The organism is Streptomyces sp. NPDC002588 (genome assembly GCF_040295925.1).
GTDB lineage: Bacteria > Actinomycetota > Actinomycetes > Streptomycetales > Streptomycetaceae > Streptomyces.
This window is the reverse complement of record NZ_JBEOWF010000065.1, coordinates 1-53,234: the sequence shown is the minus strand read 5'-3', so window position 1 is coordinate 53,234 and position 53,234 is coordinate 1. Positions and strand designations below refer to the sequence as shown.

The 53,234-nt window shown below is 72.6% G+C and carries 43 protein-coding genes and 2 pseudogenes; 22 read left to right on the top strand and 23 right to left on the bottom strand.

The genetic code is table 11. From position 1 onward, the window contains the following. Positions 1-233: 233 nt before the first annotated feature. Entirely contained in the window at positions 234-1,001 is a 768-nt protein-coding gene (locus ABT057_RS45215) for an intradiol ring-cleavage dioxygenase (RefSeq protein ID WP_352350490.1), read from the top strand. Positions 1,002-1,103: 102 nt separating this feature from the next. On the opposite strand, the gene ABT057_RS45210 is transcribed toward ABT057_RS45215, so the two are convergent. Then, entirely contained in the window at positions 1,104-1,754 is a 651-nt protein-coding gene (locus ABT057_RS45210; RefSeq protein ID WP_352350488.1) for a DUF4360 domain-containing protein, read from the bottom strand. A gap of 251 nt (positions 1,755-2,005) precedes the next feature. On the opposite strand from ABT057_RS45210, the gene ABT057_RS45205 reads away from it, so the two are divergent. Continuing rightward, positions 2,006-2,866 (top strand): intradiol ring-cleavage dioxygenase, encoded by an 861-nt coding sequence (locus tag ABT057_RS45205; RefSeq protein WP_352350486.1) that lies wholly within the window; start codon positions 2,006-2,008, stop codon positions 2,864-2,866. Positions 2,867-2,960: 94 nt separating this feature from the next. On the opposite strand, the gene ABT057_RS45200 is transcribed toward ABT057_RS45205, so the two are convergent. Together ABT057_RS45200 and arfA are read right to left on the bottom strand one after the other, a co-directional pair. Further along, positions 2,961-3,419, bottom strand: coding sequence for an RrF2 family transcriptional regulator (locus tag ABT057_RS45200; RefSeq protein ID WP_352350484.1), 459 nt, complete (start codon positions 3,417-3,419; stop codon positions 2,961-2,963). A 37-nt stretch (positions 3,420-3,456) separates the two neighbouring features. Further along, the gene (gene arfA, locus ABT057_RS45195; RefSeq protein ID WP_352350482.1) at positions 3,457-4,974 is read right to left on the bottom strand and encodes an arabinosylfuranosidase ArfA; all 1,518 of its coding nucleotides are present in this window, start codon (positions 4,972-4,974) and stop codon (positions 3,457-3,459) included. A 273-nt stretch (positions 4,975-5,247) separates the two neighbouring features. Here arfA and ABT057_RS45190 point away from each other — a divergent pair, with 273 nt between their 5' ends. The 3 genes from ABT057_RS45190 to ABT057_RS45180 are packed head-to-tail and all read left to right on the top strand — an operon-like array spanning position 5,248 to position 8,451. Beyond that, positions 5,248-5,853 carry a toxin-antitoxin system, toxin component family protein gene (locus ABT057_RS45190; protein ID WP_352350480.1) on the top strand — a complete coding sequence of 202 codons (606 nt, stop codon included), beginning with the start codon at positions 5,248-5,250 and terminating at the stop codon, positions 5,851-5,853. Further along, positions 5,853-7,058 carry an MAB_1171c family putative transporter gene (locus tag ABT057_RS45185; RefSeq protein ID WP_352350478.1) on the top strand — a complete coding sequence of 402 codons (1,206 nt, stop codon included), beginning with the start codon at positions 5,853-5,855 and terminating at the stop codon, positions 7,056-7,058. The genes ABT057_RS45190 and ABT057_RS45185 overlap by 1 nt, the downstream gene beginning before the upstream one ends. Next, positions 7,051-8,451 (top strand): NAD(P)/FAD-dependent oxidoreductase, encoded by a 1,401-nt coding sequence (locus tag ABT057_RS45180; protein ID WP_352350476.1) that lies wholly within the window; start codon positions 7,051-7,053, stop codon positions 8,449-8,451. The genes ABT057_RS45185 and ABT057_RS45180 overlap by 8 nt, the downstream gene beginning before the upstream one ends. 14 nt (positions 8,452-8,465) lie before the next feature. Here ABT057_RS45180 and ABT057_RS45175 read toward each other — a convergent pair whose 3' ends face one another. Next, on the bottom strand, positions 8,466-9,317 hold the full coding sequence (locus tag ABT057_RS45175; protein ID WP_352350474.1) for an SMP-30/gluconolactonase/LRE family protein: 852 nt from the start codon (positions 9,315-9,317) through the stop codon (positions 8,466-8,468). Next, positions 9,314-10,087, bottom strand: a complete 774-nt coding sequence (locus ABT057_RS45170) for an IclR family transcriptional regulator (RefSeq protein ID WP_352350472.1) — start codon at positions 10,085-10,087, stop codon at positions 9,314-9,316. The genes ABT057_RS45175 and ABT057_RS45170 overlap by 4 nt, the downstream gene beginning before the upstream one ends. A 213-nt stretch (positions 10,088-10,300) precedes the next feature. Here ABT057_RS45170 and ABT057_RS45165 point away from each other — a divergent pair, with 213 nt between their 5' ends. Then, complete coding sequence (locus ABT057_RS45165) at positions 10,301-10,891, top strand: hypothetical protein (protein ID WP_502974073.1); 591 nt, start codon at positions 10,301-10,303, stop codon at positions 10,889-10,891. Here ABT057_RS45165 and ABT057_RS45160 read toward each other — a convergent pair. Continuing rightward, a complete protein-coding gene (locus tag ABT057_RS45160) occupies positions 10,881-11,762 on the bottom strand; it encodes an ATP-grasp domain-containing protein (protein ID WP_352350468.1) in 882 nt (293 codons plus the stop codon). The genes ABT057_RS45165 and ABT057_RS45160 overlap by 11 nt on opposite strands. Before the next feature lie 149 nt (positions 11,763-11,911). On the opposite strand from ABT057_RS45160, the gene ABT057_RS45155 reads away from it, so the two are divergent. From ABT057_RS45155 to ABT057_RS45115, 9 genes are all read left to right on the top strand, one after another. Continuing rightward, a complete protein-coding gene (locus tag ABT057_RS45155) occupies positions 11,912-12,973 on the top strand; it encodes a MerR family transcriptional regulator (protein ID WP_352350466.1) in 1,062 nt (353 codons plus the stop codon). A 70-nt stretch (positions 12,974-13,043) separates the two neighbouring features. Continuing rightward, entirely contained in the window at positions 13,044-14,492 is a 1,449-nt protein-coding gene (locus ABT057_RS45150) for an acyl-CoA synthetase (RefSeq protein ID WP_352350464.1), read from the top strand. 14 nt (positions 14,493-14,506) lie between these two features. Next, a complete protein-coding gene (locus ABT057_RS45145; RefSeq protein ID WP_352350462.1) occupies positions 14,507-15,832 on the top strand; it encodes a carboxyl transferase domain-containing protein in 1,326 nt (441 codons plus the stop codon). 94 nt (positions 15,833-15,926) lie between these two features. Then, positions 15,927-16,304: a CU044_2847 family protein gene (locus tag ABT057_RS45140; protein WP_352350494.1), complete on the top strand. Its 378-nt coding sequence runs from the start codon at positions 15,927-15,929 to the stop codon at positions 16,302-16,304. Continuing rightward, on the top strand, positions 16,301-18,034 hold the full coding sequence (locus ABT057_RS45135) for a VMAP-C domain-containing protein (RefSeq protein WP_352350460.1): 1,734 nt from the start codon (positions 16,301-16,303) through the stop codon (positions 18,032-18,034). Before ABT057_RS45140 ends, ABT057_RS45135 begins: the two co-directional genes overlap by 4 nt. Before the next feature lie 23 nt (positions 18,035-18,057). After that, positions 18,058-19,083 carry an AAA family ATPase gene (locus ABT057_RS45130; protein WP_352350458.1) on the top strand — a complete coding sequence of 342 codons (1,026 nt, stop codon included), beginning with the start codon at positions 18,058-18,060 and terminating at the stop codon, positions 19,081-19,083. After that, on the top strand, positions 19,073-23,377 hold the full coding sequence (locus ABT057_RS45125) for an SAV_2336 N-terminal domain-related protein (RefSeq protein WP_352350456.1): 4,305 nt from the start codon (positions 19,073-19,075) through the stop codon (positions 23,375-23,377). Before ABT057_RS45130 ends, ABT057_RS45125 begins: the two co-directional genes overlap by 11 nt. A gap of 212 nt (positions 23,378-23,589) precedes the next feature. Further along, positions 23,590-24,627, top strand: coding sequence for a rod shape-determining protein (locus ABT057_RS45120; protein ID WP_352350454.1), 1,038 nt, complete (start codon positions 23,590-23,592; stop codon positions 24,625-24,627). A gap of 117 nt (positions 24,628-24,744) precedes the next feature. Further along, positions 24,745-25,311, top strand: coding sequence for a snapalysin family zinc-dependent metalloprotease (locus ABT057_RS45115; RefSeq protein WP_352350492.1), 567 nt, complete (start codon positions 24,745-24,747; stop codon positions 25,309-25,311). A gap of 28 nt (positions 25,312-25,339) precedes the next feature. Here ABT057_RS45115 and ABT057_RS45110 read toward each other — a convergent pair whose 3' ends face one another. The 4 genes from ABT057_RS45110 to ABT057_RS45095 form a co-directional block, all read right to left on the bottom strand. Continuing rightward, positions 25,340-25,987 (bottom strand): response regulator, encoded by a 648-nt coding sequence (locus ABT057_RS45110; RefSeq protein ID WP_352350452.1) that lies wholly within the window; start codon positions 25,985-25,987, stop codon positions 25,340-25,342. Continuing rightward, entirely contained in the window at positions 25,984-27,177 is a 1,194-nt protein-coding gene (locus ABT057_RS45105; protein ID WP_352350450.1) for a sensor histidine kinase, read from the bottom strand. Before ABT057_RS45105 ends, ABT057_RS45110 begins: the two co-directional genes overlap by 4 nt. A gap of 66 nt (positions 27,178-27,243) precedes the next feature. Then, positions 27,244-29,448, bottom strand: coding sequence for an MMPL family transporter (locus ABT057_RS45100; protein WP_352350448.1), 2,205 nt, complete (start codon positions 29,446-29,448; stop codon positions 27,244-27,246). 180 nt (positions 29,449-29,628) lie between these two features. After that, complete coding sequence (locus ABT057_RS45095) at positions 29,629-30,048, bottom strand: VOC family protein (protein WP_352350446.1); 420 nt, start codon at positions 30,046-30,048, stop codon at positions 29,629-29,631. Between the two features lie 369 nt (positions 30,049-30,417). Between ABT057_RS45095 and ABT057_RS45090 the strand changes: the two are divergent. The 5 genes and pseudogenes from ABT057_RS45090 (at position 30,418) to ABT057_RS45070 (ending at position 35,701) form a co-directional block, all read left to right on the top strand. Further along, positions 30,418-31,490: pseudogene (locus tag ABT057_RS45090) on the top strand (glycoside hydrolase family 5 protein). Between the two features lie 87 nt (positions 31,491-31,577). After that, positions 31,578-32,459: an LLM class flavin-dependent oxidoreductase gene (locus ABT057_RS45085; protein WP_352350444.1), complete on the top strand. Its 882-nt coding sequence runs from the start codon at positions 31,578-31,580 to the stop codon at positions 32,457-32,459. Between the two features lie 211 nt (positions 32,460-32,670). Further along, a complete protein-coding gene (locus ABT057_RS45080; protein WP_352350442.1) occupies positions 32,671-33,360 on the top strand; it encodes a hypothetical protein in 690 nt (229 codons plus the stop codon). 32 nt (positions 33,361-33,392) lie between these two features. Continuing rightward, on the top strand, positions 33,393-34,916 hold the full coding sequence (locus ABT057_RS45075) for an AbeC-like domain-containing protein (protein WP_352350440.1): 1,524 nt from the start codon (positions 33,393-33,395) through the stop codon (positions 34,914-34,916). Next, positions 34,913-35,701, top strand: coding sequence for a TIR domain-containing protein (locus tag ABT057_RS45070; protein WP_352350438.1), 789 nt, complete (start codon positions 34,913-34,915; stop codon positions 35,699-35,701). The genes ABT057_RS45075 and ABT057_RS45070 overlap by 4 nt, the downstream gene beginning before the upstream one ends. Positions 35,702-35,774: 73 nt before the next feature. Here the strand turns inward: ABT057_RS45070 and ABT057_RS45065 are convergent, their stop codons facing one another. Then, on the bottom strand, positions 35,775-36,665 hold the full coding sequence (locus tag ABT057_RS45065) for a macro domain-containing protein (RefSeq protein WP_352350436.1): 891 nt from the start codon (positions 36,663-36,665) through the stop codon (positions 35,775-35,777). A gap of 101 nt (positions 36,666-36,766) precedes the next feature. On the opposite strand from ABT057_RS45065, the gene ABT057_RS45060 reads away from it, so the two are divergent. Continuing rightward, positions 36,767-38,200, top strand: coding sequence for an AfsR/SARP family transcriptional regulator (locus tag ABT057_RS45060; protein ID WP_352350434.1), 1,434 nt, complete (start codon positions 36,767-36,769; stop codon positions 38,198-38,200). 26 nt (positions 38,201-38,226) lie between these two features. Here the strand turns inward: ABT057_RS45060 and ABT057_RS45055 are convergent, their stop codons facing one another. Next, a complete protein-coding gene (locus tag ABT057_RS45055; RefSeq protein WP_352350432.1) occupies positions 38,227-39,096 on the bottom strand; it encodes a helix-turn-helix transcriptional regulator in 870 nt (289 codons plus the stop codon). Between the two features lie 102 nt (positions 39,097-39,198). On the opposite strand from ABT057_RS45055, the gene ABT057_RS45050 reads away from it, so the two are divergent. Continuing rightward, positions 39,199-39,951, top strand: coding sequence for an SDR family NAD(P)-dependent oxidoreductase (locus ABT057_RS45050; protein WP_352350430.1), 753 nt, complete (start codon positions 39,199-39,201; stop codon positions 39,949-39,951). A 12-nt stretch (positions 39,952-39,963) separates the two neighbouring features. Here ABT057_RS45050 and ABT057_RS45045 read toward each other — a convergent pair whose 3' ends face one another. The 11 genes and pseudogenes from ABT057_RS45045 to ABT057_RS44995 all read right to left on the bottom strand — a co-directional run. Continuing rightward, the gene (locus tag ABT057_RS45045; protein WP_352350428.1) at positions 39,964-42,498 is read right to left on the bottom strand and encodes a serine/threonine-protein kinase; all 2,535 of its coding nucleotides are present in this window, start codon (positions 42,496-42,498) and stop codon (positions 39,964-39,966) included. A 201-nt stretch (positions 42,499-42,699) separates the two neighbouring features. Next, positions 42,700-42,825: a hypothetical protein gene (locus ABT057_RS45040; RefSeq protein ID WP_352350426.1), complete on the bottom strand. Its 126-nt coding sequence runs from the start codon at positions 42,823-42,825 to the stop codon at positions 42,700-42,702. A 31-nt stretch (positions 42,826-42,856) separates the two neighbouring features. Then, entirely contained in the window at positions 42,857-44,005 is a 1,149-nt protein-coding gene (locus ABT057_RS45035; protein WP_352350424.1) for a glutathione-independent formaldehyde dehydrogenase, read from the bottom strand. Between the two features lie 266 nt (positions 44,006-44,271). Further along, entirely contained in the window at positions 44,272-45,063 is a 792-nt protein-coding gene (locus ABT057_RS45030; protein ID WP_352350422.1) for a hypothetical protein, read from the bottom strand. 138 nt (positions 45,064-45,201) lie between these two features. Then, positions 45,202-48,375, bottom strand: a complete 3,174-nt coding sequence (locus ABT057_RS45025) for a M48 family metalloprotease (RefSeq protein ID WP_352350420.1) — start codon at positions 48,373-48,375, stop codon at positions 45,202-45,204. Next, positions 48,372-48,923 carry a hypothetical protein gene (locus ABT057_RS45020; RefSeq protein ID WP_352350418.1) on the bottom strand — a complete coding sequence of 184 codons (552 nt, stop codon included), beginning with the start codon at positions 48,921-48,923 and terminating at the stop codon, positions 48,372-48,374. The genes ABT057_RS45025 and ABT057_RS45020 overlap by 4 nt, the downstream gene beginning before the upstream one ends. Before the next feature lie 176 nt (positions 48,924-49,099). Then, a complete protein-coding gene (locus ABT057_RS45015) occupies positions 49,100-50,062 on the bottom strand; it encodes a carbohydrate kinase family protein (RefSeq protein WP_352350416.1) in 963 nt (320 codons plus the stop codon). Positions 50,063-50,174: 112 nt separating this feature from the next. Next, positions 50,175-51,164, bottom strand: a complete 990-nt coding sequence (locus tag ABT057_RS45010; RefSeq protein ID WP_352350414.1) for a zinc-dependent alcohol dehydrogenase family protein — start codon at positions 51,162-51,164, stop codon at positions 50,175-50,177. After that, a complete protein-coding gene (locus ABT057_RS45005) occupies positions 51,161-52,048 on the bottom strand; it encodes a carbohydrate ABC transporter permease (protein ID WP_352350412.1) in 888 nt (295 codons plus the stop codon). The genes ABT057_RS45010 and ABT057_RS45005 overlap by 4 nt, the downstream gene beginning before the upstream one ends. Beyond that, positions 52,045-53,004, bottom strand: coding sequence for a carbohydrate ABC transporter permease (locus ABT057_RS45000; protein WP_352350410.1), 960 nt, complete (start codon positions 53,002-53,004; stop codon positions 52,045-52,047). Before ABT057_RS45000 ends, ABT057_RS45005 begins: the two co-directional genes overlap by 4 nt. An 80-nt stretch (positions 53,005-53,084) precedes the next feature. After that, positions 53,085-53,234 (bottom strand): annotated as a pseudogene (locus tag ABT057_RS44995) (sugar ABC transporter substrate-binding protein); the annotation flags it as partial.

Genomic DNA, 53,234 nt, shown 5'->3' with positions numbered 1-53,234 from the left:
GAAGGGCCGCGCAGACCGAAGGTGTAGGAGATGCGCCCTGAGACGACACTGCCCGAGGCCCCGGTGATGAGGTGCCCCAGGAGAGGCCCCGGGTGTTTGCTGCCGCCTCCGGTACGCCCGGTCGACACCCAGGGCCCCGAGCGCCCCCCCTTGTCCTACAAGGACCTTGACGTGTCGACACTTTGCCGAACTGACAGTCTCCCGACAGGAAGCGTTTCTAGGGTGCCGTGTTCATGACAGACACCTCGGAAACTCGCAGCCCCATCGGACGCCGTACGGTGCTCGTGGCCACGGGCGCCACCGCCGCCACCCTCGCCGTGGGCGCCGCCGCGTCGACCGAAGCCCCCACCGCCAAGGCCGCCGACACCGCTCCCGTCGCCGCCGCGGCCGTCTGCACCCTCACGAAGGAGATGACCGAAGGCCCCTACTACCTCGACGGACAGTACGTCCGCGCCGACATCACCGAAGGCAAGGCCGGCATCCCGCTCAAACTCACCCTCACCGTCGTCGACGCCGCCAGTTGCGCCCCCCTCGCCAACGCCCTGGTCGAGATCTGGCACTGCGACGCCCTGGGCGAGTACTCCGGCTACGTCGGCAACAACGGCCACAGCGAACCCGACGACGGCACCTTCCTGCGCGGCGGTGTGCTCACCAACTCCAGCGGGGCCGCCGCGATCACCACGATCTACCCCGGCTGGTACCGCGGCCGCTGCATCCACATCCACGTCAAGGTCCACACCGGCGTCACGGTCACCTCCGACGGCCACTTCACCGGCGGCCAGGAGGTCCACACCGGCCAGCTCTTCTTCGACGAGACCATCACGACCGCCGTCGCGAGGATCTCCCCGTACTCGACCAACACGGTCACCCGCACCACCCTCGCCCAGGACTCCATCTACGACGACGGAGGCGCCGCGTCCGGCCTCCTGACCCTGACGGCCCTGGGGAGCTCGACGTCGTCCGGGTACGCCGGGACGCTGACGCTGGGCGTCGACAGCTGACCCTGCCCCGCCGACCGGCGGCCGGGGACGGCGATCGCTGAATCGCCGTCCCCGGTGTCAGCGGTGTCGCCGGTGGTTCGGCCCGTACACCGCCTGCCGACGTCAGGACTTGGCCGGGCACTCCTTCCAGGCCATGTGGTACACGGTGTTGATGTCACCGTCGGTCGAGTCCATCGTCATGAAGCTGACCTTGGACGAGGAGGAGCTGCCGGCGTTGACCCGGAGCTCGGTGTTGATGTTGAAGTTGCGCTGGACTCCGCAGGGCGCGTAGACCAGGTTGGCCCAGTCGGTGGTGTCGGTCGCCTGCCAGTTGTCGTTCAGCGCGCCGTTGAAGGTGTGGTTCTTGAACACCGTCTGCGACGAGCCCTGGAAGTAGTACGAGGCCCGCTGCACGGCGTTCGCGCCGGACTGGAGCGAGGCGAAGCCGCGGTAGTCCGCCTGGGCGATGGCGTACGTGAAGCCCGACGGGACATGGACGACCAGGCTGAGCTGGCAGTTCTTACGGAAGGCGGTCGGGTCGGAGTTGCCGCCGACCTGGGCGAGGTACTCGCTGTAGGTCACCGTGAAGGCCGTGTTGTCCTCGGAGACGGCGACGGCCGCCGATCCCGGGCGACAGCCGGAGCCGTTCACCGTGGCGACATCGATGACGATCTTGTCCGGGGGCGGGTCGTCGAACGCGGCGGGATTGTGCGCGGGCACCGCCGCGGTGACGAGGGCGGCGACGGCGCCGCCCAGGAGCAGTCCACTTGCCATGGGGGGTCTCTCCTCGTCGTTTCTTCGTTGAAGCGTGGAGAACCTGTGTGTTTTCTGTGAAGCACCGCGGCGAGGGAATCGTAGGGAGACCCGGGTGGCCCGGACAGGTCGAACACCGGCCATTCACCCCGGCGCGTTCACACGCTATGTCCGAACTACCCTTGATAAGAGGCGAGTTGGGTGTTGCATCCCCAGGCCCTTCACAGCCGCACATTAAGGATTTCCTCAGATGCGCTCCTAACTTCCTCTGCATGACGGGAAACAACGAGCACCACGAGATCCTCGACAACACCGACAGCACCGACGACAACCAGCCCGGGAGGCACCGGCTCGACAAGAGCATGAAACGCCGCCGCGTCCTGATCGGCGGCAGCGCCGTCGCCGCGGCCGGCGGACTCGCGATCGCCGGCCTCGCGTCGGCCGACACCGGCGGCAGTGAGAGCGATTCGACCGAGACCGACGTGGAGGCCTCCGCCTCCAGCACCGCCACCTCCGGCGTCTGCACCCTGAACGCCGAGGTCACAGAGGGCCCGTACTCCCTGGACGGCGCCCTGGTCCGGGAGGACGTCCGGGAGGACAAGGAGGGCTTCGAGGTCCAGTACACCTTCACGGTCGTCGACCAGGCCAACGACTGCGCGCCGCTCGCCGACGCGCTCGTGGAGATCTGGCACTGCGACGCCCTCGGCGAGTACTCCGGCTTCGTCGGCGGCAACGGCCACACGGAGGACGACAACGGCACCTTCCTGCGCGGCGGCCAGATGACCGACTCCAACGGCCAGTGCAGCATCACCTCCATCTGGCCCGGCCACTACGTCTCCCGCGCGGTCCACGTCCATATGCGAGTGCACACGGACGTGACCCTGACCGACGACTCGTACACCGGCGGCGAGACCATCCACACGGGCCAGCTGTTCTTCGACCCCGACATCAACGAGGAGGTCCAGGCGACGTCGCCCTACTCCACGAACACCACGGCGGAGACCGCCCTCGCCGACGACAGCATCTACGACGACGGCGGCGCCTCGTCCGGCCTGCTGACCCTGACCGCCCTGGGCTCCAGCGTCTCGGACGGCTACAAGGCGACGCTGACGGTGGGCGTCAACTCCGCCTGACCCGGACGGCACCGTTTCGCCGCGGCCCCGCCACGCAACGCGTCCGGGCCGCGGCAGAACGGCCTTCGCTCACTGCTCCGGCGGGCTGAGGCCCCTAAGGGTTCTCCCAGGCGGCCGGTTCGTCGGCCAGCGCCCTCACCGGTTCCGGGAGGGCGCCGGCCGCGATGTCGGCGACCGTGACGCCCTCCAGGATCCGCCGGACGTTGGCCCGCAGGGCGATCCAGAGGGGCAGCAGCGGCTCGGCGGAGCCGGTGTACGTCAGCCCGGTCGGGCGTTCGCCGCGTACGGACACGATCGGACCGTCCACCGCCCTGATCACGTCCGCGACGGTGATCGCCGCGGCGTCGCGGGCGAGCCGGTAGCCGCCGCCCCCGCCGCGCCGGCTGTCGACGATCCCGCCGCGCCGCAGATCGCCGAGGATCCCCTCCAGGAACTTGTGCGGGATGTCCTGCGCGACGGCGACGGTCTCCGCCTTCACCGGCTCACCGCCCTGTCGTACGGCGAGCTCCAGTACCGCCCGTACCGCGTAGTCAGCCCTTGCCGAGATCCTCATGCGCCCATTGTGGGTCAGACCGTGGCCCGGGTCGTGGTCAGGCCAGCCGGATCATGTTCCAGGACAGCGGTTCCAGGGTGGCGGTCAGCAGGCCGTCGGCCGTCAGGGCCGTGCCCTCGGCCGGGTGCGGGGCGACCCGCTCGGGGTCGGCGAGGGTGTTGCGGGCGTCCGGGTCGGCGTCCGCGAGCACGCTGTGCTCGACGACCGACGTCACGCCGAGTCCGTGAAGGGCCACCTCGATGGGCAGCGCCGCCGTACGGCCGCGGTTGACCGCGAAGACCGTCACCGTGCCGTCCTCGGCGCGGACCGCCGTCGCGTGCAGCAGGTCGGCCTCCCCGTACTTCCTCGTCTCGTACGTCGGCGAGTCCACGCGGACGTCGAGGACCTCGCCGCGGCCGTGGCGGGCGGCCTGGGCGAAGGGGAAGAAGGTCGTCTGCCGCCAGGCGGGGCCGCCGGGCTCGGTCAGGATCGGGGCGATGACGTTGACGAGCTGGGCGAGGCAGGCGACCGCGACCCGGTCGGCGTGCCGGAGCAGCGCGATGAGGAGGGAGCCGAAGACCACGGCGTCGGTGACGCTGTAGTTGTCCTCGAGGAGGCGGGGCGCCTCGGGCCAGTCCCGCTGGTCGATGCCCTTGGCGTGCTCCTCCCAGCGGGGCAGGTACCAGACGTTCCACTCGTCGAAGGAGAGGTTGATCCGCTTCTTCGACTTGAGCCTCGCGCCCACGTGGTCGGCGGTCGCGACGACGTTGTCGATGAAGGACTCCATGTCGACGGCCGAGGCGAGGAAGGAGTCGACGTCGCTGTCCTCCGGCCAGTAGTAGGCGTGCAGCGAGATGTGGTCGACGAGGTCGTACGTCTCCGCCAGCACCGTCGCCTCCCACTGGGCGAAGGTCGGCATGGACTGGCTGGAGGAGCCGCAGGCGACGAGTTCGACGTCCGGGTCGATCTGGCGCATGGCGCGGGCCGTCTCGGCGGCGATCCGGCCGTACTCCTCGGCGGTCTTGTGACCGGTCTGCCAGGGGCCGTCCATCTCGTTGCCGAGGCACCAGAGCCGGATGCCGAAGGGGTCCTTGTCGCCGTGGGCGGCGCGCAGGTCCGAGAGGGCCGTGCCGGCGGGGTGGTTGGCGTACTCCTGGAGTTCCAGGGCCTCCGCGACGCCCCGGGTGCCCAGGTTGAGGGCCATCATCGGCTCGGCCTGCGGGCCGAGCCTGCGCAGGAAGCCCATGTACTCGGAGAGGCCGAAGCGGTTGGTCTCGGTGGAGTGCCAGGCCAGGTCGAGCCGGCGGGGGCGGTCCTCGGCGGGGCCGACGGAGTCCTCCCACTTGTAGCCGGAGACGAAGTTGCCGCCGGGGTAGCGGATGGCGGTGACGCCGAGTTCACGGACCAGGTCGAGGACGTCCTGCCGGAGACCGGCCTCGTCCGCCGTGGGGTGGTCCGGTTCGAAGATGCCGGTGTAGACGCACCGGCCGAGATGTTCGACGAAGGAGCCGAAGAGGCGGGGGTTGACGTCGCCGACGGTGAAGGCGGGGTCGAGGGTGAAGCGGGCGGGGTGCATGTGCGCCTTTCCGGTTCGTCTGCGGCTGCGGGTTCGTCGTGGCCGGTCTCGCTCAGGCGGCGGAGCCGCGGGTCGACACCGCCCCGCGCCCCGGATCGCCTATGTTCGGTTGGTCGAATAACGGCCGTCTCCTCGAACCGGACCGTAAGATCCTCTCGCTTCGCACGTCAATGGGGCGGGGGCACCCAAGAAGGGTTTTGGGTGACGTGGGCACGACGGGCCGCGTAGGCTCGATCCGCTGCCGGGCGGTGGTGAGAAGGGGGCCGTGGGCTGATGGACATCGCGGGCGTGCGCGGGAAAGCGGCCCGGGTCGCCGCGGCGCTGCTTGGTCGCGGTGCCGCCTCCGGCATCCGCGAACTGGCCGCGGAGCTGACCGCCGCGCTGCGGACCAGGCCCCGTCCGCCCACCGGGATCCATGAGTTGGGCGAAGCGCTGTGCGAGGAGATGGCCGCGCGGCGCGACGGGCGTCCGGTCGAGCTGCGGTTCGAGCGGTTCCCCGACGAGATCGGCGTGACCGGACTGTGGGTGGAGTTCCGGGACTTCGACCTGGTCATCGTGGAGGAGCGGGCCGAGGAGGTGCAGCAACTGGTCATCCTCGGCCATGAGTTGTGGCATCTGCACGCAGGACACCGGCATCACCACGGAGTCGGCTCCGAAGCCGCGAACGCCCTTGCCGGTCAGCCCGGTTGGGATACCGACGCGCTGACCGTGGCCGCCCGTGACGGCTCCCGCCAGGCCGACGAGGCCGACGCGGACGACTTCGGCCACCGGATCGCGGCCCGCCTGCGGCGGTATCTGTCCGAACCCGGCCCGGCCGGGGAGACCTCACCCGTCCAGCGGACGCTGGGCTATCGCGGACGCAGGGGCGGGGCGCGGTGATGCACGGGCTGTACGTGTCCTTCTGGCTGCCCACCCTGGTGCTGGCCACCGCCCTCGCGATCAAGCTGCCCAGCATCCTCAAGCTGTGGCGGGACCCGCTGCTGCGCGCCGTCGGCGGACTGCTGCTGTTCGCCTGCGCGGTGTTCGTGTTCGCCGCCCCCGGGACCATCGCCTGGACCAACCGGATCACGGGCGTGCCCAACATCGCGGCGCCCTGGGTGTACTCGCTGCTCACCGCGCTCTCCGCGTCCTGGCTGCTGCTGGTCATCGCCTGGCGCAACAACCTCACCGAGCGCTCGGCCGAGACCCGGCGGGCGACCCGGTGGGTGGTGTCCGTGTACGCGGGCGTGGTGGCCCTGCTGTGGGTGCTGTTCGCGCTCGCCGACGTGCCCGTGGAGCGGATCCGGGACCTGGACACGTACTACGCCAACACGCCCTTCATGCGCGAGGAGATCCTGCTCTACCTGCTCGCGCACACGGTGGCCTGCTCGGTCACCGCCCGGCTCGTCTGGTCCTGGAGCCGCACCGACGGCCTCGACGCCTGGCTGCGCTGGGGGCTGCGCTTCCTGGGCGCCGGGTACGTCACCAACCTGCTGTTCAGCGCGGCCAAGCTGACGGCCGTGGGCGCCCGCTGGACCGGGCACGACCTGGACTGGCTGAACACCAACATCGCGCCGTCGGCCGCCTGCGTCGCCGCCACCCTGGTCGCGATCGGCTTCATCGTGCCGCACGCCGGCCAGTACCTCCAGGAGCGCTGGCGGCTGCGCCGCCGGCACCGGGGCCTCAGGCCGCTGGCCCGGCTGCTGCGGCCCGCGGCCGGCGCCCGCGAGCCGCTCGCCCTGCGCGCCACCCCTGAGCTGCGGCTGATCCGCCGCGAGACGTTCATCCGCGACGCGCTCCTGCAGTTGTCCCGGTACCTCGACGACGGCCTGCGCGTCCGCTCCTACGACGCGGCCGTGGCCCTCGGCTTCGACCGCGGCCACGCCCAGGCCCTCGCCGCGGCGGTGACCATCCAGGAGGCGGTGGCGGCACGGCGACGGTCCTCGCGGGCCAAGGACACCGCCTCCTCGTCCGCGCCGCCGGACACCACGTACCTGTTGCGGGAGATCCAGGCCGTGTCCCGGGTTCTCCGTCACCCCGACGACATCGACGCGGTCCGCAAGCGCGCGGCCGCCCCGGCAGAGAGCTTGTCCGCGCATGAGTGAAGATCCGACCCCCGCCAGAACCGCCGTCGTCCTGGGGGGATCCCATGCGGGCATGCTCGCGGCCGCCGCCCTGACCGGCCTCGCCGACCGGGTCGTCGTCGTCGAACGGGACGTCCTGCCCGACGGGCCCGCACCCCGCAGGGGCCTGCCGCAGGCCGGCCACGCCCACATGCTGTGGTCGGGCGGGGTGCGGGCGCTGACCGAGCTGCTGCCGGACGCCACTCGGGCGCTCGGGGAGGCCGGGGCGCGCCGGCATCCGGTCACCACGGACATGGTCGTCATGGGCGCCCAGGGCTGGTTCCGCCGCTGGCCCGAGTCGCACCACGTGATCCTCGCCGGGCGGGACCTGCTGGACGCGACGGTCCGCGCGCAGGTCCTCGCGGACGAACGGGTCGAGCTGCTCGACGGCACCGAGGTGTCGGGGCTGGAGGGCGGGCCGGGCGCGGTGACCGGGGTGCGGGTGCGCGAGGGCGAGGAGGAACGGGTCCTGCCGGCCGGTCTGGTCGTCGACGCCACCGGGCGCGGGTCGCGGGCCGCGGGCTGGCTGGCGGACCTCGGGCTGCCCGCCGTGCGGCGGCGCGAGGTCGACTCGGGCCTCGCGTACGCGAGCCGGCTGTACCTCGCGCCGGAGCAGGCGCGGTCCGGGTATCCGATCGTCAACGTGCAGCCGGACCCGCGGGACGGCAGGCCGGGGCGGGCCGGGTTCCTGCTGCCCATCGAGAACGGGCGGTGGATCGTCACCCTGAACGGCACGCGCGGCGGTGAACCCTCCCGGTCCGCCGACGACTTCGTCCGCTTCGCCCGCGAGGAGCTGCGCCACCCGATCATCGGCCGGCTGCTGGAGCGGGCGGAGCCGCTGACCGACGTGTCGTACACCCGGGCCACCGTCAACCGCCGGCACTTCTACGAGCGGATGCCGCTGTGGCCGGAGAACTTCGCGGTCGTCGGCGACGCGCTCGCCGCGTTCAACCCGCTCTACGGTCATGGGCTCGCCGTCGCCGCCCAGAGCGCGGTGCGGCTGCGGGACGTGGTGCGGCGCCACGGCTGGGGCTCGGCCGGTCTGTCGCGCCGTGTCCAGAAGGCGGTGGCCCGGCCGGCGGGGGCGGCGTGGGACCTGGCGACCGGACAGGACGTGTTCTACCCCGGCGCGACACAGGGCGGGCCGACGGTGCGGGACCGGATGCTCGCGGCCTATGTGAGGCGGTTGATGCGGACGGCCACGGGGAACGGGCGGATCGCGCGCCGGGTGACCGACGTGACGTCGCTGGAGCGGGGGGCGGAGGTGCTGTTGGCTCCGTCGGTTCTGGCGGCGGCCGCGGTGGGGCCGTTGCAGCCGGCGCTGACCGGGCCGCCGTTGACTGAGGACGAGTTGAAGCGGGTGGGGCTGCGGTAGCGGCCCCGGCCGGGTCAGCCCTCGAACGCCGGCTGGGCCAGCCCCTTCCCCGCGCCCCGCACCACCAGCAGTGACCCGGCGAGTGGGGGCGGGGCGCCGAGCCCCACCCGGGCCGTCGTGATGTACAGGTCCGTCAGGTCGGCGCCCCCGAACGCACAGGCCGTCACCCGCGGGGTGGGCAGGGTGAGGACGCGGTCCAGTTCACCCGTCGGGGTGTAACGGCGTACCGCTCCCCCGTCCCACAGCGCCACCCACACACAGCCGTCGGCGTCGACGGTGAGCCCGTCGGGGAAACCGGCGCCGTCCTCGACGACGACGAAGGGACGGCGGCCCGAGATCCGGCCGTCGGCGTGGTCGAAGACGTCGATCCGGCGGGTCGGGGAGTCGATGTAGTACATCAGGGAGCCGTCCGGGCTCCAGCCCGTGCCGTTGCTCACCGCCACGTCGTCGAGGACGACCCGCACCGAGCCGTCGCCGGTGAGCCGGGACAGGGTGCCGCCGCCGGGTGCCTCGTCGTAGCGCATGGTGCCGGCCCACAGCGAGCCGTCGGGGGCGACGGCGGCGTCGTTGGCGCGGCGGCCGGGGACGGGCTCGCGGTGGAGCCAGCGGAAGGCGCCGTCCGGGTCGAGCAGGCCCACCCCGTCCCGCAGGTTGAGGACCAGGCCGCCGCCCGCGCGGGGCTTGGCGGCGCCGACGTGCTGGTCGGTGACGCGGACCGTGCGGCGGCCGGTGGCCGGGTCGTAGGTGTGCAGGCGGGAGCCCAGGATGTCGAGCCAGAGGAGGCGGCCGGTGACCGGGTCCCAGGTCGGGCCCTCGCCGAGGGTGGCCTCGGCGCGGACCGCCACCTCGAAGGTCGTCCTCGTCATGCCACGCTCCGGTAGCCCAGCAGTTCGGACAGTTCGGCGGCGCCCTTCGCGGCGAGCTGCTCCAGTTCGGCGCGGCGCTCGTCGCTCCAGCGGATCATCGGCACGGAGATGGACAGGGCGGCGACGACCTGGCCGGTGCGGTCGCGGACCGGGGCGGCCACACAGGAGACGTCCGGGTTGGACTCGCGGCTCTCGACGGCGATGCCCCGCTCCCGGATCTCGGTGAGCGCCTCGCGCAGCGCGCCGGGCTCGGTGATGCTGTTCGGGGTCATCCGGACGAGGTCGGCGTCGTCGGGAATGCGGGCGGTGAGCTCCGGCTCGGGCAGGGAGGCCAGCAGCATCTTGCCGACGGAGGTGCAGTGGGCCGGCAGGCGCCGGCCGGCGGCGGAGACCATGCGGACCGCGTGCGTGGAGTCGACCTTGGCGATGTAGATGACGTCCGTGCCCTCGAGGATCGCCACGTGGACCGTCTCGTCACATGTTTCGGCGACGGTGCGGGCGACCTGCTGTCCCTCGGCGGCGAGGTCGAGCTGCTCGGCGTACCGGCTGCCGAGCTGGTACGGACGGACACCCAGGCGGTAGCGTCCGGGCTGTCCGGGCACGGGGACGATGTAGGAGCGCGCGGCGAGCGTGGTGACCAGCTCGTGCACGGTCGTGCGGGGCAGCTGGAGCCTGCGCACGATGTCCGGGGCGGAGAGCGTGCCGTCCCCGTCGAGGAAGAGCTCGAGTATGTCGAGAGCTCGGGTCACGGCTGGTACGAGACGTCCCACGACCGGCCCCCTCCCTGTTCGTCCCAGGCCTGCGTTCGAAATTTCAACAGGCGATCGGCATGACGAACACAGGCTGTCACAAGGTCCTTCACCGAGCAATGGCCGTACCGCGCGGAGCATGCCTCGCGCAGCGCCGGCCGTGCTTCGTGGAGTGATGTTCCGGCTTCATGGAGTGATGCCCGTGACGCGCTCCGGTGGGCCAGGATGGGGGGTATGCCGACCCCTAAACGCCTGGCGGGCACCTTCTCCACGCTCGACTTCCAGCTCGTCCTGCTGCGCCGCATGGCCGACCACAACCCCGACCTGGTGGAGGACGCCCGCCATGAGCTGGGTGTCTCCCTCGCGCAGGCGCGGGAGGCCAGCAAGCGCTGGCAGGCGATGATCCACTCCCCGCACTCGAAGGGCGCGCTGTCCCGCTACCGCGCGATCCTCGGGGAACCGGAGTCGAGGACGCCGCGCCGCATCGGTGACGTCGACGGCGAGGCCTGGCTGTGGCCCCTCTCCTACTGGCCCGAGCTCCGCTTCGAGGTGATGGTCGCGCCGAACAACTCCGTCTGGAACGAATGGCTGGTCAGGGCCCCGCAGGCGCCGGCCCCCGAGCTGCGGACCCTGGACGACCTGACCCCGTGGTCCTGCACGGTCGACGAGGTCGCCCGCGCCTTCGCCCCGGCCCGCGGCCTCGAGGGCACCGCCCCCAACCGCTGGGGCCTCGCCTTCACGGCGCCGGACGCGCTGGGCGTGCCACGGGAGGTGGTCGCCGAGTTCACCTTCGGGCTGCTCCAGCGGACGGCCGTCAGGCAGTAGCGGCGGCGGCCGCCGCGAGGACCGCCGCGACGACGGCGGGCACCGAGTCCGGGTGCAGGAAAAGGAAGAGGTTGGGCTCGACGAGTTCCAGCTCCATCACGCGCGGCTGCCCGTCGTCCCCGTCCACCAGATCCACCCGGGCGTACAGAAGTTCGGGTGCGTCGGGTACGGCGGCCAGGGCGCGTTCGGCCACGGCGAGTTCGGCCGGGGTCGGGGTCCAGGGTTCCAGCCCCGGGTGGGCGACCTTGTCGGCGTCGAAGGCGGTGCCCCGGGCCAGTACGGCGCGCTTGCGGCTGGCGTGCAGCAGGCGCCCGCCGAAGAACTGCAGCGCCCGCTCGCCCCCGGTGTCGATGCCGCGCACATACGGCTGCACCATCGCCGTCAGCCCCTCCGCGTGCATCCGCGCGAGGTGCCGTACGGCCGTGTCGTGCTGGTCGGGGGTGTAGCGGGCGGCGTAGCGGGCGCCGGCGCCGGAGGTGGGCTTGACGACGTACTCGGCCTCCCCCAGGGAGCCCGCGGGTTCTCCGGGTGCGATGTAGCGCGTCGGCACGGTCGGCACTCCGGCCGCCGCCAGTTCTCCCAGGTACCGCTTGTCGGTGTTCCAGCGCACGACCTCGGCCGGGTTGGCCAGCCGGGTGACGGCCGCGACCTTCTGCGTCCAGGCCGTGAACTCGGCGGCCCGCCAGCTGTAGTCCCAGGTCGAGCGGATGAGGACGAGGTCGTAGGCGGCCCAGTCGACCGCTGTGTCGTCCCAGAAGACCCCGTCCGCGTCGGCTCCGGCCGCCCGCAGCGCCCGGAGCAGGACCGGAAGATCGGCGTCCTTGCTCGGCTCGGGCCGCGGGTCATAGGTGACGACGGCGATGCGGGCCACGGGAACTCCCCCTTCGTACGAACGTCCGACCGTCCGAAGGCTAACAAGGCGGCACGGGCCCCCACACCTCGCTTGACCTTCACCTTCGGTGAAGCCCCAGCATCGAGAGCGGGAACCGGTCAGGACGAAGGAGGAATCAAGGTGCGCGCATGCTGACGATCGGGGCCTTCGCCCGGGCCTGCCGCCTCTCGCCGAAGGCACTGCGCCTCTACGACGAGCTGGACCTGCTGCGGCCCGCACGCGTCGACCCGGACACCGGGTACCGCTACTACGCGGCGGAGCAGCTGGAGCGGGCCCGGCTGGTGGCGTGGCTGCGGCGGCTGGGAATGCCGCTGGCCCTGATCCGCGAGGTGTGCGCCCTCGACGACCCGGCCGCTGCCGCCCGCGAGATCCGCGCCTACTGGGCGCGGGTTGAACGGGAGACGGCCGTACGGCGGGACATGGCCGCGTTCCTGGTAGCCCATCTCTCGGATCCGACCGCGAAGGAACCCACCATGCTGGAACTCGTGTACGCCGCCCACTCCGACCGGGGCCGGGTGCGGCCCGCCAACCAGGACGCCGCCCACGCGGGACCGCGGCTGCTCGCCGTCGCCGACGGGTTCGGCGACGCGGGCGGGCCCGCGAGCAGCGCCGCCGTGGAGGCGCTGAGGTTCCTCGAGACCGAGGAGGTGCCGGCGGGCGGGGTGCTGAACCTCCTGGAGGACGCGGTACGCGGCGCCACGGACGCCGTCCGGGAGGTGGCCGGGGACTCCGACGAGGTCGGCACCACCCTCACCGCCCTCCTGTGGACCGGCGGCCCGCAACTGGCGCTCGTCCACATCGGCGACACCCGCGTGTACCTGCTCCGCGACGGCGCCCTCTTCCGCATCACCCACGACCACACCCTGGTCCAGTCCCTCCTGGACGAGGGCCGCCTCACCCCGGCGGAGGCCGTCACCCACCCGCAGCGCACCCTCCTCCTCAAGGCCCTCTCCGGTGCCGCCCCGGGCGCCCCCGACCTCCGCCTCCACGAGGCGCGGCCGGGCGACCGCTACCTGCTGTGCTCCGACGGCCTGCCGATCGTCGTTCCGGACGACACCATCCGTGACGTCCTCACCACCGCCCCCGACCCCGCCGGCGCGGTCGGGACCCTCACCGCCACCGCGAACAGCGCAGGCGGCCCGGACAACATCACGTGCGTGGTCGCGGATGTGGTGGAGACGGGGGGCTGATGGGGAGCGGGGGCACGGGTGGGGTAGGAACGGCTGTGTCGTCACCCGCACGCCCCGAAGGAGCACCCACGTGTCCTCTCTCTTCCCCGCCCTCACCGACCGTCCCTCCGGGCGGGCCGCCCTGCGCTTCGGCGGGCGGGAGCTGACGTACGCGGAGCTCGCGGGGGTGGCCGGGGCCGTCGGGGAGCGGGTACGGGGGGTGGGGAGAGTCGCCGTGTGGGCGACGCCGAGTCTGGAGACGGCGGTGGGCGTGGTGGGCGTGCTGCTCGCCGGTGCCGCCGCCGTCCCGCTGAACCCGAGGTCGGGGGAGAAGGAGCTCGGGCACATCCTCGGGGACAGTGCGCCCGGCGTGGTGCTCGCGGCTCCGGGGGACGAACTGCCCGCCGCGCTCGACGGGTTCGAGCGGATCGACGTCGACGTGAGCGAGACCGTGGCCGCTCCGCCCGACGACGGCGGTTGCGGTGACGAGGACGCCGCGCTCGTCGTCTACACCTCCGGCACCACCGGGCCGCCCAAGGGCGCCGTCATCCCGCGCCGGGCCGTCGCCACCACCCTCGACGCGCTCGCCGACGCCTGGCGGTGGACCGGGGACGACGTCCTCGTGCACGGGCTGCCGCTGTTCCATGTGCACGGGCTGGTCTTGGGCGTCCTCGGGCCGTTGCGGCGGGGCGGCGCCGTACGGCACCTCGGGCGGTTCGACACGGACGGCGTCGCACGGGAGCTGAACAGCGGCGCGAGCATGCTGTTCGGGGTGCCGACCATGTACCACCGGATCGCCGAGGCGCTCCCCGGTGACCCCGAACTGGTGAAGGCGCTCGCCGGGGCGCGGCTGCTGGTGTCCGGTTCGGCCGCGCTGCCCGTGCACGACCACGAGCGGATCGCGGCCGCGACCGGGCGGCGGGTGATCGAGCGGTACGGCATGACGGAGACCCTGATGAACACCTCCGTGCGGGCCGACGGTGAGGCGCGGGCCGGGACCGTGGGCGTGCCGCTGCCGGGGGTCGGGCTGCGGCTCGTGGAGGAGGACGGGTCGGAGGTCTCCGCCCAGGACGGGGAGACCGTAGGGGAGATCCAGGTGCGGGGGCCCAACCTGTTCACCGAGTACCTCAACCGGCCCGACGCCACCGCCGCCGCCTTCACCGCCGACGGCTGGTTCCGGACGGGCGACGTGGCCGTGCGCGACCCGGACGGGTACGTGCGCATCGTGGGGCGGAAGGCCACCGACCTGATCAAGAGCGGGGGCTACAAGATCGGCGCGGGTGAGATCGAGAACGCGCTGCTGGAGCATCCGGGGGTGCGGGAGGCCGCCGTCACCGGGGAGCCGGACGCGGACCTCGGGGAGCGGATCGTCGCCTGGGTCGTGCCGGCCGATCCGGCGGCGCCGCCCGGCGGGGACGAGCTGGCCGACCACGTCGCCTCGCGGCTCGCGCCCCACAAACGGCCCCGCGTCGTGCGCTACCTCGACGCGCTGCCCCGCAACGACATGGGGAAGATCATGAAGCGGGCGCTGCCGTCGTGACGGCGGGCCGCCGCGTGAGCGCCCGGGAGATCATCTCCCTCGTCGCCGACGACTTCCGTGAACTGAACCGCCCCGAAGGCGACTTCCGCCCTGACGGGCCGCTGGGCTGGCCCGGCTACGACCTCTCGCGCGCCCGCGCCGCCGAGCGCACCGGCGAGACGGAGTCCGTCGTCTGCGGCGCCGCCGTCGTCGAGGGCACCCGTGCGGTGCTGATCGCCTTCGAGTTCGGCTTCCTGGGCGGCTCGCTGGGCGAGCGCACCGGCGACCGGCTGGAGGCCGCGTACACATACGCCCGTGAACACCGGCTGCCTGTGGTCCCGTTGGTCGCGACCGGCGGCAGCCGGATGCAGGAGGGCATGCTCGCCCTCACCCAACTCCAGCGGGTGGCACGGCAGTCCGCGCTGACGAGGGAGGCCGGGCTGCCGCAGATCGCCGTACTGCGGGACCCGACGACCGGCGGCGGCTGGGCCACCCTGGGCGCGGGCGCCGACGTGGTCCTCGCGCTGCCGGGCGCCCAGGTCGGGTTCGCCGGGTCCCGGGTACGGCCGGCGGACGCCGATCCGGCCGCGTACACGGCGGAGGCGCAGGTCGCGGCAGGGGCGGCGGACGCCGTCGTACGGCCGCGGGAGCTGCGGGAGACGCTGGGGTGGTGGCTGCGCCTGCTGGCCGGGGCGTCCGACGAGCCCGCCCCGGTACCGGAACCGCTCGGCGCGCGGGACCTCCCGGCCTCCGGCTGGGACGCCGTAGGACGCGCCCGCTCACCCGGAAGGCCGCGTGCGGCACGCTACTTGGACGCCTACTTCACCCACCGCCTCGCGATCTCCGGCGACCGCTGCGGCGGCACCGATCCCGACGGGATGCTCTGCGGCTTCGGCGACCACCAGGGCCGTACGGTCGCGTACGCCGCGCAGACCGGGGCGGCCACCCGGCCCGCCGGATACCGCACCGCGACCCGGCTGATCCGGCTCGCGGACCGGCTGGGCATCCCGGTACTGACCCTGGTGGACACCCCGGGCGCGGCCAATGACGCCGAGGCGGAACGGCAGGGCGCGGGCGCGGCGATCGCGGAGCTGTTCGGCGCGGTCGCCGCGGCCCGCACCCCGATCACCACGCTGGTGATCGGCGAGGGCGGCTCAGGCGGCGCGCTCGCGCTGGCCGCGCCGGGCCGTACCTGGGCCACACCGGACAGCTACTTCTCGGTCATCGCGCCCGAGGCGGCCGCCGCGATCCTCAAACGCCCGCCGGAGGACGTGGCGATGACGGCAGATCAACTCCGCATTCGGCCACAGGACTTGGTCGAACTGGGGGTGATCCGGACAGGAGAGCGGCGGGCGCGGTGAAAAGGCGGGAGAAACGGGACAGGCGCAAGTACGGTCCGTAACAATGGAGATGCACAGAGCCGCAGGAGATGTGGGAAGGGACTACGGGGGCGTCGTGGACGGACTGGTGGAGTTCAAGACCGACGACGGGGCCGTGGTCGCCGTGGAGGCGGCCGAGCAGGCCCGGCCCGGGTCGCGGCTGGTGGCCCGCGGGGACGGCACGGTCCAGGCGGCCCGTACCTTCGAGAGCGCCCTGGACGGGGTGCGCGCGGCCGCCGAGTCCGCGCTGCGGGTCTTCCGGGACGGCACGCTCGGACCCGACGGGGTGGAGATCGAGTTCGGGGTGAAGCTCTCGGCGGAGACCGGCGCGTTCATCGCCAAGGGCACCGCGGAGGGCCATCTCGTGGTGAAACTGACCTGGTCGGCCTCATCCGGCCCGTCCGCCTCGTCCGGCTCGTCCGCCGAGGGGCCGGGGCCCGCCGCCGCCTCATGAACAGCGCCGAGTGGCACGCCCGGATCGAGAGCGCCGGCCAGGTCGCCGGGGCCGGGTTCCTCGTCACCCCGCGCAAGGTACTGACCTGCGCCCATGTGGTGCGCCAGGGCGGCGCGGCGAACGCGCTGACCGTGACGTTCACCGAGCGCCCCGGCTCACCCGCCGTACCGGCCCGGGTGATCGCCGACGGCGGCTGGGGCGGCGGCGCCACCGACCTCGGCGACCTCGCCGTACTGGAGCTGGCGCACGAGGTGCCGATCGCCCCGGCCGCGCTCGCGCCCGTGGACGCGGCGCACGGGCAGCGGCCCGACCGGCCCCGCAAGCTCGTCGTGTACGGCTTCCCGGTCGGCTTCGACGAGGGCACGCTCGCCGAATACCGCATCACCGCGACGCAGTTGCTCAACCGGGAGTGGATCCAGCTGGAGGCCTGGCAGCCGGGCGGGCAGCCGCTCGCCCCGGGCTTCAGCGGCGCCGCGGTCACCCTCCAGGACACCGGCGAGGTCGTCGGCATGGTCACCGCGGCCGCGGGCGCCCCGGGTGTGCACAACGGGCGGATGATGCCCACCGAGGTGATGGCCCGCTACTGGCCCGACCTGGAGGGCCTGGTCCCCACCTCCGACCACCCCACCGCCGACCGCGCCCGGCTGCGCGAGCTGGTCGAGAAGGCCGTGCGAGCCGGCCTGGACGGCGATCCCGTACGGCGGGTACGGCTGTACGAGGCCGCCCGGGGCCCGCTGGACCCGGACGCGCCGCCGGAGGGCTTCGACTCGCTGTGGTCGGCGGCGCTGTTCGTGCTGTGCGAGGTCGACGGCGCCGACGCGGCCGCCACGGTCGGCCGCTTCACCGCCCAGGTCGAGGCGCTGCCCGCCCTGTCGCAGGCCGTGCCCGCCGCCGCGCCGGACTGGTCGCCCATCCTCGTCGACCTCCAGCACAGCGGCGCGGGCGACGGGCACGTCCGCGTCGAGGTGTCCGCGTACAGCGGTGGCCGCCGCCATCCGGTCGGCTCCGAGACCGTCCCGCAGTCCCGGATGCGCGCCTACGTACAGGACCGGATCCAGGCCGCGTTCCGTTATCTGACGCCCGGCTGCGACGAGTTGCTCGCGTTCGCGCTGCCCCGCGACTGGATCGACCTGGAGGTGGACCGCTGGGCGAACGCGCCCGACGACGACACCCCGCTCGGGGCGGTGTACCCGCTGGTCGTCACCGACCAGGCGCGGCTGCGGCCCGGCACCCGGCACCAGCTGACCCGCGCCTGGCAGCGGCTCGACGCCCTGACGGGGGTCCGGGTGCACCGCGTGGAGTGCGGCAGCCCCGAGGAACCCGCCCGGCTGCGGCTGAGGTTGCGCAAACCCGACGCGTGCCTCGCGGGCTTCGCCACCGCCCCGGCGGAGCCCCGCACCCGCCCCCACTTCGACACCTCGCTCACCGCGCCCGCCCCGGTGGTCGTCTGGTCGCGCGGCGGCTGCGTGGTCGGACCCGAGGAACCCTGCGCGGGAGGGGACGGCTGCTCGGGCAAGACCTTCCTGGACGAGCTGGACGCGTGCGTGGCGGCCGTACCGCCCGCCGAGCTGCCGCGCCAGGTACTGGCGTTGCGTGAGGAGGCCGCCGCGGAGGACGGCCACTGGGCGCATGACATCCAGCTGCTCTGGGACGACCCGCGTGTCTTCGCCGACCCGCACGCCGCACCGCACGCGGGCCCGTCCGCCCACTCCCACTCCCCCGTCGCCTGAGCCGCCGCACCCCTCGGAGAACCATGCCCCACTGGTCCGTCTACACCGGCAACAGCGAACCGCACGACGGTATCGACCGGCTGCCCGCGCCCCCGCCCTGGCGGGCGTTCGACGGCGAGCCCGTGCTGCCCGCGCCCGGGGACGCCGACGACGAGGCGGCCGTCTCCCCCGACCGCGTCCACCGCGCCCGCACCTACGTCGCCACCGCGGAGAGCGTGCAGCTCGTGAACGCGGCGCTAGTGCTGCGCCGCCCGCTGCTCGTCACCGGCCCGCCCGGCACCGGCAAGTCCTCCCTGGCCTACGCGGTCGCCCGTGAGCTGGGCCTCGGCCCGGTGCTGCGCTGGAACATCACCAGCCGCTCCTCCCTGGCCGACGGCCTCTACCAGTACGACCCGCTGTCCCGGCTCTACGCGGCCCGCCAGGCGGCACGGCGGCCGGGGCACGAGCTGCCGTCCGGCGTCGAGGACCATCTGCGCCTCGGCCCCCTCGGCACCGCCCTGCTGCCCTACGGCCGGCCCCGCGCCCTCCTGGTCGACGAGATCGACAAGAGCGACCTCGATCTGCCCAACGACCTGCTGAACGTCCTGGAGGAAGGCCAGTACGAGATCCCCGAGCTGATGCGCTCCGCCCGCCACTCCGCCGAGGGCGCCACCGCCGAGGTCCTCGCCGACGGCACCGACACCCCGGTCACCGTCACGCGCGGCCGGGTCCGCTGCCGCGCCTTCCCGTTCGTCGTGCTCACCAGCAACGGCGAGCGCGAGTTCCCGCCCGCCTTCCTGCGGCGCTGTGTCCGGCTGAAACTGCGCCGGCCCGGCCGCGAGCAGCTCACCGAGATCGTCCGCGCCCATCTCGACACCCCGCCCGGCGAGGCGGAGCACCTCATCAACCGCTTCCTGGCCCGCGCGGCCGACGGCGAACTCGCCACCGACCAGCTCCTGAACGCCCTCTACCTCACCGGGGTCGCCGGACTGGACGCCGACTCCCGCGACGCGCTGGCGGAACAGCTGATGCCGTACCTCAGCGCGACGGCGGACGGCGATGGGTTCTGAGGAGACCGGGAGCGGCGAGACCTCCGCCCTGCAGCGGCTGACCACGCTCCTGACGGCTGCCGCGGACACCGCGCCCACCCCGCGCGAGCTTGCCGAACTGCTGTGGCTGGCCGGCAAGTTGCATGACGGCGAGGACGAGGGAACGGCGGCCGCCGAGTCCGCTCCCGCGGTCGCCCCCGGGGCGGAGAGCGCGGACGGTACGACGGTTCATGAGCCGCCCCCGCCCCCGCCGGGCGAACACGCTCCCGCCGACCGCGTCCCCCTCCGCCTCCCCGCCCAGGCGCCGCCCGGGCCCACTGCCGTCACCGCCGCCGGCACCCCGCTGCTCGCCCCCGCGCCCGCGATGCTCCCCCACCCCCTCGCGCTCCAGCGCGCCCTGCGCCCGCTGAAGCGCACGGTCCCGGCGGCCCGCGCCCGGCTGCTGGACGAACGGGCGACCGCCGACCGCATCGCACGGCTCGGCGCCCACCCGGACGTCTGGCTGCCCGTGCTGCGCCCCGCCCGCGACCGCTGGCTGCGCCTCAGCCTGGTCCACGACACCGGCCCGACGATGCCCGTCTGGCGGCCGCTCGTCCGCGAACTGCACACCGTGCTGGCCCAGTCGGGCGTCTTCCGCACGGTCACCCTGCACCCGGCGGGCCAGGACGGCACGGCCCGGCACGTCCCCGACCCGGGGGACGGCCGTACCGTCACCCTCGTCGTCAGCGACTGCATGGGCCCGCAGTGGCGCCCCGGCCCCGCGGGCCAACGCTGGTACCGCACCCTGCGGCACTGGGCGACGCGGATGCCGCTGGCCGTCGTACAGCCGCTGCCGGAACGGCTGTGGCCGACGACGGCGCTGCCGGCCGAGCCGGGTCTGCTGACCGTCCCGGCCGCGGCGGCCCCGCTGACCGCCCTCGGCTTCACGCCGTACGACCCCGAGGCGGCCGCGGCCCCGCCGGGCCCGGCCCTGCCGCTGCCCGTCCTGGAACCGGGCGGGCCGTGGCTGGCCAACTGGTCGGCGCTGGTGGCCTCCCCGGGCGGCGCCCGCGCCCCGGGCTCGGCGGCCTGGCTGCGCCCGGCCCCGCTCCCCGCCGGGGAGGCCGCCCCCGCCGCCGCCCTCCCCGCCCAGGACCTCGTACTGCGCTTCCGCGCCACCGCGTCCCCGCAGGCCTTCCGGCTGGCCGGCCATCTCGCCCTGGCCGTCCCCTCGGTCCCGGTGATGCGGCTGGTCCAGCGGGCCGTGGACCGCGATCCGCGCCCGCAGCACCTCGCCGAGGTGATCCTCAGCGGCATGCTGACCGCCGTCCCCGGCCCGCCCGGCTCCTACGAGTTCCGCCCGGGCGTCCGTGAACTGCTGCTGCGCACCCTGCCCCGCACGGCCCGGGGCCGCGCCCGTGAACTCCTGGAACGGGTCGGCGGGTTGATCGACGAGCGGGCGGGGCTGACGGCGGGCGGGTTCCGCGCGCACGCCGATGGCGGCGAACACCCGGACGGCGGACCGGCTTTCGCGACGGTGAGCGAGGACACGGTACGGCGGCTGGGCGGGGAGGTGGCCTCCCAGGAGCTGATCGGGGGGCGGTACCGGCTGCTCGGGCGGCGCGGGCCGGGGCGGCGGATGTGGCACGCGGTGGACGACCGCACCGGTGAGCAGGTCGTCGTCCATCTGTATCCGGAGCAACCCGCCCCGCAGGAACGGTTCCTGCGGGAGGCCGAAGTACTGGCCGGAATCGACGATCCGCATGTGGCTCGGGTGCGGGACTACGGCGTCGAGGGCGAAACCCCTTACCTGGTGGCTGAGTTCGTCGAGGGCGTCACGCTGACCGAGCTGGAGGAGGGCAGCGGGCCGGGGGTGTCCTTCCCGGTCTTCGCCCGGTTGCTGTGCGACGGCCGGGCGGGGCTGGCGGCGCTGCACCAGCGGGGTCTGGTGCGCGGACAGCGGGGCAGGAACGGCCTGCTGCTGCGTCCGGACGGCTCCGTGCTGATCAGCAGGTTCGCCCTGGGTGAGGAGTCCCGGGGCAAGGACCCGGCATCGGACTCGCTCGAGTTCACCGGACTGCTCCAGGAACTGGCGCGGGCCCTGCCCGTCCCGCCGAGGTTCCGCACCCTCGTCTCCCGGATCGGGCAGGGTGTCGTGCCGTCCGACGCACCGGCCGAACTCGCGGCGGCCCGGGACGCCGATCCGTTGCGGCTGCGGCTGCTCGGCCCGCTGCTGCTGGCCCGTGCGGCCGAGCCCCTGCCGACCCCCTCCCCCGAGGCCCAGGCCCTGCTGTGCATGCTCGTGCTCGGGCGGGGCCGCAGGTCCTACGACGACCTGGCCGCTGGTCTGTGGGAACAGCCGCCCGAGCCCCGGATCACCGCCCACAGCCGTGTGCACGCCCTGGCCCTGGAGCTCCGCGACCACCTGGGCCCGGGCACCGTCGCCGCCCTGGCCGACGGGTACGCCCTGTACGCGCCCGGTGCCTATGTCGACTCCGTCGCCTGCGAGGAGGTCCTCGCCCACCACGACCCCGCCCGGAACCCCCAGCAACGTCACGCCCTGCTGCAGGAAACGCTCACCCTCTTCCGCGGCGACCCCCTCGACGGCGTCCCCGGCCCCGCCGCCGAGGCGGCCCGCGCCCGGCTGCGCGGCCTCCGCGAGGAACTGCGGGCCGCCCTCGAAGAGTCCGAGCCGCCCGCCCTGCGCTTCGAGACCGACGCCGACCTCGCCGCACATCCCGAGAGCCGGATCACCCTCGAGTTCGCGGTTCACCAGGTTCTCTCCATGGGGGCCCTCACGCCCCAGCAGTACGAGGTCCATGTCCGTCCGAACGGCTACTCCGTCCGGGTGCGGGCCGGCACCGACCTGCTCCCCGTTCTCGTGGCCGCCCTGCGCTGGCTGCCCGAGCACTGGGCCACGCCCCCCGAACCACCGCGCCTGTTCGTCGCGTTCGGGATCCCGGCCCGCCGGACCATGAGGAGCGACGCCCGCATGCTGATCGCCGTCTCCACGGATCTCTACGACCGTTTCACGGCCAGCTCCGCCGCCTCCGGCCCGCACCGTCTCCACCCCCTCTACGGCGACTCGGGCGCGCCCACCGCCTGGTACCACCCCGGCCCCGGCGACCGGGACCTGGTGAAGGGCCCCCTGGTCACCCGTGACCTCGCCCGGCTCGGCATCCCCACTCCCGGCCGCACCGCGGTCGTGCACACCCGCCCCGAGGGCCCGCTCACCCTCCTCAACCCGGCCGACCCGTACGGCGGCGCACCGCCCCGCCCGGTGACGTCCTACGAGGTCGACCTCACCCCGCGGCACGCCGTCCACCAGGTCTCCCTGCCCAGTTCCGGCAAGGGCGACTTCACGGCCGCCGTCGAGCTGTCCTGGCGGGTCACCGACCCGGTGGCCTTCGTGCGGGCGGAGGTCGCGGAGGTCGGGCCGCGGCTGCTGGCCCACTTCCGGACGGTGGCGCCCGCGGTCACCCGCCATCACTCGGTGCGCCGGCCCGCGGGCGCCCAGCGGGCCGTCAACACCCAGGTGGGCGGCTGGCCGGTACCGGGGCTCACGGTGACGTGCGAGGTGACGTTGGCGCCGGACTACGCCCCGCCGCCCGAGGTGCGCAGACCGGAACCGGCCGGGCGCCCGCTGGCGGAGCTGCTCGGGGAGGCCGAGACCGTGCTGTTCGGCTTCGACGGGCCGCTGACCCGGCTGTTCACGGGTACCACCGCCCGCGCCGCCGCCCTCGACCTGCTCTCCGCGGCCGCCGAGCACCGCGACCCGGAGGACGGTCCGGCCGGCCGGGCGGCGGGGGACGCGGGCGTGGCGCGCGAGCTGTTCGCGCACCCGCTGGACGTGCTGCGGGCCTTCGCGCACGACCGGCTGGGGCCGCTGCTGCGGGACCGGCTCGACGAGCTGGAACTGCGGGCCGTACCGGACGCGCCCACCACCCATCACTCCGTCACCCTGGTCCGCACCCTGCACGAGACCGGGCGCCGGGTCGGGATCGCCACGGACGTGTGCGAGCAGGCCGTGCACCGGCATCTGGAGTCCCACCGGCTGCCGCTGCTCGCCGGTGTGCACGGCCGCAGCGACGATCTCGGCCGGCTGATGCCGCACCCCGACAGTCTGCTGCGCGCCCTGCGCCCGCAGGGCACACCCGCCCGCACCGGTGTGCTGGTCGGCTCCACGCTCGCCGAGCTGACCGCCGCCCAGCAGGTGGGTCTGCGGTTCGTCGGCCTCGCCCGCAATCCCACGGTCGAGCAGGAGCTGCGGGAGGCGGGCTGCGAGGTCACGGTGTCCTCGCTGGCCCCCGTGCTGGAGGCGGCGGCCTCGCTCTGAGGCACCCTCAGCAGAGGGCCGTCCGAGCGCCATTGAGAAATGTTCAGGGCGAAACCCCCATTCGGTCGCGCCCCGCCCGGCCCCCTTGGAGAGGCGGCCCCCCGTCCGGCCCCCGCAGGATGCGAAGGAGGCCGACCACCCGGCGGCCCACCCGCACGAGAGGCCCGCCGGTCCGGCGGCGCCCACGGTCTGTGCTCTCGGGAGGACCTGCCATGACCGCCAGTCTGGACCAGTTGCGCCGCTGCCACTTCGCCGTCGACCTGGGCGCCGCGCGGACCCGGGTGTTTGTGCGGGGGTCCGGGCTCGTCGTCGACCAGCCGTCCGTCGCGGCGGTGAACACCCGCACCGGGGCGCTGATCGCGGTCGGCGAGTTCGCCGAGAAGATGACGGGCCGCACTCCCCACTACATCCGGGTGATGCGCCCGGTGTCCGGCGGCACGGTCGTCGACATCGAGATGGCCCAGCGCATGCTGCGGCACCTGCTCGGCGACAAGATGCGCCGCCAGCTGCGCCGCAAGCCGTTCCTGCGGGCGGCGGCCTGCACCCCGCACGACGCGGACCCGCTGGCCCGCCGCGCCACCGTCGAGACGCTGGTCGGCCTCGGCGCCCGCCGTGTGGAGCTCGTCGACACCCTCATCGCCGCCGCGGTCGGCTGCGGGCTGCCCGTGGAGCAGCCGGAAGCCACCATGGTCATGGTGTGCGGAGCGGCCGCGACGCAGGTCGCGGTCCTCTCCCTCGGCTCCATCGTGACCGCCGAGCGGATCCCGGTGGGCGGCGAGGCGGTGGACCACGCGATCGTGCAACACCTGCGTCATGAACACGAGTTGATGCTGCCGAGCCAGTCCGTACGGCCGCTGCAGCTCGCCCTGTCCGGAAACGGGCTCACCCCGCACGGCCCGGCGTCCACGGAGATCCACGGCAGGGACGTGGCCACCGGCCTGGCCCGGTCCGTACAGGTCGACACGGCGGCCGTGCGGGACGCGATCGAGACCCCGCTGACGGCCGTGCTGGACGGCATCGGGCGGGTGCTGCGGGAGTGCCCGCCGGACCTGGTGGCCGACCTCGCCGACCGCGGGATCATGATGGTGGGCGGCTCGGCCCTGCTGCCGGGCTTCGACCACATGCTGCGCCAGGCCACCGGTATGCCGGTGCACATCGCCGAGCGGCCCGACATCTGCGCGGCGCAGGGGCTGGGAGCGATGCTGGAGGGCAGGATCGAGCCGCTGACGCTGGACCCGCTGGCCACCTGAGTTCCTTTTCAGGACCGGCCTTTATGAGCACTTTTCCACGAGTGGCGCGGTCTGTCATGGTGGTCAGGACCAGTACCCGGCAAGTAGGTTTCCCTCGATTTACCGTTCCGATCGGTGATGGAGGTCCCTGCATTGTCCCGTCGAGTACTGAACCTGATATCGGCCGCAGTCTGCGCCGGCGCCGCCGTGGTGGGCGCGGGCTGCCCGGCGAGCGCTGCGGAGTCCGAGCCCGAGGTCATTCCGATCGACCTGATTCTGGCCGGTTCCTACGCAGAACCGGTGCGCGACGCCATGGAAATCTGGAACACCGCAGTTCCCGGGATCAAGTTCGTCGAACAGGACACTCCGGCGGCTTTGCGGGTCAAGGAATACACGACTGCGAATGGCACCCAGTCGCACGTCTTCCTCAATGGATTAGGCAGAGGCTGGGTATATCTGGAGACCGGAGACGCCACGCTTTACCGGCCTTCCCGAATTGCCGTTCACGAACTCGGGCACATTCTGTCGCTCCCCGATCTCGGGCCGGGCAGCCCGTGCTCCAAGGTGATGTCCGGGGCGTGGGCGGGGACCGACTGCGTCAACGATCAGCCCGACGCGGAGGAGACTGCCGCGGTCGCGGACTTCTTCGCCACCCACGATGTCGGCGATCCGGTGCCGGGGTGGCTGGCATCGTCAGCGAGCTAGGACAGCCCCAGGTGCGCCGCCCCGGGTCTCAGGAGCGCGTGAGGAGTCCGCGTTCCAGGGCGACGACGACGGCGCGCGTGCGGTCGCTGACGTCGAGTTTCGCGAAGACCCGCAGAAGATGCGTCTTCACCGTGGCCTCGCCGATGACCAGGCGGCGGCCGATCTCGGCGTTGGACAGGCCGTCGGCGACCGCGTGCAGCACGTCCCGCTCGCGGGCGGTGAGCACGACCGGCGCCGGGCGGCGCATCCGGGCCACCAGACGCTCCGCGACCTTGGGCGCGAGGACCGTCTCACCGCGCGCCGCCGAGCGGATGGCGTCGGCGAGCTGCTCGCGGGTGGTGTCCTTGAGGAGATAGCCGACGGCGCCGGCCTCCACGGCTCGTTCGATCTCGACGTCCGTGTCGTACGTGGTGAGGATCAGCACCCGGGTGGCCACCGGCAGGGCGACGATCTCGGCGGTGGCGGCCACGCCGTCGAGCACAGGCATGCGCAGGTCGAGGAGGGCCACATCGGGGGCGAGCCGCTCGACGAGGTCGACGCCCTCGCGGCCGTCGCTCGCCTCGCCGACGATCTCCATCGTGGGCTCGCCGGTCAGCAGGGCGACGACTCCGGCGCGCATCACGGCGTGGTCGTCGACCACGACCACGCGGATCCGGTCGTACGCGGTGTCGGTCATGGTCGGTCCTGACTGTGTGTGGGAAGGCTGGCGAGGACACGGGTGCCGTCCCCGAGGGAGCTGGTGACGGCGAGTCCGCCGTCGAGTTCGGCCAGCCGCCGGCGCATGCCGTCGAGGCCGAACCCACGGGACTCCTCGACGACGAAGCCGCGGCCGTCGTCGGTGATCTCCAGTTCGACACCGCCCGGGAGTTCGGTGAGGACGACGCCGACGGTGGAGGCGCCCGAGTGTTTGCGCACGTTGGCGAGGGACTCCTGGGTGCAGCGCAGGAGGGCGACGCGGGTGCGCTGGTCCAGGTCGATGTCGGGCAGTTCTGCGGTGACGGTGAGGCCGGTGTCCTGGACGAAGCGGTCCAGGGTTCTGCGCAGGGTGGTGGCCAGCGAGCCGGGTGCGACGCCGCTCTCGGGGGCGGAGCCGACGAGCACCCGGGCCTCGGCCAGGTTCTCGCGGGCGGTCTGCTCGATGGAGGTGAGCTGCTCGGCGCAGCGTGCGGGGTCGGTGACGGTGGCGGCGCGGGCGGCCTCCGCGAGCACCACGATGGAGGCGAAGCCCTGGGCGAGGGTGTCGTGGATCTCCCGGGCGAGCCGTTCGCGCTCTTCGGCCGCGCCCTGCTGCTGATACGCGGCCGCCAGCTCCGCCTGGGCGACGGCCAGTTCGGTGGTCAGTTGTTCCTGCCGCTCGTTGCTCTGGCCGACGAAGCGGTGCACCCACAGCCCCAGCCCCGCCCCTGCGGCATAGGCGACGACGGTGAACACCGTGTTCCCCGTGAGGAATTGAGGGCTCCAGCCCTGGTCCAGTGTGCCGCCGAACACGGTGAGGGCCGCGGCAGCCCCGCTGAGCGTGATCGCGTCCCGCGGGGCGCGGGTGAAGAGCCAGAACTGCGGCAGGGACACCACGTAGAAGGCGGCCCCGCCGTCCAGGAGGTAGGACGTCGCGCCCAGGACGAGGGCGAGGACGGCGAGATAGGTGCGGGGCGGCAGGACGGCGTTGTCCGGCCGGGTGAGAACGACGGTGTGGCAGAGCGCGATCAGGGCGAGCAGGCCGAACAGCCAGTACCTCCGGGCCGGCGACGCGTCGAGCACGGCGACGGCCGGGGGCAGCAGGCCGAACAGGATCCAGACCGCTGAGTTCCAGAGGCGGACACGGTCCGGGGTGAGCCGGTCGTCCGGCTGCTGCCGCCGCTGGGTCACGGTGCTTCACCTCGTTCGTAAGAGGGTTGATTCGTAAGGGAGTTGAGGGGGCGAGGGCCGAGCCGGTCAGCCTACCGACTCCAGGGGGCGGGGGGTCTGTCCGGTGCCGCGGCGGGCACGGCTCACTCCGCGGGAGGGCCACCAGTTGGCCTCGCCGAGCAGGAGCATCAGGGACGGCAGGACCAGCATGCGGATGACGAAGGCGTCCAGGAGGACGGCGACCGCGAGGCTGAAGCCGATCTGCTTCATCTCGATCAGGTGCAGGGCCGCGAAGCTGGCGAAGACCGTGACCATGACCACGGCGGCGCTGGTCACCACGCCCGCCGAGCTGCCGATGCCCTCGATCACGGCCCTGCGGGTCGGGACTCCGCGCAGGGCGGCTTCCCGGATCCGGCTGATCACGAAGACCTGGTAGTCCATCGACAGGCCGAACAGGATCACGAAGAGGAACAGCGGGACACGGGAGCCGATCGACCCGGTGGAGTCGAAGTCGACCAGGCCTTCGGCCCAGGTGTGCTGGAAGACCATGACGAGGATGCCGAGCGAGGCGGCGGCGGAGAGGAGGTTGAGGACGATGCCGACCAGGCCGAGGACCACGGAGCGGAACGCGTGGACGGTCATGGCGAAGGTGACCAGGAGGAGTGCCCCGATGATGAGGGGCAGCTTCTGTTCCTGGTGGGTCGGGTAGTCGGTGTAGCGGGCGACGTCACCGGTCACGGCGGTCTCGGCGCCCTTCACCCGGCCGACGGTCTCCGGGACGTACGTGTCGCGGATGTCCTTGAGCGAGGACTGGGCCTCGTCGCTGCTGACGTAGTGCGGGACCTGCAGTTGGAGCATGCTGATCCGCTTGTCGGGCGACGTGGTCAGCCGGGAGGTGCCGCTCAGACGCGGGTCGTCCTCGACGTCGGCGGCGAGTTCGCGCAGGGCGGCGGTGACCTCGGGCGAACGGTCGGCGTCGGCGCGGACGACGACCTGGTGCATGGACTTCAGCTCGGGGTAGGCCGCGTTAAGCCGGTCGTAGACCTGCATGGCGACGATGGAGCGGGAGTGCGTCTCGCGGCCCATGTCGGTGAGCTTGAGGCCGAGGACCGGGGCGGCGAGGGCGAGCAGCCCGACGACGGTGACGGTGAGCGTGGCGACAGGGTGCCTGGCGACGGGGCGCAGCACGGCGGCGGTCAGCCGGCCGGGGCCGGTCCTGTGCGTCTTCCACTTCTTCGGCGCGAGCCCGCGGGCCGTCCGGCGCTCGGCACGGCGCTCGGCGCGCATGCCCAGTGCGGCGAGGAGGGCGGGCAGCACGGTCAGGGAGCTGACGACGGCGACGAGGGTGACGACGATCGCGCCGGTGGCGATGGACGAGAAGATGACGTCGTCGGCGAGGTAGAGGGTGGCGCTGGAGACGGCGACGGCGAGACCGGAGAGGACGACGGCCCGGCCCGAGGTGGCGGCGGCGAGTTCGACGACGGCCTGCGGACTCAGTCTGCCGCCGGCGCGGGCCCGCTCCTCACGTTCGCGCTTGAGGTAGAAGAGGGTGTAGTCGACGCCGACGGCGAGGCCGATGAGCAGGATGACGTTGGTGCCGACGCCCGCGTCGGGGAAGACGTGCGAGGCCACCATCGACAGGCCGACGGCCGCGACGATCGAGGACAGGGCGAGCAGCAGCGGCACGAGGGCCATCGCCACCGAGCTGAAGACCAGCAGCAGGGTGATGAGGGTGACCGGGAGGGCGATCACCTCGGTGCGGGAGAGGTCGTCTCCGCGCAGCTTTTCTACGCCTTTGCTGATGGACGGCGATCCGGTCTCCTCGACGCGCAGCCCGGGGTTGGCCTGCTGGACGGCCGCGGTCTGCTCGATCAGCGGGTCGACGTGCTTCTTGCCCTCCAGTTCCGGGCCCTTCATGGTGACGGTGACCCGCACCGCGGTGTCGTCCGTGCTGCGGACCGGGGCGGCGACGGAGAGCACCTCGGGGAGTCCGCCCATCCGGGCGGCGACGTCGGCGGCGGCCGAGTCGGCCGCGGCGACGTCGAGCTTTCCGGTGCCCGGCCTCGCGGTGATCAGGACGTGTTCGACGGGGCGCTGTTGTAACCCGCCCTCCGCGGCGATCGCCTCGCCGCGTCCCGCCTCTCCGATGCGGAAGTCCTCGGTGGTCGCCGCGTGGGTGCCGACGGAGATTCCGGCACCGAGGCACAGGACGACGAACACGAACCAGCCGACGATGCCCCGCCACGGGTGGGCGGCGCTCCAACGAGCCATGTTCACGGGAAGATTCTTCATGGCGTCCATGCTCTTCGCGGGAGGTGTGGCGCCGACAGCAGCGACCGGTTGAACCTGAGGTCCACCGACTGGTGGACCCCGGTCCGGCTCGGTGGAGGCCGAGGACGTGGAGGACCGTCCCGTGGCGCTCGGGTTCCTGGCAGCGCCGCGCGCGGTCGCGCGAGCCGGCCCGTGCTGGTCTCAGTCGCGTTCAGGTGAGTTGATCGCGACGAGTTCGACTTCGAAGCCGTCGTCGTTCTCCAGGTAGGCGGCGTAGTGCTGTCTGCCGCCGGCGTGGGGATGGCGCTCGGGGAACATCAGGTGCCAGCCACGCAGGGCGCCCTCGGACACCAGCTTCTCGACCGTGGTGGCGTCCTGGACGTGGAAGGCCAGGTGGTTCAGCCCCGGGCGGCAGCGGTCGTGGTCTTCGGCGGTGAGGGCCGGGGACTGCTCGATGACCAGGTAGGTCGGCCCGAGCCGCCAACTGCGTCCGCGGTCCCAGCTCTGGGAGAGGTCGTAACCCAGCGCCTCCAGCAGCCAGCCGAGCGAGGCGAGCGCGCGGTCGAGGTCCGGCACCCACAGCTCGACGTGGTGCAGTGCGCCGTGCAATGGCCGGATCATGCGGCGACCGCCGCGGCGCGTCCGACGAGCCGGCCTCTTCGGAAGCGGGTGCCTTCCCGGACGATCGCGTCGGTCGAGGGGCCGTTCGGCGTCATGGAGAGCGCACCTTTCCCGGGAGTGGCATCGCGCTCGGATCGCTCATGGGCCCACCGTCCCAGCCGTGCGAGGCGGGGGCCACCTCAATTCATCTCATGATCGGAAGGAGATCGCCGACCTCATACGTCACTCCGCGCGCAAACGTTACGTGCGCGAAACCTTGACGATCAACGGGGCGGGTGCCACGATTCCGGCGCCGCCATGTTTACGCAAACATCAGCCACTGCGAGCCTCCGATGTTTACGCAAACATCAGAGCCGAAAGGGCAAGTCGATGCGCAAGACCCCCGCCAGAGCCTCCCTCTCCTCCTCGAGGTCCCCCCACCTGCGTGCCGCCCTCGTCGCGGTCGCCGTCGCCGCGGTCGCCGGCAGCACCCTCGCCGGCACCCCCGCCTCCGCCGCCGCCCGCCCGGCCATGGACACGACCCAGTTCAAGGGCGTCAACTGGGCCGATCCGCGCGACAACTTCGCCGACGACCTCCTGCAGCTGTCGGGTCTGTCGACGACCGACACCTACCGGCAGACCTACGCGAAGGCGACCCGCGTCGTCGCGGCCTTCCGCGCCAACCTCGGCGCCAACACGGTGCGGCTGCCGATCAACCCGTACACGGTGAACGGCGCGTACTGGAAGTCGTACCGGGGGGTCATCGACGCGGCGTCCGACCAGGGCTTCAAGGTCATCGTGTCCTACTGGGAGGGCACGGGAGACCGCAAGGACGGCTTCATCGACGACGAGGCCACGTACTGGCCGATGTGGAACACCGTGGTGAAGGCCTACAAGAACGACGAGCGCGTCTACTTCGAGCCGATGAACGAGCCGCACGGCTACACGGACACCGAGTGGGCCGACATCGCCGCGAAGTGGCTGAACACCTACAGGTCGGTGCCGCGAAACCGGGTCTTCGTCAGCGGCGCCGGCTACAACGACCACGTCACCTCGGTCTGCGCCGACCCCCGCCTGAAGGGCACGTACCTCTCCCTCCACACTACGGCTTCTGGAAGTCGTACGCCACCTACGACGAGTGGGTGGCCGACCTGAAGGTCCGCATCGGGGACTGCGCGAACCGGACCGTGGCGGACGAGTTCGGCGCACCGATGACGGACGGCCTGAACTACGACGTGAAGACCCCGGACAACAACTTCATCAACTACGTCCAGGCCGTCACCGACACCTTCCGCGAACTGAAGATGGGCTCCGTGTACTGGCCGGGCCTGCGCACCGACGACACGTACTCCATCCAGAAGCTCGTCGGCCCCGCCGACCGCCCCTGGCTGACCACCACCAACCAGTCCGGCGCGGACCGCCTGGCCTGGGCGTGGGGACGCGGCAAGCCGGTCGGGAACTGACACCCCGTCGAACTCGCCGGACGGTCGGCCTGGGGGCCGGCGGTCCGGCGAGACCGGCGTGCGGGATGACCTTGTAGGTTCCGGCGTATGACGAACAACGTACGGATCGGCGTGATGTTCGACCGCGACCGGGATCCCGCGGGGCTCCCGGGGTTCGCGCGGGAAGTGGAAGCGCTCGGGGTGGACGACCTGTGGGTGGTCGAGGATCTCGGGTGGAACGGCGGGGTCTCGGCGGCGGCGGTGGCGCTGGGGGCGACGGAGCGGATCCGGGTGGGTATCGGCATCGCCCCCGCCCCGCTGCGCAGCCCGGCGCTGCTGGCGATGGAAGTGGCCACTCTGGCACGGGTGTTCCCCGGCCGGCTCGTCGCCGGGATCGGGCACGGAGTACAGGAGTGGATGGCCCAGGTGGGCGTAGCGGCGCGCTCCCCACTCGCCCTGCTGGAGGAGACCGTCACCTCGGTGCGGGCGTTGCTGCGCGGGCAGAGGGTGGAGCTGGAGGGGCGTGAAGTCCGGCTGGACGGGGTCAAGTTGGTGCATCCGCCGGCCGAACCGCCGCCGGTGGTCGCCGGTGTCGTACGGCCCCGGTCCCTCGAGCTGTCCGGGCGGGTCGCGGACGGCACGCTGATCGCCGAAGGGCACGGGCCGCGGGACCTGGAGAACATTCGTGCGCTGACGGCGAAGGGCGGCGCCGGGCCCGGCCACACCCTGACGGCCTTCGCCTTCGCCTGCGTGGGCGACGACCCCGACGAGGTGGCCCGCACCCTCCACCCGCACACCGAGGGCCACGGCGCCTGGCTCGGCCGCCCGCAGGAGGAGGTGTTCACGGTGTCCGGCAGCCCCGCGCAGGCCGCCGGCCACATCGGCGAGCTCGCGGCGGCCGGCGCGGACACGGTCGTGCTGCGGATGGTGGGACCGGAGCCGCTGCGGCAGCTGGAAGCCGTACTGGAAGCGGCCGGGCGCCGAGGGTGAGGACACCGTTCGGGGCGGATCCGGGGCCCGCGCCGATCCGCGGAAGCGGGTCGGAAGTGGATCGGAAGCATATCGGCAGGAGGAAGGGCTGGTAGCGGAAGCGGCGGATCTGGTCACATCTCGTCATGGCCGCACCGGAGGTCTGTGACTCTGGACGGGTCGGCGAGAACAGCGAGGATCCCGCGGTCTGCCGGGAGTTGTGAGGGGCCCCATGAATCATGTGCAGCATCCCGTCGATGCGACGGGCACCAGACCCGGCGGCACCTACGAGGCCCCGAGCCTGTTACCCACCGCCGGCCAGGAGCGGACGTATGCGCTGCTCATCGCCGGCATCCCCCTGCTGCTGATTCTGCTGGTCGCCGTCCTGCCGTCGCTCGTCTCCGGCGGCTCCGGGTCGTCCGGGGCCGCCGACGGCCCGGGCGGCGGCTGGTACGCGGGGCCGACGGCCTCGTACTCCGCGGACGGGCCCGAGGACGACCCGTTCCCCTCCGAGACCGTGCGGACCGACAGCGTCGACAGCCCGGACCCGTGGGCGGCGACGCCGTCCGACAGCGCCGGCCCGTCCGACACCGCCGACCCGACGGCCGGCCCCACCGGGGTCGGGACGTCGGCCGGTCCCGGCGCGACGGTCGAGCAGTTCTACGACGCCATCAACGCGCGCGACTTCGAGACGGCCTGGGATCTCGGCGGCAAGAACCTCGGTGACCCCGGTTACGAGGCCTTCGTGTCGGGCTACGCCGAGACCCGGCACGCCGATGTCGTCGTCGAGTCCGTTCAGGACGACACCGTCTCGGTCAGCCTGAGCGCCGAACTGAACGACGGCAGGCAGGAGTCGTACAGCGGCGAGTACACCGTGGTCGACGGGGTCATCACCGGCGGCTCGATGAGCCGTACCGGATGATCACCGACCCCCGAGAGCGGAGCAGCTAAGCCATGGCGAACGACACTCTTTCCGTACCCGCGGGCCGGGCCGCCGGTGCCGCGACGAGCAACGCGACCCGGCTGCTGTGCGCGGGCACGTACCTCGACCCGGTCTACCGCGCCATCGTCATCCGCGAGTTGCTGACCCACCGGTTCCGGGTGGTGGCGCCGTCGTACGGCTACGACGCGGTCCCCGTGCTCGCGCACGCGCTGGCGGCCCGCCGGCTGCACCGGGCCCGGCTGGCCGTGCTCGGCGCGGGCCTGGTGGTCACGTTCTTCCTCATGGGCGTCGATGTCCTGAACTGGTTCGGCGGCTTCCTCGCGGTGCTGTGGCTGCTGTGGGTCACCGCGTATCTGCGGCGGATCGTCACCCTCCAGACCCTGGCGACCCGGCTGGGGCGCGGCACCGCCGGACAGGGCGGCGCGGGCGGGTTCACCGGCGCGTACCCTCGCCACACCGAGCTGACGCCCGAGCTGGTGGCCAAGATCGACCGGGAGCAGGTCTCCGACGGCACCCTGGTCCGCTACAGCGGGTACAAGCCGTTCGTCGGTGCGGGCGAGCCGGTGAAGCGGTGGTCGACCGCCGAACTGCTGATCGGGGCACCGCTCAACCCGTTCGAGAACGGGCACCGGCCTGCGGGCCCGGCGGCCGTGGAGGAGCCGCGGCGCAAGGAGGTCATCCCCTTCACCGCGGAGGAGATCACCTCTCATGTCGCCGGGCGGCTGGCCGCCACCCTGCGCGACGAGGCGCGGCCCGCGGAGCGGATCGACGGTCTCGCCGTCGAGCGGTCCACGTTCACCACGAGCGTCACGACCCGTCCCGGCCGGTGGGAACAGACCTCCGAGGAACGCGAGGGCCGTTGGGAGGACGTCTACGACTCGGGACGCGCCTATCTGTGCGTGCGGGTGGGCTCGTGGAACCAGGAGCTGGTCACCACGGCGTTCGTGGGCTTCGACCTCAAGGGGAACACCCTGCACACCGAGTTCTACTCGTACGTGCTGGCGCCGATCAAGGGGGACTTCCACCTGGTGGACCGGCTGCCCGCCACCCTGAGCGGCGGGCTGCTTCTCCGGGTCGCGTGGGACACCCTGCGCGCCGCCCCCGGGGCCGTCCTGGGCCCGGCGCTCCGGCGGGCGCGCGCCCTGCTGCCGTGGCAGCCGGGCGCGCGCCGGATCCGGGTGCTTCAGCCGTTCGACACCAGCGAGTTCCGCCTCGGCCGTTACGCGGACACCGTGGTGGACCGCGGGGCGCTCACCAGCATCCGGGAACTGGCGACCAGCGACGAGTTCCACGTCTTCTTCCAGGAGACGGACACCATCAAGTACACGCAGATCGTGGAGCGCCAGCTGCTGCACGTCATCCGTGGCTTCCTGCACGAGCACAACGTGGATCTCGCGGAGAACGAGGCCCGCCAGACGAACATCCTCAGCAACGACTTCGGCAGCAACAACAGCTTCGGCAGCCACAGCAACTTCGGTCCCGGCAACCAGGACAACAGCAACTCCGGGACGCAGAACTTCAACCAGGGGGCATGACCTCGATGACCGGCATCTCCGACGCCTCCGGCACGGCTGGTTCCCACACCGGCAACACCTTCGGCAACGGCAACAACTTCGGCAGCCACAGCAACTTCGGCTCCGGGAACCAGGACAACAGCAACTCCGGGACGCAGAACTTCTCCACCAACGTCCCGGCACCGGCCCCGACTCCGGCCCCGGTCCCGGACGGCAGTGGCGGGCCCCAGGGCGGGCCCTCGCCGGACGTCAGCCGGAACGTCTTCGTCGTCCACGGACGGGACGAAGAGGTCCGGATGAAGATGTTCGACCTGCTGCGGCTGCTCGATCTGCATCCCCTGGAATGGGAGGACCTGGTCAGGGCGACCGGCAGGACGGCGCCGTTCCTCGGCGAGGTCGTCGCCGCGGCCCCCGCACAGGCCCAGGCGGCCCTGGTGCTGCTCACCCCGGACGACGTCGTCCAGCTGCACCCGGACCTGCGCGGTGCGAACGAGCCGCCGTACGAGACGGAACCGACCGGCCAGCCCCGGCCGAACGTGCTGATCGAGCTGGGCATGGTGCTCATGGCCTACCCGGAGCGGACGCTGATGGTGGAGGTCGGGGCGCTGCGCACGATCTCCGACATCGCGGGGATGAACGTCATCCGGTTCGACGGCTCCGAGACCGCCGTGGGCAAGATCGTGGAGCGGCTGAAGCTGGCGGGCTGCAAGGTGAACGACACCGGCTCCGACTGGCGCCAGACCTGGCCGTTCCGTCATCTGGCGGCGTACGGCCGTACGGGGCGGCAGACACCGTCGGCCCGATGAAGCCGCGGTACGGGCCTCCCCCGGGGGAGGGGGCCCGTACCGCTCGCCGGGGGAAAGGGAGGGGTGTCCGGCGTCAGACGTGGCGCCGGACACCCGCCGCCAGGCCCGCCAGGAAGGCCGCGGCCTCCGGGAGGTCGATCCGGCCCATCTCGCCGGGGCGGATCACCACCCGCAGCTCACGGCAGAGCGGACGCTCCCACGCGTGCACGACGAACGACAGCAGGATGAGACGCAGCAGGCTGTCCTCGTCGAGGTCATGCAGCCGGGCGAGCCCCGCCCCGGTCAACGGCATGGTGACGCACTCCAGTTGGCCGTGCCGGCGGACGGCGTCCCACAGCCGGTCGAGACCGAGCCACAGGTCCTGGACCCCGGAGGAGGCCACGCAGTCGTTGCCCATCCGGCTGTAGGCGACGGCGAACACGAGTCGCGGCCGGACGCCGAGGACGGCGACCGTGCCGATCGGATACCTGTCCCGTTTGCCCCGCGGTTTGTCCTGTGCGCTCTCCCGCGCGACCGGGGCCACCCCTTCGAGCGCGGCCGCCAGCTCCGCGTCCAGCCCCGTCGCGTCTCCCCCGTACCGGCGGGCCAGCAACTGCCCTTGCACGCTGTCGTCGTTGATGACGACCCCGTCGTGCACAAGGGTGTCGAAGGTGTCGGTGAACCCCACGACCAGATGCCCGGCCTGGTCGAAGAGGTCGCCCTCCTCCACCACCACCGTCATGCCGGGACGCCCGAACTCCTGCCGTACGGCGCCCTGCGGCCGCGCGCGGGCCAGTCCCCAGGCCAGGCACAGCCCCACGGAGCCGGCCGTCACCAGCCCGGGATGCCGGAAGGCCGCCGGGAACAACTGGCTGAAGAACTGCACGACGGCGGACACCACGCCGAAGGCGACGAGGACACTGCCCGCGAACACCCGTCGCACACGCGCGTGCCGGAGCGAGAAAGGCGGACGGGTCGATCGCATGATTGCCTCCACGGCACCTTGGTACGCTGGCTTCCCTGCTGACGGGCAGGCACGCGGCGGAGGGGGCGAAGCGCGTGGAGACCCGCACACCGTGTGTCCGCGTGAGTGTCCTGGGGCCCGCCCGGCTGGAGGTGAACGGCACTTCGGCCCGGCTCACCCCGCTGACCACCCGTCTGCTGGTCCGTCTGGTCGCCGCCGACGGCGAGGCCGTACCGGCCCGGCAGCTCTACCGGGACGTCTGGCAGCAGACCCTCGACCTGCCGCGCCAGGACCTGCGCGGCCGCAACGAGGTGCAGAAGCGGATCCTCGAGCTGCGCCGCGCCTTCGACCTCGCCGGGCCCGGACTTGGTGCCCGGATCATCCGCACGGCGCAACTGCCGACCGCGCGCGGGGTGGAGAGCACCTACCAACTGGCTCTGGCCACAGAGGAGTTGGACAGCACGGAGTTCACCCGTCTGGTGGGCGACGCGCTGCGGGCGCCGCCGGCCTCGGCCGTCCGGCTGCTGGCGGACGCGCTGCGGCTGTGGCGCGGCCGGCCGCTGGCGGAGGCGCACGACGAGGAGTTCGCCGCCGCCCCGATCCGACGGCTGACCCGGCTGCGGGAGACCGCTCTGCATGAACTCGTTGCCGGGCACAGCGCGTTGGGCCGCTACGACCTCGCTCTGCCGGTGGCCGAGCAGACCGCCCGGGAGCTGCCGGACGACCCCGCGGCCGCCGCCGCACTCGCCCGCCTGCACACCCTGCTGCGGGAACGGCACGGCGACGAACTGCTGCGCCACACCCTGCGCGGGCTGCGGGTGGACGTCGTCGTGGTGCGCGGCGACCTGTTCGAGCAGGAGGACGCCAATCTGGTCGTGGGGTTCTCCGACACCTTCGACACCTCCACCGAACAGGACGTCGTGATCAGCGGGGAGAGTGTGCAGGGCCAGCTGGTCGACCGGCTCTTCGAGGGCCGGCACCGGCAGCTCGACGAGCAACTGCGAAGTGGGCTGCGGGAGTTCACGCCGCTGGTCACGGAGAGCGCCCGGGCGAAGCGGCGCGGCCGCCGCACCCGCTATCCGATCGGTACGGCGGTCGCGGTCCCCGTGGGCAGACGGTGGGTGTTCGCGCTCGCCTACTCCCGGCTCGGCAACGACCTGCGCGCCCGCTCGGCACCGGCGGACCTGCGGCTGAGCCTGGAGCGGCTGTGGCCGTCGGTCGCCCGGCACGGCCGGTTCAGGCCGGTGGCGGTCCCGCTGATCGGCGCGGGTCTTGCCCGGGTCGTCGAACTCGACCGCACCCAGCTGCTGTCGCTGATCGTCGAGACCTTCGTCGAGAGCCTGCGCGCCGACCCCGCGGTCTCCCCCGAACTGCGGATCGTCGTCCGGCCCGAGGAACTGGAGAGCACCGATCTGGCGGCGGTCGAGGCCCGGCTGCGGGCCCTGGACGAACAGCTGGAACCTGGTCATTCCCCCAGCGAACGCCCGCCACCGCTTCCGCCGACAGCCACCGTCCACTCCCGGACCGCTTCCGGACCGCTTCCGGACGGCCGGTAGCGCTCAAGGAGCCGGGAGACGACGGTCTAGACGTCGTCGCCGGTCCGCCCGGAAAGATCCTGCGGCGCGGCGAGGGTCTGCAGGCCTATGACCGACAGGAGTTCCAGGCGTTCGGCGTCCCGGGTGCCCGGTTCGGCCGTGTAGACCATGATGCGCAGGTCGCTGCCGTCGACCCTGAGGACGTCGCAGTCGAGGGTCAGGGGGCCGACCTGGGGGTGGTCGACGGTCTTGCGGGAGGCGTCGTGCCGGGCCACGGCGCCGGAGTCCCACAGTTCGGCGAACCGGGCGCTGTGCGTGCGGAGTTCCTCGACGAGGTCCCGCAGCCTGCGGTCGGCCGGGTAGCGGTGGGTCGCCGCGCGCAGATCGGCGACGACCGCGGCCTCCGTCGCCCGCCGGGACTGCGGGGTGTGGCGGACGCGGTCCTCGCCGTCGCCGAGGAAGGCGCGCCAGGCGCCGTTGCGGGCCCGGCCGTGGCGTTCGCCCATGAGAGCCGTGAACAGCGGGTTGGCCAGCAGCAGGGTCCAGCTCGCGTCGGAGACCGACACCGGTGTCCCGGTGAGCCGGTCCAGCATCCGGTGCACGCTCGGCGCGATGTACGCGGGCACCGTGCCCTGCCCCGGCGGCACCAGCCCGGCGACATGGAAGAGGTGCTCGCGTTCGGCCGCGGACACCCTGAGCGCCCGTCCGAGGGCCTCCACGACCTGCTCCGACGGATGGGCGGCCCGGCCCTGCTCCAGACGGGTCACATAGTCGACGGAGATCCCCGCCAGCATCGCGAGTTCCTCCCGGCGCAGCCCGGGCGCACGCCGGTGGCCGCCCGAGGGCAGCCCCGCCGCGTCCGGGGGGACCCGGTCCCGCCACCGCCGTACCGTACGACCGAACTCCGTGCTCGCCATGTCACCACTGTGCACCGCCCGTCCCCCGGTCGTCCTGGTACTGGCGGTCCCAGGAAGACGCGGGCACTGTCTGCTCCCGGTCCCCCGCCGCACTCTGGAGGCATGACAACGGATGGCGACACCATGACGAACGCCTCGGCCACCACGGCGAAGACCGTACTGATCACCGGGGCGAACAAGGGGCTGGGTTTCGAGACCGCCCGCCGGCTCGTCGAGGCCGGGCACACCGTCTACGTCGGCAGCCGGGACGCCGAGCGGGGCCTGCGCGCCGCCGACCTGCTGGGCGCGCGGCACATCCTGATCGACATCACCGACGACGGCTCCGTGGCGGACGCGGCCAGGACGATCGAGGCCGCCGGCGGTCTGGACGTCCTCGTCAACAACGCGGGCATCGAGGTGCGCGGCCCCGGCAACAGCGTGCCCGGCGCCGCGGAGCTGACCGCCGACCAGATCCGCGAGGTCTTCGAGACGAACGTCTTCGGCGCGGTCCGCGTCACCCACGCGTTCCTGCCGCTGCTGCGGCGCTCCCCCGCACCGGTCGTCGTCAACGTCAGCAGCGGTCTGGCCTCGCTGACCCTGGTCTCCGACCCGGCCACCCCGGCGCACGCCTACCCGGGCGTCGCCTACCCGGCGTCGAAGACCGCCCTCAACATGGTCACCCTGCAGTACGCGAAGGCGTTCCCGGCGCTGCGGATCAACGCGGTCGAACCCGGCTTCACCAAGACCGACCTGAACGGCAACACCGGTGTCCAGACCGTCGAGGAGGGCGCGGAGATCATCGTCCGCATGGCCCAGGTGGCGCCGGACGGACCGACCGGCGGGTACTTCGACGCGGAGGGGCCGCTGCCCTGGTGACCCGCGGGGGTCTCAGGTGACGGGCAGTCCGTAGGCGCGGTCGAAGTGCTGGGCCACCAGGTGTCCGGCTCCGTCGCAGGAGAGCTGCCAGTCGTTGACACCGGTCTCGCGGCCGTCGGTGAAGTTCCACAGCAGACGTCCGGAGGCGGTGTCGATCGCGTAGAAGCCGTCCTTGTTCTCGAAGGCCGGCACGTAGACGGCGTGCGCCCCGACCGCGATCGGGTTGTCGACGTTGAGCCGGGGGGTCTCGCAGAACCAGCGGTGCGAGCCGTTCGCCGCGTTGAAGGCGTGGACGCCGTAGGGGTCGGTGCCGGTGGCGTAGACCGTGTTGCCGCCCGCGCCGAGGGAGGCGAACATGCCGCGTCCGGCCTTCGACTTCCAGCGGAGCTTCCCCGTGCTCAGTGCCAGGGCGATGAGTTCGGAGCCGATGGCGAAGACGGTCTCGCCGAGCACGGCAAGGCCCGGCCGGAGGTCGTAGCCCACGTGGTGCCGCCAGCGCAGGCTGCCGCCGTCCCGGGTGTTGCGCACGGAGACGTTGCGCAGTCCGTCGGCGTAGACGAAGTAGTCGGAGGTGGTGACGGGCTGCAGCGGCACACCCACGTCCTCCGGGTTGATCGGGATGACGATGGCCCGGCGGGCCTGGAGGTCGACGCCGAAGACCGCGTTGGTGGAGGTCGCGACGCCGGCCTCCGCCGACTGACGCTGCAGGCTGGCCCCGAGGACCGAGACGGCGTAGCCGTCGTAGCTGCCGAGCAGCTGGTCGAACTGGTAGTCCTCGCCGAAGTCGAGGGTGAACCGCTCGGTGCCGCCGGCCGGGTCGACACCGATCAGGGTCGCACCGGTGCCGAGCGCGACCGCGGCGCCGTAGCTCAGCAGGACGGGCGTGGGCGACAGGCTGATGCCCTGGTAGACCCACTTGGGCTGGGAGCCGTTCGCCAGGTCGAGGCAGATGATGTTGCCGGGGCGGGCCTTCAGCAGGGCCGTACCGCCGGTGAAGACGGCCGGGGCCTGCAAGAGCGGGCCGCCGCGGTAGACCCAGGCCGGCTCGGGGGGCGGTCCGGCCGGACGCCCGGCCTGCCCGCCGCCCGGCTTTCGCCGGGCGGCGACGAGGGCCGCGCCCCCGGCGAGCGCCGTGCCCGCGACCGCGCCGGCGGCGAGGATCGTGCGTCGGGGGAATCGGGAGGGGGCGGGGGTACGGCGGTGTGCCGGGGCGGAGGCGGAGGCGCAGAGTGGTGCGGGCTCGGGGTCGGGAGCGGGGGCGGATTCGCGTACGGGCGGGGAGGTGTGCGCGTGGGCGGGTGCCTGGGCGTCCGCGGGTGCCGGCGTGTGCGCGTACGCGGCGGGCCGGTACGGCCCCGGGTCCGGCTGTCCCGTCGGATCCACCGATCCCACCGGGTCCGCGGGTTCCCGCACCGGTGCCTCGGCGACGAGCCCCGGACCGTGGGTGCCACGGGTGTCCCGCACGCAACCGGTACCGGGGCCGCCGGCTCCGGGTCCGCGCTCGGCGACGTCGGTCTCGTACGCCGACCGCCCCACCGTCGCGTACACCGACCCGCGCGTGCCGCCGGCCGGCGGCACCGAGTCGGGACTCCCGGGTGTCCCGGATCCACCGGGCCCGTCGGTCCAGGGCCGTGCCGGGCCCGGTGTGCGCGCGAGGAGGTCGAGGTCCGTCGCGGCCGCCCGGTGTTCGGCGATGAGCGCGGCGACCCGCGGGGGCAGCCAGCCCTCGGTCAGCACCTGTTCGGCGCCGCCCGGGGCGCAGGCCGCGGAGAGCCGGTCCGGGTCGATGCGCAGGACCGGGTCCTTGGCGAGACAGAGACTGATGATCTTGTCCAGGGGTTCGGGCACCCGGGACAGGTCGGGCGAGCCGTGGACCACCTGGTAGAGGAGGGAGGCCGCCGCGGCACCGCTGAACGGAGCCTGTCCGGACGCGGCGAACGCGAGCACCGAACCGAGGCAGAAGACGTCTCCCTCCGGCCCCATCGGATCGCCGGTGGCCTGCTCGGGACACATGTACTCGAGGGAGCCGAACAGGCCTCCCGCGCCGGTGAGTTCATAGCCGTCCCGGGCACGGACGATGCCGAAGTCGATGACGCGCGGGCCGTCCGCGGCGAGCAGCACGTTGGACGGTTTGAGGTCGCGGTGCACCAGCCCCTCGGCGTGTACGGCGGTCAGCGCCTCGGCGATGCCGGCGCCCAGCGCGAGGACGGTGTCCACCGGCAGCGGTCCGTGCAGGGCGATCGCCTCGGCCAGGGTGGGGCCGGGTATGTAGGCGGTGGCGAGCCAGGGGGTCTCGGCGTCCGGTGCGGCGTCCAGCACGGGGGCGGTGTAGACACCGCCCACCGCCGCCGCGGCCGCCACCTCGCGACGGAAGCGGATGCGGAAGTTCTTGTCCTCGGCCATCTCGGGACGGATGACCTTGACGGCGACGGTACGGCCGGCCGACGACGTGGCCAGATAGACCCGGCCCATACCGCCTGCTCCGAGCCGAGCCACGAGCCGGTAGGGGCCCAGTTGCTCGGGGTCTTCTGGGCGCAGTGGTTGCATGCCCTCAGCCGCCTGTTCTCAGTGGTGGGGGAGAGGACCGGTGGGGTCTGACCACAGACTAGATGCTGATGTGACTGATGAGGCCACCCCGGAACCACGGTTTGCCCACACCCGGACGCAGGTGTTCCGCCGTCGGCCTACCGTCGGCACAGGAATTGACACCCTGTCAGATATCGGGTGACACGTGGCCGTCCTGCGGGTTCAGTGCGCGATGAGCAACAGTTGCAGGATGAAACGGCTTCCGGCGCCGGAGACCTCCGATGTGCCGAAGGTCACGCCCCATGTGTTGCGCCATGCAAAACCGCGATGGGCCGCGGTGGTGTTCACCGCGGCCCACCGGCATGCGAACCGCCTCCGATCACGCCGCGAGCGCGTGGCCGGGATGCAGTACGACCTTGGTGTAGCCCTCGATCCGCTGGTCGAACTTCTCGTACGCGCGCGGCGCCTCGTCCAGGGGCAGTTCGTGGGAGACCACGAAACTGGGCTTGGCGCGCCCCGCGATGATCAGGTCGCGCAGCTGACGGTTGTACTGCTTGACGTTGCACTGACCGGTGCCCATCCGCTGCCCCTTCTCGAACATGCGCCCGATGGAGACCAGCAGCTGACCGTGCTTGGCGTTGTCGTCGGGCCCGCCCGGGTCGGACGGCACGTACAGACCCGGCACGCCCAGCATGCCCGTCGGCCGTACCGTCTCGACGAGCGTGTTGAGGACGACGGCGGGTTCCTCGTGGCTCGCGTCGTGCGCCTGGGCCTGGTAGCCCACGGCGTCGACGCCCTTGTCGGTTCCCTCGCCCGCGGTCTGTTCCTTGATCTGCCCGGCCGGGTCGCCCTTGGTGAAGTCGATCGGGATGGCTCCGATCTCCTCGGCCTTGGCGAGCCGCTCGGGCACCCGGTCCACGGAGAACACCTTCGAGGCGCCGCGCAGCAGCGCGGAGTACGCGGCCATCAGGCCGACCGGGCCGGCGCCGAAGACGGCCACGCTCTCACCGGGAGACACCTGGGCGAGCTCGCACCCGTGGTAGCCGGTCGGGAAGATGTCGGCGAGCAGCACGAAGTCGGTCTCCGCGCCCTCCGGCGGCAGTTTCAGGCAGTTGAAATCGGCGAACGGCACTCGCAACAGCTCCGCCTGGCCGCCCGTGTACGGCCCCATGGCCACATAGCCATAGGCTCCGCCGGCGAAGCCCGGATTGACCGTCAGACAGAAGCCGGTCCTGCCGGCGAGGCAGTTCTTGCAGAATCCGCAGGCGACGTTGAACGGCATGACGACGCGGTCGCCCTTGGACAAGGAGGTCACGCCCGTGCCGAGCTCCTCGACGATGCCGAGGTTCTCGTGTCCGAAGACGATGCCCGACTCGGCTGCCGTGCGCCCCTCGTACATGTGCAGGTCGGATCCGCAGATGGCGGTGGACGTGACACGTACCAGCACGTCGTTCGGGTGCTGGATCCGCGGGTCGTCGACCTCTCTGACGGCGACACTGAAGGGCTTCTCGTAGACAACGGCTTTCACCTGGATCACCTCCGCGTCGAACGCCGGGCGACGACGGACGGCGGACCGCCCTGACCGGGGCTCTCGCCGGGAGAACACACACCGAGACGGGCCCTCTCGGCCCGCGTCGTGGCCCCGAGGCGCTCTGGCTGCAGCATCGATTGCTTCCTCCTTCCAGGGAACGCCCGTAAGGCACGCGCTGCAACCTCCGTCGGGGCGGCCGCGGCCGCCCGGGAGCCGTACGGGTACGGAATACCGGACCCAAGGGCCGTTTCAGCTCGCTCCGGTCACCTGACGTCGACGAAGTCCCCGGCGGCCGTGGACGGGCCCGTGGTGGCGGTGCCGGGGAAGAGGAAGCGGAAGTAGCCGTCGGCCGTGGCCTTGGTGGTGGTCTTCAGCGTGCCGCTGCCGCCGCTGGTGATGGTCTTCAGGGTCTTGTAGGTGGTGCTGCCCTTCTTGCGGAACTGCAGTCTGACCGACTGCCCCCGATAGCCGGTGTACGTGCCGCTGTCCCAGTTGGCGCGGGTCAGCCTGCCGGTGACCGTGATGGTCCTGCCCTTCTTCACCGGCTCGGGCGAGGCGTTGACCGTCACCTTGCCGTACCGCTTGAAGTGCGCCGTGCCGGCGACGTCGATCTCCGTCCAGTCGTCGCCGGCGTCCTGCGCCCCGGCGAGCACGTTCCAGGTGCCGGCGAGGCCGTTGTGGTCGAAGTCCCGCGCGGCGTCCACGCCGATGCTCACCTTGCAGGTGACGGTGGTGCGGTCGGCGGACGACGCGGTGCACGTACCCGTCGGCGGGTACATCGGCAGGTTGCCGTCGGCGTCGTCGGTGTTGGGGCCGTGCCACAGGTAGGCCCAGGACGCGACGATGCCGTCCGGGTCCGTCGCCTGCCACGTGATGGTGACGGTCTTCCTGGTGGTCAGGCCGAGCACGACGTCCTTGCCGCCGTTGACGACGACATGGGAGAACGTGGTGTCGCTGGGAGCGGCCCGGTCCGCCGCCTGCGCGGCGGCCGGGACGAACGAGGCGGACAGGGCGGTCGTGAGCGACACGACGGCGACAGCGGCGCGAACACGCATGGAATCCCCCTCAGGGATCGTCGGCTCCGCCGTCCCGTCACGGCGAAACCTGATGAGGTGTCACGCTGCCTAGACCCATGAGGGGCGGCCTCGGTTGCCCTGTCACCGTGACCGGTTGTTCAGTGCGGGTCGATACACCTACCTCAGCCGGGTGAGTGTCAGGTCGTACGGCGCGTCGGTCGCCGGAGACGGCGGCAGCAGGTGGGCGACGTCGCCCGCGCAGGTGTAGTGATCGGGAGTGAGGCTCGCGGTGGCTTTCTGACGGACGACGTAGGTTTCGGCCACCCGGAGAGTGACGTCACCGGGGCGGCGTACGGCGGAGCCGTAGTAGCCGATCGTGCCGTCCGCGGTCCGGTAGTGGGCGCCGGCGCTGCCGCTCATGTGCAGAACCACCGCGCGCCCGTGGAGAGTCCCCGTCTGCGAGACCCCCTTGCCGTAGTCGATGATCAGGATGCCGTCGGGCCGGAACGTCCAGGTGCCGCGGTCGCCCGTCAGCCACACCGGGCTTCCGTCGACGACCAGGCGCTGTCGGGCCGGGGACGCGCGCCAGGTACCGACGAGGCAGGGGTCGTTCTTCCGGTCGGACGACCCGGACGGGCCGGACGCCTGGCGGGCGTCCTGGCCGTTCGACGGTGGCCGTGCGGCCGCCGTGGAGGCGGTCGACCGCCAGACGAGGTGGTCCTGCCGGACTCCCGCGGCCGCGCCCGCGAGGACGAGCGCCGCCAGGAACCCCAGTGCCGGCCGCAGGAGCACCGGGCGGCGGGGGGTGTCCTCGTGCGCGGTGTCCGGCACGCCGTCCGGCCGTCGCCGGCGGTGCGCGGACAGCGCCGTGACCGCGGCGGCGAGCAGTCCTGCGGGCAACGCTGCGACCGCTCCCCAGGCCACGGCCTCGTGCAGTCGGTCGGCCACGTCGGTGCCGGGCAGGAACTCCCTCGCGCCGCAGACGCCCGCGGCGGCGTCGGTGACGGCGACACACAGGGCCGTCCCCCGGCTGACGTAGAAGCCCAGCGTGCCGAGGGCCGCGGTGACGGTCACGGCCAGCGGAACCAGCACCGGCCGCAGCCTGCGGCAGACGAGGACGGTTCCCACCGCTGCGGCGGCCTGGAGCAGGGCGGCGACCGCCATGTACGTGTCCGCGTGCACGGTGAGGAACGACAGGGCCCCGAGGACGGCCGGCGGGCCGGAGATCCGGCGGACCTCCGGTGGCAGCGCGCCCCGGGCGGCATACGGCAGGACGATTCCGCAGGCGACGGACGTGAGGCCCGCGGCAGCGCCGACGGCCAGGGCTCTGCCGACGCCCTCGCGCAGAGCGAGGTGCCCGCGCCGTCGGGCGGCGGCCACCAGCGGGACCGCCCAGACGAGGACGAGTCCCACCGGGAGGAGCGGGGTGGCGCGGAGGAGAAGGAGCGGGAAGTAGAAGTAGGCGTCGCCGAGCCGGCCGGTGAGCGCGGAGTACCAGCCGATCGTCTGGCCGACGGCCGGCACGGCTCGGAGGGGCGTCGTGGTGAGTGCGTCCGGGTCCCACCCACGGGCGTGCCACAGGGCCAGGAGCGGTCCCCAGACGACCCCGGCGGTGGCGATGACCAGGCGTGTGTGCGGCCCTCGTCCCGCGCCGGAGCCGTCCGGGCGAAGGGAGTGGGGGGAAAGGGCGCGGGGGGAAAGGGCGCGGCGCACCGACCGCATCCACAGCGCGAGCGGCAGCAGGATCGCCAGGTGGACGAGACCGATCAGCGCGTACTGGCCGAGGGTCGGTGCGATCACCGTCGTGTCGGCCGCCACCAGCGAGATCGCCCGGCTGCACACCAGACCGCCGGTGAGCGCGGCCGGCAGGACGAACAGGTCGCGCCCCGGGGGAACCGCTCCCCGGCGGGCCCGCCCGTCGCGGGCCGCCCCGGCGACCGGAGCCGAGCCCGGTGCCGGGCTCGAATCCGGGCTCGAATCCGGGCTCGGTGCCGCGTTGCGTGCGGCCAGTGCCGCGGCCAGTGCCAGCGTCAGAACCACGCCGAAGGGCAGAGCCAGCAGCGTCAGTCCGACCGTGACGAAACGCTCCGAGACCATCCCCGTCAGCAGCGAGAGGTTGTCGAGGGCCAGCCCGGCCAGGAGGCCGAGGGCGGCCGTCTCCCAGGTCCCGGTGCGCAGCAGCCGTGCGGGATCGGCCATCGCCGCCACCCGCCGCTCGGGGCTGGGATGGGTTCCGGCACGAGCCGCCCGCCGCCGCCACCCGGCCGGAAGCCACCGCCACACCGAACGCGCGGAGGGCCAGGGCAGGGCGGCCACCATCCGCGGGAGGGAGCTCCGGGTGGCGTCCCAGGTGTGGGCCAGCGCGTCCGCATGCAGTTCCCTTGCGCGCAGGATCATGTTCCTGGCGAGATAGGCGACGGCGCTCAGCACCGCCAGCGCGGCCAGCCGGTACACCGGCTTCTCCTCGATGCCCGGCAGCGTGCTGCCCGGCCAGTCCTCCGCGGCCCCGAAGAGCGCCCTGGGATACAGGGACAGCAGGACGCAGGGCGCGAGTGCCGTCGTGACGAACGACCACCACAGCGCGATGGTCAGATAGGTGCGTCCGACGTCGCGATGGCGGTGGTGGGCCAGTTCATGCCTGACGACGGCGCGAAAGCCGGCCAGGTCCCGGTCGAAGCGGACCAGCAGCCCCACGTTCAGACAGACCCGGGGACGTCCGGGCAGGCCGTAGGCCCGGCCGCCCGCCGTGGTGGCGTAGGGGTCGATCAGCCAGAGGGGAAGCCGGGACAGCCCGGCCTTGCGGGCCAGCGCGTCCAGCTCCTCCAGCACGTCGGCGTTCTCGCGGCCGGTCAGCCGGAGCTTCCTGGACCGCTGCGGCAGACGGACACTCCCGGCCAGGCGCCGCAGCGGACCTGAGCCGACGCCCGAGGCGGGCCGCCAGGTGATCCGCGGCCACCAGGGGTGGAGCGCGAACAGGAGGACGGCCACCGCCACCTCGGCCGCGAGCCCCGTCGCGATCCATCCGATCTCGTGCAGGACGTACGGCCGCATGCACGCGTTGGCCATCGCCACCCGCGTGTTCAGCTGGTCGCTCTCCCCGGTGATCCAGGCGGTCGCCGGATCGATACGGGCGAGGCAGGGGTCGACCCGGTGCCGGGACAGCCACTCCGCGGACGGCAGCGCGGCGCTCACCACGCTGAACGCCACCACGCTGGACGCCAGCACCGCGGCGACCAGGACGGCGAACCGAAGGTCCGTTCGGGCCCGCAGCGACGGCCCCGTCATCGCGGCAGGACCGGGCGGGAGCGAGGGGGGAGCGACTCCGCCGACCGCGGCGGCGCCTCCGGTCACTGCGGCGGCTCCCCGGCCAGCCCGTCACCCACGACCGCCGCGGCCATGAGTTCCGCGCGGTCCTGCGGCATGCCACCGTGGCGCATCAGCGTGTGCGTCACGATCCGCCGCACCTCACGCCACTGCTCGGGGTCGAGCCGCACCGACTCGGTCGGTTCTCCCGCCGAACCGGCGCGCCGTGTCCCCTCCTCGGCGGAGGTGCCGGCGGGCGGGCCGGCGAACATCCTGCGGATCAGGCCTCGCGACGCGCCGACCGCCCTGTCGCCCAGATACGCGCCCACGGCGGACGCCGCCGCCAGGAACACAGGAGTCAGCAGCTCCTCCGTGCCCGGCATGCCGAACTCCAGCGGCCCGCCCGCTCGCGCCCCGGCGGCAGGCGCCAGCGCCCGCTTCGGATCACTGAAGTAGGCCGCGCACAGCATGTCGAACGCCCGGCGTTCGGCAGCCACCTGTTCCGGTGCCACGGCGGCCGCCCGGTCGAGCATCGCGCGGGCCGCTTCCGCCACGCCCACCGCTTCGGTGTCGTACGCACGACGTGATGCCTTCACGCCACCCCCTTGCAAGAGACACTGCGAGGCCGCGCGGTTGTCCCTTGCCTGGACCACCTGCTCGGCTCCTACGCGCTGCACGCTAGGGAGCAATGCAACAAAGCGTTGCGTAGATGCGTAATTCGGTAATGACTCACGTCCGGATGGTGTACGGGGAGGGGAACCCGATCCGGCGGTCAGGCTCCGGCGGCGGGCTCGAGCTCTGCCAACCGGTCCCCCCACGGCGGATTGGGACCGGCGACCGAGCAGGTCAGGGCCGCGACCCGAGCGCCGAACCGGCAGGCTTCCGCGACCTCGCCGAGACCGAGCCTGGTCAGCCGGCCGCCGAGGAGTCCGCGGGCGCCGAGGTGGTGCAGCAGGCCGGCGGTGAAGGAGTCGCCCGCGCCGACCGTGTCGACGACCCGCGTGGCCACCGCGGGCACCCGCAGCCGTTCGCCGTCGAGTGAGGCCAGGGCGCCGTCGGCACCGAGCGTGATCACGACGAGCCGCACCCCCGCGGCGTGCCAGGTGTCGCACGCCTGCTCGGGCGGGGTGCCCGGCAGGAGCAGTCCGAGGTCGTCCTCGCTCAGCCGCAGGATGTCGGCGAGACCGCACCAGCGCGCCAGCCGGGAACGGTAGACCTCGGGGCGCACCAGCAGCGGCCGGACGTTGGGGTCGATGCTGACGGTGGCGCGCGGAGCCGCTGTCGTCAGGAACTCCTCCACCACCGCCCCGCCGGGTTCCCGGACCAGCGCCAGCGACCCGGTGTGCACACACGCCGTCTCCGACAGATCCACCGTCGCCAGTTCCCCGGGAGTCCACTGCCAGTCGGCCGTGTTCTGCGCGTGGAACGAGAACGCGGCCTGCCCCGCGTCATCCAGCTCCGCCACCGCAAGCGTGCTGGGCTCGTCGGCGGCGACCGCGTAGGACAGGTCCACGCCGGACGCCTCGAGACGGGCCCGGAACAGGCGGCCGAAGACGTCGCCGGACAGCCGTGCGAGGAAGCGGGCCGGCGTGCCCAGCCGGGCCAGGGCCACCGCCGTGTTCGCGGGTCCGCCGCCGGGCAGCACCCGCAGGGCGAGTTCGTTCACGGCGTGGGACGGTTCGGTGAAGGCGTCCGCGACGCACTCTCCCAGAACGGTGATCTGACGGGGACTCATGGGCTGCTCTTCCTGGGAAAGGCTCGAAAGGACCGGACGAATGGGCCGTGCGGCGACGCGGCCGATGACCGGCCGCGTCGCCACGACGGCTTGCGGGAACCCGCCGGAGGGGTCAGGGCAGGACGACGATCTTGCGTCCCTGACCGGCGGCGAACCGGTCCAGTGCCTGCGGGTACTCCGTCAGCGGCAGTCGGTGACTGATGAACACCTGGGGATCGAGGACCCCCGCGGCGAACAGCTCCGCCGCGCGCTCGTAGCTGTGCAGGACGGCCATGGAGCCGGTGATGGTGATCTCCTGGTTGTAGATGCGGTACGGCGAGATGGTGGCCGTCGTCGCGTAGTCGGAGACCCCGAACTGCAGGAAGGTTCCCGCCTTGGCGACCCGGTCCAGGCCGTCCTGGATGGCGGCGGCGTTGCCGGTCGCGTCGACCACCACGTCCCAGCCGGCCGGGCGCCCCAACTCGTCGGCCGAGAGCGCCGCTCGGGAGCAGCCCAGCTTCTCGGCCGTGGCCAGCCGTTCCGGGTTGACGTCGACGACGTCCACCGAGGCGGCGCCGGTGCGCTTGGCCAGCTCCAGCATCATCAGGCCCATCGTGCCGGTGCCGTAGATCAGCACGTGGGAGCCGAGTCTGCTGTTGAGCACGTCGTAGCCGCGCACGGCACAGGACAGCGGCTCGATCAGCGCCGCGTCCTGGACGTCCACGTGGTCGGGCAGCCGTACGCAGTTGGCGACGGGCGCGACGGCGTACTCGGCGGCGCCGCCGGCCACGGTCACTCCGATCGCCTGCCACCGGTCGCAGAGGTTGTTGCGGCCTGCCCGGCAGTACCGGCACTCGTTGCAGTACAGCGAGGGGTCCACGGCGACCCGGTCGCCGAGCGCGAGTTCGGTGACCTCGCTGCCGAGGCCGACGACCTCCCCGGCGAACTCGTGGCCCGGCACGATCGGCAGACGGGGCGCGAACTCGCCCTGCAGGATGTGCAGATCGGTCCCGCACAGCCCGCAGGCCGCCACATCCACCACGACCTCGCGCGGCCCGGGCGTGGGGTCGGGCACCGTGGTGACGGTGACCTTGCCGGGCGCTTCGATGACGGCTGCTTTCACTTGACTGCTCCTAGGGACAGGCCGCGGACCAGTTTGTCCTGGGCGGCGAAGCCGGCGATGAGGACGGGCAGCGAGACCAGGGTGGCGGCGGCGCACAGCCGGGCCAGGAAGAGGCCCTCGTTGGTGATGAAGCCGACCAGGAAGACCGGGGCGGTGGATGCCTGTGTCGCGGTGAGGTTGACCGCGAACATGAACTCGTTCCAGCTGAAGATGAAGCAGATCAGGGAGGTGGCGGCGAGTCCGGGCATGGCGACGGGTGCGACGATCCGCAGCAGGACGGTGGGCAGTCCGGCGCCGTCGACCTCGGCGGCCTCGAGGATCTCCTTGGGGACCTCGGCGAGGAAGGAACGCATCATCCACACCGCGATCGGGAGGTTCATGGCGGTGTAGAGGACGACCAGCGTCCACACGTTGTCCAGCATCCCGGCGTCCTTGACGATCAGGTACACCGGCAGCAGGGCCGCGATCGCCGGGAGGAACTTCGTGGACAGGAAGAAGAACATCACGTCGGTCCACTTCTCGACCGGCTTGATGGACAGCGCATACGCCGCCGGCACCGCCAGGGCCAGCACCAGCAGCGTCGAAATGACGCCGGCCATCGCCGAGTTGAGGAGGAAGGGGGTGATGTCCCGGCTGAACAGCAGCTTGTACTGGTCGAAGGTGAGCGGCGCGAACGGGGTCGGCGGGTTGGTCGCGGCGTCCGCCTCCTGATGGAAGGAGGTGAGCACCATCCACGCCACCGGCGCGAAGAACGCCAGCGTGGCCAGCCAGGCCACGAACGTCCACAGGGGTGAGAGGCGCGGGGCGTTGGGGTCGTCCTTGCCACGCAGGACCTTCGTGAACCTGCCCCCTCGGGGTGCGGCTATGGCTGCGTGAGTGGTCATCGGGAGACCTCCTCGCGGAACAGGGACGCGATGGTGCGCAGCGCGAAGGTCGCGATCACGATCGAGCCGAGGACGACGACGACTCCGGCGGCGGCCGCCTGGCCGTACTCGTACTTGCGGAACATGGTCAGGTAGATCTCGTAGGGCAGGTTGGTGGTCTGCGAGCCGGGGCCGCCCTGGGTGATGGTGTAGACCGCGTCGAAGGTCTGCACGACGTAGATCGTGCCGAGCAGGACGCCCAGCTCGAGGTACTGGCGCAGATGCGGCAGCGTGATGTGCAGGAAGGTCTGGCGGGCGGACGCGCCGTCGACACGGGCCGCCTCCAGGACGTCACCGGGCTGGGCCTGCAGACCGGCCAGCAGGATCAGCATCATGAACGGCGTCCACTGCCACACCAGTGACACCACCACGGCGGGCATCGGATAGGACGAGATCCAGTCCACCGTGGGCCCGTTGTCCGCGCCGAAGAGCCGGTAGACGGCGTTGAGGGTGCCGTTGAGCAGGCCGTAGTCGGGGTTGTAGATGGCGTGCTTCCACAGCAGCGCCGCCGCGACCGGCATCACCAGGAACGGCGCGATCAGCAGGGTGCGCGCCAGGCCGCGGCCCACGAACCTGCGGTCCAGCAGCAGCGCCAGCCCCAGACCGAGGACCACGCTGATGAGGACGACCGACGCGGTGAGCACGACGGTGTTGAAAACGGCGGTGCGCAGCCGCTCGTCGGTGAAGACGAACGTGAAGTTGTCCAGGCCGACGAAGTGCCGGTCGCCCGGCTTGAGGATGTTCCACTGGAAGGTGGAGATCACGAGCGTTGCCACGAAGGGCAGTTGGGTGACGACGATGGTGAAGACCAGCGCCGGCAGCAGCGGGATGCGCCGCTTCCACTTGGCCGTGCCCGAGGACTTCCGGGGGCGGGCGGGCGGTGGTGCCGTCTTGGGGGGTGCGGTGAGCGTGGTCATGAAGGGTTTCCTCTGCCGGTGAAGGCCGGGGTAGGGGAAGCGGTGCCCGGCCGGCGCTGAGGCCGGCCGGGCACTGAAGGTCACTTCTGGTAGGTCTTGGCGACGTCCTCGGCGAGCTTCTGGCCGTCGTCCAGTGCCTTGTCCACGCTGGTCTTGCCGGCGATGGCGGCGGAGATCTCCTGGGTGACCTTCGTGCCCAGGTCCTGGAACTCGGGGATGGCCACGTACTG

Bases quoted from the DNA above. Each gene is read 5' to 3' on its own strand.
- ABT057_RS45135 (WP_352350460.1), top strand. From the start codon at position 16,301: ATGAACAGCGCCGAGTGGCACGCCCGGATCGAGAGCGCCGGCCAGGTC.
- ABT057_RS45070 (WP_352350438.1), top strand. From the start codon at position 34,913: ATGACCTCGATGACCGGCATCTCCGACGCCTCCGGCACGGCTGGTTCC.
- ABT057_RS45080 (WP_352350442.1), top strand. From the start codon at position 32,671: ATGAATCATGTGCAGCATCCCGTCGATGCGACGGGCACCAGACCCGGC.
- ABT057_RS45045 (WP_352350428.1), bottom strand. From the start codon at position 42,498: ATGCAACCACTGCGCCCAGAAGACCCCGAGCAACTGGGCCCCTACCGG.
- ABT057_RS45175 (WP_352350474.1), bottom strand. From the start codon at position 9,317: ATGACGAGGACGACCTTCGAGGTGGCGGTCCGCGCCGAGGCCACCCTC.
- ABT057_RS45200 (WP_352350484.1), bottom strand. From the start codon at position 3,419: ATGAGGATCTCGGCAAGGGCTGACTACGCGGTACGGGCGGTACTGGAG.
- ABT057_RS45210 (WP_352350488.1), bottom strand. From the start codon at position 1,754: ATGGCAAGTGGACTGCTCCTGGGCGGCGCCGTCGCCGCCCTCGTCACC.
- ABT057_RS45190 (WP_352350480.1), top strand. From the start codon at position 5,248: ATGGACATCGCGGGCGTGCGCGGGAAAGCGGCCCGGGTCGCCGCGGCG.
- ABT057_RS45205 (WP_352350486.1), top strand. From the start codon at position 2,006: ATGACGGGAAACAACGAGCACCACGAGATCCTCGACAACACCGACAGC.
- ABT057_RS45055 (WP_352350432.1), bottom strand. From the start codon at position 39,096: ATGGCGAGCACGGAGTTCGGTCGTACGGTACGGCGGTGGCGGGACCGG.
- ABT057_RS45000 (WP_352350410.1), bottom strand. From the start codon at position 53,004: ATGACCACGCTCACCGCACCCCCCAAGACGGCACCACCGCCCGCCCGC.
- ABT057_RS45065 (WP_352350436.1), bottom strand. From the start codon at position 36,665: ATGCGATCGACCCGTCCGCCTTTCTCGCTCCGGCACGCGCGTGTGCGA.
- ABT057_RS45075 (WP_352350440.1), top strand. From the start codon at position 33,393: ATGGCGAACGACACTCTTTCCGTACCCGCGGGCCGGGCCGCCGGTGCC.
- ABT057_RS45120 (WP_352350454.1), top strand. From the start codon at position 23,590: ATGACCGCCAGTCTGGACCAGTTGCGCCGCTGCCACTTCGCCGTCGAC.
- ABT057_RS45085 (WP_352350444.1), top strand. From the start codon at position 31,578: ATGACGAACAACGTACGGATCGGCGTGATGTTCGACCGCGACCGGGAT.
- ABT057_RS45115 (WP_352350492.1), top strand. From the start codon at position 24,745: ATGGAGGTCCCTGCATTGTCCCGTCGAGTACTGAACCTGATATCGGCC.
- ABT057_RS45155 (WP_352350466.1), top strand. From the start codon at position 11,912: ATGCTGACGATCGGGGCCTTCGCCCGGGCCTGCCGCCTCTCGCCGAAG.
- ABT057_RS45030 (WP_352350422.1), bottom strand. From the start codon at position 45,063: ATGCGTGTTCGCGCCGCTGTCGCCGTCGTGTCGCTCACGACCGCCCTG.
- ABT057_RS45165 (WP_502974073.1), top strand. From the start codon at position 10,301: ATGCCGACCCCTAAACGCCTGGCGGGCACCTTCTCCACGCTCGACTTC.
- ABT057_RS45015 (WP_352350416.1), bottom strand. From the start codon at position 50,062: ATGAGTCCCCGTCAGATCACCGTTCTGGGAGAGTGCGTCGCGGACGCC.
- ABT057_RS45110 (WP_352350452.1), bottom strand. From the start codon at position 25,987: ATGACCGACACCGCGTACGACCGGATCCGCGTGGTCGTGGTCGACGAC.
- ABT057_RS45130 (WP_352350458.1), top strand. From the start codon at position 18,058: ATGCCCCACTGGTCCGTCTACACCGGCAACAGCGAACCGCACGACGGT.
- ABT057_RS45100 (WP_352350448.1), bottom strand. From the start codon at position 29,448: ATGAAGAATCTTCCCGTGAACATGGCTCGTTGGAGCGCCGCCCACCCG.
- ABT057_RS45050 (WP_352350430.1), top strand. From the start codon at position 39,199: ATGACAACGGATGGCGACACCATGACGAACGCCTCGGCCACCACGGCG.
- ABT057_RS45005 (WP_352350412.1), bottom strand. From the start codon at position 52,048: ATGACCACTCACGCAGCCATAGCCGCACCCCGAGGGGGCAGGTTCACG.
- ABT057_RS45215 (WP_352350490.1), top strand. From the start codon at position 234: ATGACAGACACCTCGGAAACTCGCAGCCCCATCGGACGCCGTACGGTG.
- ABT057_RS45180 (WP_352350476.1), top strand. From the start codon at position 7,051: ATGAGTGAAGATCCGACCCCCGCCAGAACCGCCGTCGTCCTGGGGGGA.
- arfA (WP_352350482.1), bottom strand. From the start codon at position 4,974: ATGCACCCCGCCCGCTTCACCCTCGACCCCGCCTTCACCGTCGGCGAC.
- ABT057_RS45125 (WP_352350456.1), top strand. From the start codon at position 19,073: ATGGGTTCTGAGGAGACCGGGAGCGGCGAGACCTCCGCCCTGCAGCGG.
- ABT057_RS45095 (WP_352350446.1), bottom strand. From the start codon at position 30,048: ATGATCCGGCCATTGCACGGCGCACTGCACCACGTCGAGCTGTGGGTG.
- ABT057_RS45185 (WP_352350478.1), top strand. From the start codon at position 5,853: ATGCACGGGCTGTACGTGTCCTTCTGGCTGCCCACCCTGGTGCTGGCC.